Annotated in this window: 48 protein-coding genes; 23 read left to right on the top strand and 25 right to left on the bottom strand. The window is 54.9% G+C overall.

The genetic code is table 11. The features are described 5' to 3' along the window. Nucleotides 1-80 precede the first annotated feature (80 nt). From aceE to lpdA, 3 genes are all read left to right on the top strand, one after another. A complete protein-coding gene (gene aceE / locus LBW88_RS09845; protein ID WP_224932509.1) occupies nucleotides 81-2,747 on the top strand; it encodes a pyruvate dehydrogenase (acetyl-transferring), homodimeric type in 2,667 nt (888 codons plus the stop codon). Nucleotides 2,748-2,761: 14 nt separating this feature from the next. Next, nucleotides 2,762-4,654, top strand: a complete 1,893-nt coding sequence (aceF, locus tag LBW88_RS09840) for a pyruvate dehydrogenase complex dihydrolipoyllysine-residue acetyltransferase (protein WP_224932510.1) — start codon at nucleotides 2,762-2,764, stop codon at nucleotides 4,652-4,654. A gap of 174 nt (nucleotides 4,655-4,828) precedes the next feature. Further along, the gene (gene lpdA / locus LBW88_RS09835) at nucleotides 4,829-6,253 is read left to right on the top strand and encodes a dihydrolipoyl dehydrogenase (RefSeq protein WP_038650261.1); all 1,425 of its coding nucleotides are present in this window, start codon (nucleotides 4,829-4,831) and stop codon (nucleotides 6,251-6,253) included. A 145-nt stretch (nucleotides 6,254-6,398) separates the two neighbouring features. Here the strand turns inward: lpdA and LBW88_RS26600 are convergent, their stop codons facing one another. Beyond that, on the bottom strand, nucleotides 6,399-6,545 hold the full coding sequence (locus LBW88_RS26600; RefSeq protein ID WP_155288016.1) for a Hok/Gef family protein: 147 nt from the start codon (nucleotides 6,543-6,545) through the stop codon (nucleotides 6,399-6,401). 280 nt (nucleotides 6,546-6,825) lie between these two features. Further along, entirely contained in the window at nucleotides 6,826-7,725 is a 900-nt protein-coding gene (locus LBW88_RS09825; RefSeq protein ID WP_224932511.1) for a LysR family transcriptional regulator, read from the bottom strand. 98 nt (nucleotides 7,726-7,823) lie between these two features. Between LBW88_RS09825 and LBW88_RS09820 the strand changes: the two genes are divergently transcribed. The 3 genes from LBW88_RS09820 (at nucleotide 7,824) to yacL (ending at nucleotide 12,192) form a co-directional block, all read left to right on the top strand. Then, on the top strand, nucleotides 7,824-8,819 hold the full coding sequence (locus LBW88_RS09820; protein WP_224932512.1) for an aldo/keto reductase: 996 nt from the start codon (nucleotides 7,824-7,826) through the stop codon (nucleotides 8,817-8,819). Nucleotides 8,820-9,056: 237 nt separating this feature from the next. Beyond that, complete coding sequence (gene acnB, locus LBW88_RS09815) at nucleotides 9,057-11,654, top strand: bifunctional aconitate hydratase 2/2-methylisocitrate dehydratase (protein ID WP_224932513.1); 2,598 nt, start codon at nucleotides 9,057-9,059, stop codon at nucleotides 11,652-11,654. Nucleotides 11,655-11,829: 175 nt separating this feature from the next. Further along, nucleotides 11,830-12,192, top strand: a complete 363-nt coding sequence (yacL, locus tag LBW88_RS09810; RefSeq protein ID WP_224932514.1) for a protein YacL — start codon at nucleotides 11,830-11,832, stop codon at nucleotides 12,190-12,192. A gap of 97 nt (nucleotides 12,193-12,289) precedes the next feature. On the opposite strand, the gene LBW88_RS09805 is transcribed toward yacL, so the two are convergent. The 6 genes from LBW88_RS09805 to LBW88_RS09780 form a co-directional block, all read right to left on the bottom strand. Next, on the bottom strand, nucleotides 12,290-13,333 hold the full coding sequence (locus tag LBW88_RS09805; protein ID WP_224932515.1) for a cyclase family protein: 1,044 nt from the start codon (nucleotides 13,331-13,333) through the stop codon (nucleotides 12,290-12,292). After that, nucleotides 13,330-14,667 carry an MFS transporter gene (locus LBW88_RS09800; RefSeq protein WP_224932516.1) on the bottom strand — a complete coding sequence of 446 codons (1,338 nt, stop codon included), beginning with the start codon at nucleotides 14,665-14,667 and terminating at the stop codon, nucleotides 13,330-13,332. Before LBW88_RS09800 ends, LBW88_RS09805 begins: the two co-directional genes overlap by 4 nt. A 69-nt stretch (nucleotides 14,668-14,736) precedes the next feature. After that, the gene (locus LBW88_RS09795) at nucleotides 14,737-16,056 is read right to left on the bottom strand and encodes an MFS transporter (protein WP_224932517.1); all 1,320 of its coding nucleotides are present in this window, start codon (nucleotides 16,054-16,056) and stop codon (nucleotides 14,737-14,739) included. 157 nt (nucleotides 16,057-16,213) lie between these two features. Continuing rightward, nucleotides 16,214-17,167, bottom strand: coding sequence for a phosphoglycerate dehydrogenase (locus LBW88_RS09790; RefSeq protein WP_224932518.1), 954 nt, complete (start codon nucleotides 17,165-17,167; stop codon nucleotides 16,214-16,216). 54 nt (nucleotides 17,168-17,221) lie between these two features. After that, entirely contained in the window at nucleotides 17,222-18,106 is an 885-nt protein-coding gene (locus LBW88_RS09785; RefSeq protein ID WP_224932519.1) for a dihydrodipicolinate synthase family protein, read from the bottom strand. A gap of 17 nt (nucleotides 18,107-18,123) precedes the next feature. Next, the gene (locus LBW88_RS09780; protein WP_038649013.1) at nucleotides 18,124-19,272 is read right to left on the bottom strand and encodes an iron-containing alcohol dehydrogenase; all 1,149 of its coding nucleotides are present in this window, start codon (nucleotides 19,270-19,272) and stop codon (nucleotides 18,124-18,126) included. A 189-nt stretch (nucleotides 19,273-19,461) separates the two neighbouring features. Between LBW88_RS09780 and dtnK the strand changes: the two genes are divergently transcribed. The 3 genes from dtnK to LBW88_RS09765 are packed head-to-tail and all read left to right on the top strand — an operon-like array spanning nucleotide 19,462 to nucleotide 22,474. Further along, nucleotides 19,462-20,733, top strand: a complete 1,272-nt coding sequence (gene dtnK / locus LBW88_RS09775; protein WP_224932520.1) for a D-threonate kinase — start codon at nucleotides 19,462-19,464, stop codon at nucleotides 20,731-20,733. Then, nucleotides 20,726-21,706: a D-threonate 4-phosphate dehydrogenase gene (locus tag LBW88_RS09770; protein WP_224932521.1), complete on the top strand. Its 981-nt coding sequence runs from the start codon at nucleotides 20,726-20,728 to the stop codon at nucleotides 21,704-21,706. The genes dtnK and LBW88_RS09770 overlap by 8 nt, the downstream gene beginning before the upstream one ends. 6 nt (nucleotides 21,707-21,712) lie before the next feature. Then, nucleotides 21,713-22,474, top strand: a complete 762-nt coding sequence (locus tag LBW88_RS09765) for a DeoR/GlpR family DNA-binding transcription regulator (protein ID WP_200574425.1) — start codon at nucleotides 21,713-21,715, stop codon at nucleotides 22,472-22,474. A 38-nt stretch (nucleotides 22,475-22,512) separates the two neighbouring features. On the opposite strand, the gene speD is transcribed toward LBW88_RS09765, so the two are convergent. The 3 genes from speD to LBW88_RS09750 all read right to left on the bottom strand — a co-directional run bounded on the left by speD (nucleotide 22,513) and on the right by LBW88_RS09750 (nucleotide 24,645). After that, nucleotides 22,513-23,322: an adenosylmethionine decarboxylase gene (gene speD, locus LBW88_RS09760; RefSeq protein WP_224932522.1), complete on the bottom strand. Its 810-nt coding sequence runs from the start codon at nucleotides 23,320-23,322 to the stop codon at nucleotides 22,513-22,515. A gap of 5 nt (nucleotides 23,323-23,327) precedes the next feature. Then, on the bottom strand, nucleotides 23,328-24,191 hold the full coding sequence (gene speE / locus LBW88_RS09755; RefSeq protein ID WP_224932523.1) for a polyamine aminopropyltransferase: 864 nt from the start codon (nucleotides 24,189-24,191) through the stop codon (nucleotides 23,328-23,330). Between the two features lie 106 nt (nucleotides 24,192-24,297). After that, a complete protein-coding gene (locus tag LBW88_RS09750; RefSeq protein WP_007888732.1) occupies nucleotides 24,298-24,645 on the bottom strand; it encodes a YacC family pilotin-like protein in 348 nt (115 codons plus the stop codon). A gap of 177 nt (nucleotides 24,646-24,822) precedes the next feature. Here LBW88_RS09750 and cueO point away from each other — a divergent pair, with 177 nt between their 5' ends. Then, nucleotides 24,823-26,445 carry a multicopper oxidase CueO gene (cueO, locus tag LBW88_RS09745; RefSeq protein ID WP_224932524.1) on the top strand — a complete coding sequence of 541 codons (1,623 nt, stop codon included), beginning with the start codon at nucleotides 24,823-24,825 and terminating at the stop codon, nucleotides 26,443-26,445. A 167-nt stretch (nucleotides 26,446-26,612) separates the two neighbouring features. Here cueO and LBW88_RS09740 read toward each other — a convergent pair whose 3' ends face one another. Next, nucleotides 26,613-27,905 carry a cystathionine gamma-synthase family protein gene (locus LBW88_RS09740; protein WP_224932525.1) on the bottom strand — a complete coding sequence of 431 codons (1,293 nt, stop codon included), beginning with the start codon at nucleotides 27,903-27,905 and terminating at the stop codon, nucleotides 26,613-26,615. 166 nt (nucleotides 27,906-28,071) lie between these two features. On the opposite strand from LBW88_RS09740, the gene hpt reads away from it, so the two are divergent. The 4 genes from hpt to LBW88_RS09720 all read left to right on the top strand — a co-directional run bounded on the left by hpt (nucleotide 28,072) and on the right by LBW88_RS09720 (nucleotide 31,947). Beyond that, the gene (gene hpt / locus LBW88_RS09735) at nucleotides 28,072-28,608 is read left to right on the top strand and encodes a hypoxanthine phosphoribosyltransferase (RefSeq protein WP_039331277.1); all 537 of its coding nucleotides are present in this window, start codon (nucleotides 28,072-28,074) and stop codon (nucleotides 28,606-28,608) included. 245 nt (nucleotides 28,609-28,853) lie between these two features. Then, nucleotides 28,854-29,777, top strand: coding sequence for an ABC transporter ATP-binding protein (locus LBW88_RS09730; RefSeq protein ID WP_100704625.1), 924 nt, complete (start codon nucleotides 28,854-28,856; stop codon nucleotides 29,775-29,777). Continuing rightward, nucleotides 29,774-30,544: an ABC transporter permease gene (locus tag LBW88_RS09725; protein WP_224932526.1), complete on the top strand. Its 771-nt coding sequence runs from the start codon at nucleotides 29,774-29,776 to the stop codon at nucleotides 30,542-30,544. The genes LBW88_RS09730 and LBW88_RS09725 overlap by 4 nt, the downstream gene beginning before the upstream one ends. A 389-nt stretch (nucleotides 30,545-30,933) precedes the next feature. Next, on the top strand, nucleotides 30,934-31,947 hold the full coding sequence (locus LBW88_RS09720; protein WP_224932527.1) for an acyltransferase family protein: 1,014 nt from the start codon (nucleotides 30,934-30,936) through the stop codon (nucleotides 31,945-31,947). A 38-nt stretch (nucleotides 31,948-31,985) separates the two neighbouring features. Here the strand turns inward: LBW88_RS09720 and panD are convergent, their stop codons facing one another. The 9 genes from panD to thpR form a co-directional block, all read right to left on the bottom strand. Continuing rightward, nucleotides 31,986-32,366 (bottom strand): aspartate 1-decarboxylase, encoded by a 381-nt coding sequence (gene panD, locus LBW88_RS09715; protein ID WP_224932528.1) that lies wholly within the window; start codon nucleotides 32,364-32,366, stop codon nucleotides 31,986-31,988. Nucleotides 32,367-32,406: 40 nt separating this feature from the next. Continuing rightward, the gene (gene panC / locus LBW88_RS09710) at nucleotides 32,407-33,261 is read right to left on the bottom strand and encodes a pantoate--beta-alanine ligase (protein WP_224932529.1); all 855 of its coding nucleotides are present in this window, start codon (nucleotides 33,259-33,261) and stop codon (nucleotides 32,407-32,409) included. A gap of 15 nt (nucleotides 33,262-33,276) precedes the next feature. Beyond that, nucleotides 33,277-34,071 (bottom strand): 3-methyl-2-oxobutanoate hydroxymethyltransferase, encoded by a 795-nt coding sequence (panB, locus tag LBW88_RS09705; RefSeq protein WP_224932530.1) that lies wholly within the window; start codon nucleotides 34,069-34,071, stop codon nucleotides 33,277-33,279. Between the two features lie 82 nt (nucleotides 34,072-34,153). Then, nucleotides 34,154-34,639 carry a 2-amino-4-hydroxy-6-hydroxymethyldihydropteridine diphosphokinase gene (folK, locus tag LBW88_RS09700; RefSeq protein WP_224932531.1) on the bottom strand — a complete coding sequence of 162 codons (486 nt, stop codon included), beginning with the start codon at nucleotides 34,637-34,639 and terminating at the stop codon, nucleotides 34,154-34,156. Continuing rightward, the gene (gene pcnB / locus LBW88_RS09695) at nucleotides 34,636-36,051 is read right to left on the bottom strand and encodes a polynucleotide adenylyltransferase PcnB (protein WP_224932560.1); all 1,416 of its coding nucleotides are present in this window, start codon (nucleotides 36,049-36,051) and stop codon (nucleotides 34,636-34,638) included. Before pcnB ends, folK begins: the two co-directional genes overlap by 4 nt. 37 nt (nucleotides 36,052-36,088) lie before the next feature. Further along, nucleotides 36,089-37,024 carry a tRNA glutamyl-Q(34) synthetase GluQRS gene (gluQRS, locus tag LBW88_RS09690; RefSeq protein ID WP_224932532.1) on the bottom strand — a complete coding sequence of 312 codons (936 nt, stop codon included), beginning with the start codon at nucleotides 37,022-37,024 and terminating at the stop codon, nucleotides 36,089-36,091. Nucleotides 37,025-37,094: 70 nt separating this feature from the next. Continuing rightward, entirely contained in the window at nucleotides 37,095-37,550 is a 456-nt protein-coding gene (gene dksA / locus LBW88_RS09685; protein ID WP_034829547.1) for an RNA polymerase-binding protein DksA, read from the bottom strand. Nucleotides 37,551-37,808: 258 nt separating this feature from the next. Continuing rightward, a complete protein-coding gene (sfsA, locus tag LBW88_RS09680; RefSeq protein ID WP_224932533.1) occupies nucleotides 37,809-38,525 on the bottom strand; it encodes a DNA/RNA nuclease SfsA in 717 nt (238 codons plus the stop codon). Continuing rightward, complete coding sequence (thpR, locus tag LBW88_RS09675) at nucleotides 38,526-39,065, bottom strand: RNA 2',3'-cyclic phosphodiesterase (RefSeq protein ID WP_224932561.1); 540 nt, start codon at nucleotides 39,063-39,065, stop codon at nucleotides 38,526-38,528. 25 nt (nucleotides 39,066-39,090) lie between these two features. Between thpR and hrpB the strand changes: the two genes are divergently transcribed. The 6 genes from hrpB (at nucleotide 39,091) to fhuB (ending at nucleotide 50,383) form a co-directional block, all read left to right on the top strand. Next, nucleotides 39,091-41,562, top strand: coding sequence for an ATP-dependent helicase HrpB (gene hrpB / locus LBW88_RS09670; protein WP_224932534.1), 2,472 nt, complete (start codon nucleotides 39,091-39,093; stop codon nucleotides 41,560-41,562). Between the two features lie 98 nt (nucleotides 41,563-41,660). Next, nucleotides 41,661-44,207 (top strand): bifunctional glycosyl transferase/transpeptidase, encoded by a 2,547-nt coding sequence (gene mrcB, locus LBW88_RS09665; RefSeq protein ID WP_224932535.1) that lies wholly within the window; start codon nucleotides 41,661-41,663, stop codon nucleotides 44,205-44,207. Nucleotides 44,208-44,419: 212 nt separating this feature from the next. Next, nucleotides 44,420-46,630, top strand: coding sequence for a ferrichrome porin FhuA (gene fhuA, locus LBW88_RS09660; RefSeq protein ID WP_224932536.1), 2,211 nt, complete (start codon nucleotides 44,420-44,422; stop codon nucleotides 46,628-46,630). 94 nt (nucleotides 46,631-46,724) lie between these two features. After that, complete coding sequence (gene fhuC / locus LBW88_RS09655; protein ID WP_224932537.1) at nucleotides 46,725-47,519, top strand: Fe3+-hydroxamate ABC transporter ATP-binding protein FhuC; 795 nt, start codon at nucleotides 46,725-46,727, stop codon at nucleotides 47,517-47,519. A gap of 9 nt (nucleotides 47,520-47,528) precedes the next feature. Further along, the gene (gene fhuD / locus LBW88_RS09650) at nucleotides 47,529-48,407 is read left to right on the top strand and encodes a Fe(3+)-hydroxamate ABC transporter substrate-binding protein FhuD (protein ID WP_224932538.1); all 879 of its coding nucleotides are present in this window, start codon (nucleotides 47,529-47,531) and stop codon (nucleotides 48,405-48,407) included. After that, nucleotides 48,407-50,383, top strand: a complete 1,977-nt coding sequence (gene fhuB, locus LBW88_RS09645) for a Fe(3+)-hydroxamate ABC transporter permease FhuB (RefSeq protein WP_224932539.1) — start codon at nucleotides 48,407-48,409, stop codon at nucleotides 50,381-50,383. Before fhuD ends, fhuB begins: the two co-directional genes overlap by 1 nt. A gap of 192 nt (nucleotides 50,384-50,575) precedes the next feature. Here the strand turns inward: fhuB and hemL are convergent, their stop codons facing one another. Continuing rightward, the gene (gene hemL, locus LBW88_RS09640; RefSeq protein WP_224932540.1) at nucleotides 50,576-51,856 is read right to left on the bottom strand and encodes a glutamate-1-semialdehyde 2,1-aminomutase; all 1,281 of its coding nucleotides are present in this window, start codon (nucleotides 51,854-51,856) and stop codon (nucleotides 50,576-50,578) included. A 222-nt stretch (nucleotides 51,857-52,078) separates the two neighbouring features. Here hemL and erpA point away from each other — a divergent pair, with 222 nt between their 5' ends. After that, a complete protein-coding gene (gene erpA, locus LBW88_RS09635; RefSeq protein WP_034829523.1) occupies nucleotides 52,079-52,426 on the top strand; it encodes an iron-sulfur cluster insertion protein ErpA in 348 nt (115 codons plus the stop codon). 33 nt (nucleotides 52,427-52,459) lie between these two features. On the opposite strand, the gene LBW88_RS09630 is transcribed toward erpA, so the two are convergent. From LBW88_RS09630 to mtnN, 3 genes are all read right to left on the bottom strand, one after another. Further along, nucleotides 52,460-52,711, bottom strand: a complete 252-nt coding sequence (locus tag LBW88_RS09630; RefSeq protein ID WP_224932541.1) for a hypothetical protein — start codon at nucleotides 52,709-52,711, stop codon at nucleotides 52,460-52,462. A 113-nt stretch (nucleotides 52,712-52,824) separates the two neighbouring features. After that, the gene (btuF, locus tag LBW88_RS09625; protein ID WP_224932542.1) at nucleotides 52,825-53,628 is read right to left on the bottom strand and encodes a vitamin B12 ABC transporter substrate-binding protein BtuF; all 804 of its coding nucleotides are present in this window, start codon (nucleotides 53,626-53,628) and stop codon (nucleotides 52,825-52,827) included. Continuing rightward, the gene (mtnN, locus tag LBW88_RS09620) at nucleotides 53,621-54,319 is read right to left on the bottom strand and encodes a 5'-methylthioadenosine/S-adenosylhomocysteine nucleosidase (RefSeq protein ID WP_224932543.1); all 699 of its coding nucleotides are present in this window, start codon (nucleotides 54,317-54,319) and stop codon (nucleotides 53,621-53,623) included. The genes btuF and mtnN overlap by 8 nt, the downstream gene beginning before the upstream one ends. 98 nt (nucleotides 54,320-54,417) lie before the next feature. Between mtnN and dgt the strand changes: the two genes are divergently transcribed. Together dgt and degP are read left to right on the top strand one after the other, a co-directional pair. Beyond that, nucleotides 54,418-55,911 carry a dGTPase gene (dgt, locus tag LBW88_RS09615; RefSeq protein WP_224932544.1) on the top strand — a complete coding sequence of 498 codons (1,494 nt, stop codon included), beginning with the start codon at nucleotides 54,418-54,420 and terminating at the stop codon, nucleotides 55,909-55,911. A 136-nt stretch (nucleotides 55,912-56,047) separates the two neighbouring features. After that, nucleotides 56,048-57,493, top strand: coding sequence for a serine endoprotease DegP (degP, locus tag LBW88_RS09610; RefSeq protein WP_224932545.1), 1,446 nt, complete (start codon nucleotides 56,048-56,050; stop codon nucleotides 57,491-57,493). Nucleotides 57,494-57,671 lie beyond the last annotated feature (178 nt).

Below are 57,671 nucleotides of genomic sequence, written 5' to 3'. Positions count from 1 at the left end.
TGCTGTGAACAAGAAACAAAGCACAAGAAGACAGGCTCCTGATAATTCAACGTATTAGACACAGATAAGGAACACACCCCATGTCAGAACGTTTACAGAATGACGTGGATCCGATCGAAACTCGTGACTGGCTACAGGCGATCGAATCGGTCATCCGTGAAGAAGGTGTTGAGCGCGCGCAGTATCTGCTTGATCAGGTATTGAACGCAGCACGCAAAGGTGGCGTGAAAGTGGCAGGCGGTGCGTCGGCTATCAGTAACTACATCAACTCTATTGCTGTTGAAGATGAACCGGACTATCCGGGCAACACCTCTCTTGAACGTCGTATCCGTTCCGCAATTCGCTGGAACGCCATCATGTCGGTGCTGCGTGCATCGAAGAAAGATCTGGAGTTGGGTGGTCACCTCTCATCCTTCCAGTCTTCTGCCACCATTTATGAAGTGTGCTTTAACCACTTCTTCCGTGCGCGCAGTGATAAAGACGGCGGCGATCTGGTTTACTTCCAGGGTCATATTTCTCCGGGCATCTACTCACGTGCTTTCCTGGAAGGCCGTCTGACCGAAGAGCAGATGAATAACTTCCGTCAGGAAGTGCACGGTAAAGGTCTGTCTTCTTACCCGCACCCGAAACTGATGCCTGACTTCTGGCAGTTCCCGACCGTGTCTATGGGTCTGGGTCCATTGAATGCGATCTATCAGGCGAAGTTCCTGAAATATCTGGATCACCGTGGTCTGAAAGACACCAAAAACCAGACTGTTTACGCCTTCCTTGGCGATGGCGAGATGGATGAGCCGGAATCTAAAGGTGCGATCACCATCGCCACCCGTGAGAAACTGGACAACCTGGTGTTCATCATTAACTGTAACCTGCAGCGCCTCGATGGCCCGGTTACTGGTAACGGCAAAATCATCAACGAGCTGGAAGGCATCTTTGCCGGTGCTGGCTGGAACGTGATCAAAGTGATCTGGGGCGCGCGTTGGGATGAACTGCTGAAGCAGGACACCAGCGGCAAACTGATCCAGCTGATGAACGAAACCGTTGATGGCGACTACCAGACCTTCAAATCCCGTGATGGTGCCTACGTGCGTGAGCACTTCTTCGGTAAATACCCGGAGACCGCTGCACTGGTGAAAGACTGGTCAGACGAAGAGATCTTCGCGCTGAACCGTGGCGGCCACGATCCGAAGAAAATCTACGCAGCACTGAAAAAAGCGCAGGACACCAAAGGTCAGCCGACCCTGATCCTCGCACATACCATCAAAGGTTATGGTATGGGTGACACGGCGGAAGGTAAAAACATCGCGCACCAGGTGAAGAAGATGAACATGGATGGCGTTCGCTACATCCGTGACCGCTTCAACGTGCCGGTGGCTGACGATCAGATCGAAAACCTGCCGTACGTGACCTTCGATAAAGGTTCTGACGAGTACAACTATCTGCACGGTCAGCGTGAGAAGCTGGGTGGCTACCTGCCAACCCGTCAGGCAGAGTTCAGCGAGAAGCTGGAAATGCCAACGCTGGAAGAGTTCAAACCGTTGCTGGAAGAGCAGAACAAAGAGATCTCGACCACTATCGCGTTTGTGCGTGCACTGAACGTGATGCTGAAGAACAAGTCGATCAAAGATCGTCTGGTGCCAATCCTTGCGGATGAAGCGCGTACCTTCGGTATGGAAGGCCTGTTCCGTCAGATTGGTATTTACAGCCCGAACGGTCAGCAGTACACCCCGCAGGACCGTGAGCAGGTTGCTTACTATAAAGAAGACGAGAAAGGCCAGATTCTGCAGGAAGGGATCAACGAGCTGGGCGCAGGTTCATCCTGGCTGGCGGCGGCGACCTCTTACAGCACCAACAACCTGCCGATGATTCCGTTCTACATCTATTACTCGATGTTCGGTTTCCAGCGTATCGGCGATCTGATGTGGCTGGCAGGCGACCAACAGGCGCGCGGCTTCCTGGTCGGTGGTACTTCGGGTCGTACGACGCTAAACGGCGAAGGCTTGCAGCATGAAGATGGTCACAGCCACATTCAGTCACTGACGATTCCTAACTGTATCTCTTACGATCCTTCATACGCATATGAAGTAGCGGTGATCATGCAGGATGGCCTGGTGCGTATGTACGGCGAAGCGCAAGAGAACATCTACTACTACATCACCACGCTGAACGAAAACTACCATATGCCAGCAATGCCAGAAGGCGTTGAAGAGGGTATCCGTAAAGGTATCTATAAGCTGGAAACGGTAGAAGGTAGCAAAGGCAAAGTGCAGCTGCTGGGTTCAGGCTCTATCCTGCGTCACGTTCGTGAAGCGTCGGAAATCCTGGCAAAAGACTACGGTATCGGCTCAGACGTTTACAGCGTCACCTCGTTCACTGAACTGGCGCGTGATGGCCAGGATTGTGAGCGCTGGAACATGCTGCATCCGACTGAAACGCCACGCGTGCCATACATCGCTCAGGTGATGAATGAAGCGCCAGCTGTTGCCTCAACTGACTACATGAAGCTGTTCGCAGAACAGGTTCGTAGCTACGTCCCTTCAAGCGATTATCGCGTGCTGGGTACCGATGGCTTCGGTCGTTCAGACAGCCGTGAAAACCTGCGTCACCACTTCGAAGTGGATGCATCGTATGTTGTGGTTGCTGCGCTGGGTGAGCTGGCTAAACGCGGCGAAATCGATAAGAAAGTGGTGGCAGACGCGATCACCAAATTCAGCATCGATGCCGATAAAGTTAACCCGCGTCTGGCTTAAGAGGTAAGAGAGTAATGGCTATCGAAATTAACGTACCGGATATCGGGTCAGACGAAGTTGAAGTCACCGAAATTCTGGTGAAGGTGGGCGACAAGGTCGAAGCTGAACAGTCGTTGATCACCGTAGAAGGCGATAAAGCCTCTATGGAAGTGCCTTCGCCTCAGGCTGGCGTGGTGAAAGAGATTAAAATCTCTACCGGTGACAAAGTGAACACCGGCTCACTGATGATGATCTTTGAAGCTGAGGGCGCAGCAGCAGCTGCCCCGGCGGCAGAAGAGAAGAAAGCAGAAGCCGCGCCTGCGGCAGCTGCTGCTTCAGTGAGCAAAGAAGTCAACGTGCCGGACATCGGTGGTGATGAAGTTGAAGTCACCGAGATTCTGGTGAAAGTCGGCGACAAAGTTGAAGCGGAACAATCTCTGCTCACCGTTGAAGGCGACAAGGCTTCAATGGAAGTGCCAGCACCGTTCGCGGGCGTGGTGAAAGAGATCAAAATCGCTACCGGCGATAAAGTGAATACCGGCTCGCTGATCATGATCTTCGAAGCAGAGGGTGCAGCACCTGCTGCTGCCCCAGCGGCGAAACAAGAAGCGGCTCCGGCGGCTGCACCGGCTGCGGCCGGTGGTGCGAAAGACGTTAACGTGCCTGACATCGGCGGCGATGAAGTTGAAGTCACGGAAGTACTGGTCAAAGTGGGTGACAAAGTCACTGCTGAGCAGTCACTGATCGTGGTCGAAGGCGACAAAGCGTCAATGGAAGTGCCAGCGCCATTCGCGGGTACCGTGAAAGAGCTGAAAGTGTCTACCGGCGATAAAGTGAATACCGGTTCACTGATCATGGTGTTCGAAGTAGAAGGCGCTGCGCCTGCTGCTGCGGCACCTGCGGCGAAACAGGAAGCGGCTCCGGCTCCGGCGGCAGCGAAACCTGCCGCTACAGCGCCAGCAGCAAAAGCTGACGCGAAAGGCGAGTTTGCCGAGAACGATGCTTACGTCCACGCTACCCCGGTGATTCGTCGCCTGGCGCGCGAGTTCGGTGTGAATCTGGCGAAAGTCAAAGGCACCGGCCGTAAAGGTCGCATCCTGAAAGAAGACGTACAGTCTTACGTGAAAGATGCGGTTAAGCGTGCGGAAACCGCACCGGCTGCAGCGGCAAGTGGCGGAAGCCTGCCTGGCCTGCTGCCTTGGCCGAAAGTGGACTTCAGCAAGTTCGGTGAAGTGGAAGAAGTGGAACTGGGTCGTATCCAGAAGATCTCGGGTGCGAACCTGAGCCGTAACTGGGTGGTTATCCCGCACGTTACGCACTTCGATAAAACCGATATCACCGATCTGGAAGCGTTCCGCAAGCAGCAGAACGCCGAAGCGGAAAAACGTAAGCTGGATGTGAAGTTCACCCCTGTGGTGTTCATCATGAAAGCCGTTGCCGCTGCGATGGAGCAGATGCCGCGTTTCAACAGTTCACTGTCTGAAGATGCACAGAAACTGACGCTGAAGAAATACATCAACATCGGTGTGGCGGTTGATACGCCAAACGGTCTGGTGGTTCCGGTGTTCAAAGATGTGAACAAGAAAGGCATCACTGAACTGTCGCGTGAGCTGATGGCGATTTCTAAGAAAGCGCGTGATGGCAAGCTGACGGCTAGCGATATGCAGGGCGGTTGCTTCACCATCTCCAGCCTTGGCGGCCTGGGCACCACGCACTTTGCGCCAATTGTTAATGCGCCAGAAGTCGCTATCCTCGGTGTCTCCAAGTCTGCGATGGAGCCAGTGTGGAATGGTAAAGAGTTTGAGCCGCGTCTGATGATGCCAATCTCACTCTCCTTCGACCACCGCGTGATCGACGGTGCTGATGGTGCGCGCTTTATCACCATCATCAACAACACACTGTCCGACATTCGCCGTCTGGTGATGTGAAGTTAACCAAGGCCGGCAAATGCCGGCCTTGTTGTAAGCATTCAATGTTGCCGCGGTTGGCAGTTTATTAACAATTCTGTAAACTCTTGCGGTGAAATGTCCCGGTGGATAAAGGGCATGCGGAGCCTGGGACGGGCTCGCTTTTGACCGCCGGCAATCTAATAAGAGGTCATGATGAGTACAGAGATTAAAACTCAAGTCGTGGTACTTGGGGCAGGTCCTGCAGGTTACTCTGCAGCCTTCCGTTGCGCTGATTTAGGTCTGGAAACCGTAATCGTTGAGCGTTACAGCACCCTCGGTGGTGTTTGTCTGAACGTAGGCTGTATCCCGTCAAAAGCGCTGCTTCATGTTGCGAAAGTGATCGAAGAAGCGAAAGCACTGGAAGAGCACGGTATCGTGTTTGGCCAGCCGCAAACTGACATCAACAAGATTCGTACCTGGAAAGAAAAGGTCATCACTCAACTGACTGGCGGTCTGGCCGGTATGGCTAAAGGCCGTAAAGTGAAAGTGGTTACCGGTCTGGGTAAATTTACCGGCGCTAACACCCTGGTGGTGGAAGGTGAGGGTGGCGCAACCACCATCAACTTCGATAACGCGATCATCGCTGCGGGCTCACGCCCAATCGAACTGCCATTCATCCCACACAACGATCCACGCGTGTGGGATTCAACCGATGCGCTGGAACTGAAAGAAGTACCGAAGCGTCTGCTGGTAATGGGCGGCGGCATCATCGGTCTGGAAATGGCCACCGTGTATAACGCGCTGGGTTCAGAGATCGACGTGGTTGAGATGTTCGACCAGGTTATCCCTGCTGCCGATAAAGACGTGGTGAAAGTCTTCACCAAACGTATCAGCAAAAAATTCAACCTGATGCTGGAAACCAAAGTGACCGCTGTTGAAGCGAAAGACGATGGTATCTACGTATCAATGGAAGGTAAAAAAGCTCCGGCTGAAGCGCAGCGTTATGACGCAGTGCTGGTGGCGATTGGCCGTGTGCCAAACGGTAAAGGCCTGGATGCTGGTAAAGCGGGCGTGGAAGTGGACGATCGTGGTTTCATCCGCGTCGACAAACAGCTGCGTACCAACGTGCCACACATCTTTGCTATCGGCGACATCGTCGGCCAGCCAATGCTGGCGCACAAAGGTGTGCACGAAGGCCACGTCGCGGCAGAAGTGATTTCTGGTCTGAAACACTACTTCGACCCGAAAGTGATTCCTTCTATTGCCTATACCGAGCCAGAAGTTGCCTGGGTGGGCCTGACCGAGAAAGAAGCCAAAGAGAAAGGCATCAGCTACGAAGTCTCCACCTTCCCGTGGGCTGCTTCTGGCCGTGCTATCGCTTCTGACTGCGCAGACGGAATGACCAAACTGATCTTCGACAAAGAGACTCACCGTGTGATCGGTGGTGCGATTGTCGGCACCAACGGCGGCGAGCTGTTGGGTGAAATCGGTCTGGCGATCGAGATGGGCTGTGATGCAGAAGACATCGCACTGACCATTCACGCGCACCCAACGTTGCATGAGTCTGTTGGCCTGGCGGCTGAAGTGTTCGAAGGTAGCATCACTGACCTGCCAAACCCGAAAGCGAAAAAGAAATAATCTTTCGTGCTAAATAAAGAAACGGCTCCTTGATGGAGCCGTTTTTTATTACGGGTTCTATTTAATTGAAACGATAAATAAGGCGCTGGAGCTAACGCATAAGCTTTGCGGGAAATAGCAGGGGCGACCCCCTGCTATTGAAGTGTTACTGCCTGACTTCGTAAGCCATTACCGCAGATAATTCAGCAGCGAATATCTTAAACCGTAATTCACAGAGTGTATTGCGATTCACCAGGCACAATACTAATAGCATGAGCCCGCCGATAATCAGCTTGCTGAATGATAACTTCATAATCACTTACTCCTTGCATTAGCACGAGCAAGCAACTACCCTAACATTGCTTAGGTGTTTCGGGTAGTTGCCTGCTCGTGCGGTTGATGAAAATTGACCGCATGAGTTTCTCCTTCCACAACCCACCTCAATTGAAAATGCTTGAGGCAGATTGCCTCAAGCGCCCGCAGGCAGTCTACGCGATTTGTTTCTTATTTCACGTCTAATCTGTCTTTAATTTTAATTAAATCTTACGGTTTTATTGTTAGGCTTTAATTAAAGGTGTTAAGTGTTCAGGTAATTATTTATTGATATCTTTAATCCAATTAATAAAATGCCTCAACGGTGCGGATAGATATTTCCTGCTCGGGTAATAGAGCCAGAATCCTTCCTCAACCTGGGTATACTCAGCAAGTATTTCAACTAATTCTCCAGTCGCTAATGCATTGCTGACTGCATCCTGATGCAAAAAGGCGATCCCTAAACCGGCGCGAGCTGCTTGCAGAATGCGCTCGTTATTGTCCAGCACCAGCGAGCCTTTTACCGCCACTTCCTGTTTGCGCCCATCCTGCCAAAATTCCCAACGATAGCGACGTCCGCTCGGAAAGCGTCTTTCAATGCAGGGAAACTGCAATAGCTCCGCCGGTAACAGCGGAACGCCGTGCTGAGCAAGGAAATCCGGACTGGCCACCGCCAGTGCACGCATCGGCCGACCAAAAGGCACCGCGATCATATCCTGCGCCAGTACATCGCCATAGCGTACGCCCGCATCAAAGCCGCTTTCTACGATATCCACCAGCGCGTCATTGCTGTCGATCTCCAGCGTAATCTCCGGGTAGCGTTGTACAAACGGCAGTATCAGGGACTGAAAAAACAGCGCCTCCGCTGAACGCGGCATGCTAATGCGCAACACGCCACGGGGATCGCTGCGCCAGTCGTTCAGTTCATCCACCGCCTGCGATAGGTCAGCCAGCGCAGGCTGGATTCGCTGCAAAAAACGCTCACCGGCTTCGGTCAGCGCCACTTTTCGCGTGGTGCGATGCAGCAGCCGTACGCCTAAGCGCTCTTCAAAGTTGCGCATGGCGTGGCTCAGGCTCGAGGGCGTGACATTACGCTCCTCAGCGGCTTTGCGAAAACTCAGATGCTGCGCGATAGCGGCAAACATCTCCAGTTCTTGCATTGATGCACGGTAATTATTCATTGCTGAATTCCATTCATTAAATCAACGAAAATAGCGCAATTGTTGCTGCGATTGCTGAGGTTTATAACATTAACACCGTAAGCGAAGAGGATAAATCAATGCAACAACGTCAACTGGGCAGTCAGGGATTACAGGTTTCAGCACTAGGATTAGGCTGCATGGGCATGAGCTTTGCCTATGGTCAAAATGATGAGAAGCAGGCGTTGAACACGCTGGCACGTGCGTTTGAACTTGGCGTCAATTTCCTCGATACCGCTGAAGTGTATGGCCCTTTCACCAATGAAACGCTGCTGGCGAAAGCGATTAAAGGCCGTAGCGATATCCAAGTGGCGACCAAGTTTGGTTTCCGCATCACCGATCATGGGGAGGGCTGGGAGCGCATTACCGGTGCCAATAGCGAACCGGCGCATATCCGCCGCGCCGTGGAAGGTTCACTCCAGCGCCTGGGTGTGGAAGCCATAGAATTGCTTTATCAGCATCGTCTCGATCCAGCCGTGCCGATTGAGGATGTGGTGGGCGTGATGGCGGATCTGGTGCGTGAAGGCAAAGTGAAGTATCTCGGCTTATCCGAAGTCTCATCGGCCACCTTACGCCGTGCGCAGGCAGTACATCCGATTTCGGCCCTGCAGAGCGAATACTCACTGTGGACGCGCGATCCGGAGCAAGAGCTTCTCGCCACCTGCCGTGAGCTAAATATCGGATTTGTCCCTTACAGTCCGTTAGGCCGAGGCTTCCTCACCGGTAAATTCCCGGCGGCGGCCACGCTGGCGGAAGATGATTTTCGTCGCTACCTGCCGCGTTTCCAGCAGGATGCACAGGCGCATAACCAAAAGTTAGTGAATCAGCTATCAGAGATGGCTGCAGGTTATGATGCGACGGCGGCACAGTTGGCGCTGGCGTGGGTGCTGGCTAAAGGTGAGGATATCGTGCCAATCCCTGGTGCCAGCAAAATCGCCAATCTGGAACAAAACTGTGCTGCGGCCGCGCTTACTCTTCATTCTGCGGATATGACGGCACTGGACACGCTGTTCAATCCACAAAATGTTCAGGGTGAGCGCTATAACGAAAGTGAATTCACCCTGGTCGATCGCTAATTTTTAGCCCTTCAATCACAAAAAAACAGGCTCAGGTGGCCTGCTTTTTTGTGTGACCTCGCTCAAAATCCAGATAAATCTGCTAAATAACGCGCGGATGTTGCTTTTTTGTAAACAGATTAACAATCAGCCGAAATGCTGCTATGCTGGCCGACGCGGAACCGGGCACCTCACCCTACTGTTTGACAGCTCAAGGGGTGTACCGGAAAGCTATACAATGAGAGCGAGGAGAACGTCGTGCTAGAAGAATACCGTAAGCACGTTGCCGAGCGTGCTGCCCAGGGAATCGTACCTAAGCCGTTAGATGCTTCCCAAATGGCCGCGCTGGTTGAACTGCTGAAAAACCCGCCAGCGGGTGAAGAAGAATTCCTGACCGATCTATTGGTCAACCGTGTACCCCCAGGTGTTGATGAAGCAGCTTATGTAAAAGCTGGTTTCCTGGCAGCTGTCACTAAGGGCGAAGCCCTCTCTCCTCTGGTTACTCGCGAAAAGGCAGTTCAACTGCTGGGCACCATGCAGGGTGGCTACAACATCCATGCCCTGATCGAAGCGCTAGATGATGAAGCACTGGCTCCGATTGCCGCTGAAGCCCTGTCCCACACGCTGCTGATGTTCGATAACTTCTACGATGTCGAAGAGAAAGCGAAAGCGGGTAACTCCCACGCGAAGAAAATTATCCAGTCCTGGGCCGATGCTGAATGGTTCCTGAAGCGTCCTAAGCTGGCAGAAAAAATCACCACCACCGTGTTCAAAGTGACCGGCGAAACCAACACCGATGACCTCTCTCCGGCACCGGATGCATGGTCTCGCCCGGATATTCCACTGCACGCGCTGGCAATGCTGAAAAACGCCCGTGAAGGTATCGAACCCGACGATGCTGGTAACATTGGGCCGATCAAACAGATCGAAGAATTGCAGAAAAAAGGCTTCCCGCTGACCTACGTGGGTGACGTCGTCGGTACCGGTTCTTCCCGTAAATCTGCCACCAACTCGGTGCTGTGGTTCATGGGCGATGACATTCCGTACGTGCCGAACAAAAAAGGCGGCGGCCTGTGCCTCGGCGGTAAAATCGCACCAATCTTCTTCAACACCATGGAAGATGCTGGCGCGTTGCCAATCGAAGTTGACGTTGATCGCCTGGAAATGGGCGATGTCATTGACGTTTACCCGTATAAAGGTGAAGTGCGCAATCACGAAACTGACGAGCTGCTGGCAACCTTCGAACTGAAAACCGAAGTGCTGCTGGATGAAGTGCGTGCCGGTGGTCGTATCCCACTGATCATTGGCCGTGGCCTGACCACCAAAGCGCGTGAAGCGCTGGGTCTGCCGCACAGCGATGTGTTCGTGCAAGCGAAAGATGTGGCGGCAAGCACCCGTGGTTATTCACTGGCGCAGAAAATGGTCGGTCGTGCTTGTGGCGTAGAGGGCGTTCGTCCTGGCGCTTACTGCGAACCAAAAATGACTTCTGTGGGTTCTCAGGACACCACCGGTCCAATGACCCGTGATGAACTGAAAGATCTGGCGTGCCTCGGTTTCTCTGCTGACCTGGTCATGCAGTCATTCTGCCACACCGCAGCCTATCCGAAGCCGGTTGACGTGACCACCCACCACACGCTGCCTGACTTCATCATGAACCGTGGCGGCGTATCACTGCGTCCGGGCGATGGCGTTATCCACAGCTGGCTGAACCGTATGCTGCTGCCCGATACCGTGGGCACCGGCGGTGATTCACACACCCGTTTCCCCATTGGTATCTCGTTCCCTGCGGGTTCTGGTCTGGTGGCGTTTGCTGCTGCAACTGGCGTGATGCCACTGGATATGCCTGAGTCGGTACTGGTGCGTTTCAAAGGCGAAATGCAGCCGGGTATCACCCTGCGCGATCTGGTTCATGCCATTCCACTGTACGCCATCAAAGCTGGCCTGCTGACCGTTGAGAAGAAGGGTAAGAAAAACATCTTCTCTGGTCGCGTGCTGGAAATCGAAGGTCTGCCGAAACTGAAAGTTGAGCAGGCATTTGAGCTGACGGATGCCTCTGCGGAGCGTTCTGCAGCTGGCTGTACCATCAAGCTGGATCAAGAGCCGATCATTGAGTATCTGAACTCAAACATCGTGCTGCTAAAGTGGATGATCTCGGAAGGTTACGGCGATCGTCGTACCCTGGAGCGCCGCGTAGAAGGTATGCAGAAATGGCTGGCGGATCCGCAGTTGCTGGAAGGCGATGCGGATGCAGAATATGCGGCGGTGATCGATATCGATCTGGCCGATATCAAAGAGCCAATTCTGTGTGCACCAAACGATCCGGACGATGCGCGCTGGTTGTCTGATGTGCAGGGCGAGAAGATTGATGAAGTGTTCATCGGCTCTTGCATGACCAACATCGGTCACTTCCGTGCAGCGGGTAAACTGCTGGACGCGCACAAAGGTCAATTGCCAACGCGTCTGTGGGTGGCTCCGCCAACCAAGATGGATGCCGCACAGTTGACCGAAGAGGGCTACTACAGCGTCTTTGGTAAGAGTGGTGCGCGTATCGAAATCCCAGGCTGCTCACTCTGCATGGGTAACCAGGCGCGTGTGAAAGACGGTGCGACAGTGGTTTCCACTTCAACCCGTAACTTCCCGAACCGTCTGGGTACTGGCGCGAACGTGTTCCTGGCTTCGGCTGAATTGGCTGCGGTAGCCTCCCTACTGGGTAAACTACCAACGCCAGATGAGTATCAGCAGTTTATGGTTCAGGTTGATAAGACCGCGGCAGATACTTATCGCTATCTCAACTTTGACCAGCTGGGTCAGTACACTGAGAAAGCTGACGGCGTAATCTTCCAGACCGCTGTTTAATCGGCGCGAAGGATGAAGAGGGGACGATGCGAATCGTCCCCTTTTTTTATGCACTTTTTTCCTCAGGCATGACCTGGCATAATGCGAGCGCGATCCCACTTTATTCAGCGCGCTACGCACAAAATGCACCTAACCGGTGCTGCTCGTCGCGCCATTAGCTACACGAGGCAAACCCATGGAGTATGAATTTTTGCGTGATTTGACCGGGCAGGTCAAAGTGCGTATGTCGATGGACCACGAAGCAGTGGGACACTGGTTCAATGAAGAAGTCAGAGATAATCTGGGTCTGCTGGATGAAGTGGAAGCGGCGGCGCGGGAAGTCAAAGGCACTATTAATCAGTGGCAGCGCATCGGGCATGAATACACGATTTGGTTAGATGAAGAAGAGGTCATGATCCGAGCCAACCAGCTGGCGCTGGAAGACGATGGTATGGAAGAGGGCATGACGTATTACGATGAAGAGAGCCTGTCATTTTGCGGTGTGGAAGATTTCCTCGCGGTGATTGCGGCGTATCGTCAGTTTCTGGCAGGAAAATAACCGAAACAATTTCGCACGGGCCGTAGCGGCGCAATGTATTGCGCTCCCCACGGCCACAGTGCTTCCTCAGTTACCGCCGCTACCGTTTATACCGGCATCAAACGGTGGCAATCGGTGTCGCCGGTGAACCCACCGCGCCCGGCAGCCGCAGCGGTGGGGCGGTGAGCAGAAACGCATGGCGCTGATGCTGCGCCAGCCAATCCGCCAGCGGGCTGAGCAACATCAGCTCGCCGAGATACACCCCCAGCCGGAACAGGCAGAGATCGTGCAGCGGATGCGACGGATAAAAATCATCGTTCATTGGGCGTGCCGGTAAAATCTCTACCGCTGGATTATCGGCAATCAGCGCCACCACGCCGCTCTCGACGATCCAGTTACGCAGTTGCTCATCACTGCCATCCAATCCGGCAAAGTGGCTGTTCAAAAACGTCATATCCGGCTCGCCCTGCATCGCCAGAATCGCTTCATCCATGCCGGTGCGGAAACACACCATATCGCCCTGGCGCACCTCGATGTCATCCGCCTGTAAGATCTGGTGCAAATGCTGATAACCAAAGGCAAACCGCTCAGTGCCGAAGTGACGCTTGATATCAATCATCACCGCGCGGCCCTGCATGCCATGCTGCGCCACATTTTCGATACCGAGTTTCTTCGCGCCCAAATGGCTGCCGTGATCGCAGCCACAGCCGCCGCGATAATCGGTTTCACCAACGATATCCACATTGGCCTTGTAGCCGTTGTAAAACACCATCTCCGGTTCGCCGTTGCCGTTGACATCAAACCACTGGCCCATGTGCGCCAGGCTGTCCCACTGCGTCGAGTATTGCAACGCCAGCGTCACGGTATCATCGCAGATCACATCGGTGAGTTGCGGGTTATCACGCGATAACGGATAGGTCATATTGGCATGCTCGCCGCGTCGTGTGGCATTGAGCTGCGGGGGTGGGCGACGCGGATTCATCGCCGTGCCGCCGGGTAAATCAAGCGGTAAACTCAGGCAAAACGTTTGCCCGATTTTCACTTCCGCCACGCCTTCCAATACTTTCTGCGCGGTGAGTAAGTTGAGTCTACCGAGCTGATCGTCGGGACCGAAATCCCCCCAGGTGGCGTGCGCCGGGCGGTGCTTCCAGCGAGTATTCATACTTCTCTCCTCACGTTGCTATCCAGTGCCAAAGCCGATTCTGTGCCCATGGGCTGCACACGCGGCAGCCAGAATCCGTAGATCAAGGCGCCCACCACACCGATCACTCCGGCGATCTCCAGTGGGATCACAAAGGAGTGGGTGTACTGCATGATCACCCCGATCAGAATAGGCGAGATGATGCCTGCCAGATTGGCCGCCATGTTTTGAATACCGCCGATGGTGGCGACATTCGCGCGATTGGGTGCCACATCTGACGGCAGGGCCCACAGCGCGGCAGACGCAAAGGTGGCGGCGAAGTTGGCAAAGCAGAGTGCCGCCAGCGCCAGGCCAACAGTGGGGGAAAACGCTGCCAAACCGATGGTGGCGCTACCCAGCATGCCGCCCACCAACGGAATCTTGCGCGCCACGCTGAGCGAGTAGCCACGACGCACCAGCGAATCGGACAGCAACCCGCCACACCAGCCACCCACTATCGCCGCCAGTCCTGGCAGCATGCCGAGCAGGCCGAATTTCATCAGTGACAAGTGGAAGGTCTCTACCAGATAGGTTGGGAACCAGGTAAAGAAGAAGTATGAGACGAAGTTGATACAGAAGAAGCCTGCCATCATCGCCTGCACGGTGCGTTGGCCAAGCAACTGGCGCACGCTCATTGGCTCGCCAGTTTGCGGATCCTGGTTGGCCTCAATGAATTCCACTTCCTCACGCGTCACGGTTTTGTGTTCGCGCGGATCGCGATACCACAAATACCACGCCAGCGCCCAGACCACCGCGACCACACCCGAGAGCACAAAGGTCATACGCCAGCCAACCAGCGCGATCAGGAAGGAGATAATTGGGATCGCCAACGTGCCACCGATCTTACTGCCGTTGTTGAAGGTGGCGGCGGCGAAGCTGCGTTCCTGACGCGGGAACCAGCGCGTCACCGTTGACGAACTGGCGGGATAGCTGGGCGCTTCTACCGCTCCGAGCACAAAGCGGAAGCCCACCAGCGCCGCAATCGAGCTGGCCAGCCCACAGGCGGCGGTGGCTAAACCCCAGCCAAGGCTGCTGATGGCAAAGGTAATACGCGGGCCGAGCCTGTCCACCAACCAGCCGCCGGGCAGCTGGAACAGCACATAGCTCCAGAAAAACGCTGAGAGTAGCAAGCCGCTATCAGTGGGCGAGAAATTTAGCTCCTGACTCATAAACGGCATGGCGACGCTCATGGCGGCGCGGTCAATATAGTTGATGGCGATGCCGACCGACAGCACCGTGAGAATGACGAAACGAAATTTCCCTTTCGCTTTACTTGCCTGTAATGCAGCAGGTGATCCATTGGAATTCAGCGACATGTCGCCTCCAATTGTTTTTTTATTTTGTAGGGGAAACGCCGCATCAGGACGATGCGGCGAGTTTGGCACTTACGCGCCGCTTACTACGGAGTGTGGATGATGCACCTGTTCCTCATCCACGATAGGTTCGACTTTGCCCATCAGGAACAGGTAGTTAAGAATACCGATAACCACTAACACAGCAGAGAACACCAGCGCCCAGGTAAAGTGCCCGGTGGCGCCGACGATGGCGCCGGTAATGATTGGACCCACGGCACCGCCCATGTTGGAGACGGTGTTTTGCAGGCCTGCGACAATCGACACGCTGTTCTGCGGTGCCACATCACCCGGCAGTGCCCAGACCTGAGAGGCGGCAACGGTAGTACCGGATTTGGCGATGCACAGCAGCAGCACGGTCATAAATACCGAGTCAGTGAACGGCGCGAACCCGATACACAGCGCCATTACCAGGCCAATAGTCAGGAACAGTTTGCGCGTGGCGGTCAGCGACAGCACTTTTTTGTGCACCATGCGATCCGATGCCCAACCGGCCAGTACTTCAATCACCATGCCGCAAATCAGCGGCAGTGCAGCCACCATCCCCATCTTGAGGAAATCCATGCCTTTATCTTTCACCAGGTAAGTCGGCAACCAGGTGATAAAGAAGTATGAGGTGTAGTTGATGGTGAAGAAGCCAATACACATCGCCCAGATATTGCGGTAGCGCAGCAGCTTGTACCACTTCATCGGACGTACACTTTTGTCGCCGTGTTTCTGCGCCTGGCCATCACGGATAAAGCGCACTTCATCCTGACTGATCGCTTTGTGATCTTCCGGGTTTTCCGCATAGATAAAGTACCAGGCAATCACCCAGAACACACCGAGTGATCCAATCACCAGGAAGGTGATGCGCCAGTCGAACATGGCGATCATAAACACGATCAGCGGCATGGCCACGGCACCACCAAACTTCGAGGCGCTGTCGAACAGGCCTGAAACCGTGGCACGTTCGCGGTCCGGGAACCAGCGCGCGGTGATACCGGCATTGCTGGGATAGGCAGCGGCTTCACCGACGCCGAGTGCTAAACGCAGCGCCAGCAGTGATTTAAAGCCGGTCGCCAGGCCCATCGCCATGGTGGCAATCGACCACCAGGCTACTGCAATACCGAGACCTTTTTTCTGACCGAAGCGATCGGCGAACCAGCCTGCCGGGATTTGCAGCAGCGCGTATGACCAGAAGAACGCCGCCATGATAAAGCCCATCATCTCTGGATTGATGTCGAGCTCTTTAATCAAATGCGGGGCAGCCGCAGAGAGTACTGTTCGGTCAATATAGTTAATGGCGATTGCCAGCCACATCAGGCCTGCAATCCACCAGCGAACGCGGGTAGAGCGAGAGGTGTTGTTCATAATATTTTTTCACCTTCCCGGTGTCCTTCGCGCAGTAAAAAGCCTTCAATCCAATCATTCATCCCGCTCGTTTACTGGGGATGAATGACGTGGTCGCCGGATTACCGCGCCAATGACTGGGGATTAAAATTTGGATTAAGTAGGGTGTTGAGAAAAATTAATCCAGCCCGTTCATAACATTTGTCGGGCGCTCGCCCTGTTTGATGCACTGCACAATCTGCGCCACGCAGCGTTCACCAATGGCGCTGATGGCGCCGTCGGTGTAACCCGCGATATGCGAAGTCGGGATGAAGTTGCTGAGGGTGAACAGCGGATGCTCCGCCAGTGGTTCCTGCTCGAAGACATCGGCAGCCGCGCCAGCGATGACGTTATCCAGCAGCGCCTGATACAGATCCTGCTCGTTGACGATGCCACCGCGTGAGGCGTTGATCAGGAATGCACTCTTTTTCATACGCTTGATACGCGCAGCATCAAAAAGATTCTGGGTTTTATCAGTGAGCGGCTTGTGCAACGTGATGAAATCGCTGCTTTCGGTCAGATGATCGAGGCTGACGAATTCGATGCCATGCTCGGCGGCAAATTTTTCATCTGGATAAAAATCGAAAGCAATCACGCGCATGTTGAAGCCTTTGGCACGCAGCGCTACCTGTTTGCCGATATTCCCAAGGCCGATAATCCCCAGCGTTTTGCCATACACATCAGTGGCAAAGATGCGCGGCCAGTTGCCGGCGCGGGTTTCAATCGCAGCCTGTGTAATCTGGCGTGCGCTATTGAGGATCAGGGCAAAGGCGAAGTCGGCCACGGCATGTTTGTTGGCATCCGGCACATTGGTGACGTAAATGCCGCGTGCGCGGGTGGCATCCAGATTGATGTTGTCGACGCCCACGCCATGCTTACACACGATTTTCAGCTGAGGTGCTTTTGCCAGCAGTTCTTCGTTCACGTCGGTAAAAGCAACGATCATCGCCACGGTATCGGCCAGATGCGGCTCCAGCGCACTCAGTGGCGCATCGGCGGGCAGCGTGATCAGCTCAAAACCCTGTTGTTGCAGCGCATCAATGGGCGCAGCGTCATATTTTGCGAAAGAGGGTGAAGTACAGATAACTTTCATGGCTTTTCCCAATCCTGGTGTTGGAACGGGCAGCAATCGCTGCCCAATCGGTATTTACTGCAAATACTGATTCACGATCTGGCGGATCTTCTGCTCTTCTTCGACAGAGAAGCTCACCGCATAGCGGCTGTTACCTACATCAGAACCCAGCAGTGACACGGCTTTCTTCACGGTGGCTGGTGGGAAACCGACGCTGTAAAGATCGGTACGCAGGCCGGTGATGTTCTCCTGCGCCTGGCGTGAACCTTCAATATCGCCCGCGTGGAAACGTGCCCAGATGGCGTTGATCTCTTTAGGGGCTACGTTGGCGAGACCCGAAATACAGGCGGTGCAGCCTTCAACAAAGCCGCGATGGATCAGCGAGTCTGGGCCGGTCAGCACGTTGAAGTTCTCCATGCCTTCAGCGGCCTTGAGGAAACCGCTCAGGCTTTCATAACTGCCCGCGCTGTCTTTAATACCAATGATATTCGGGTGCGAGGCCAGCGCACGCACGGTTTCCGGCTGCAAGGTGTTACCGGTGCGCGCAGGGATGTTGTACAGATACAGCGGTACTTCGATCGCATCTGCCACGGCGCGATAGTGGGCAATCAGCTCTTCCTGCTTGAGCGGCACGAAATACGGGGTGATCACCGACACCGCATCCACGCCCAGTTTGGCGACTTGCTTGCCGAGACGAATGGTTTCACGGGTAGAAATCTCACCGATGTGGGCCACAACCGGCGCGCTGCCGTTCACTTCATCGACACAGGTTTCGGTGACGGCTAATTTCTCCTGCTCGTTGAGCACAAAGAACTCACCGTTGGTGCCGCCGCAGAAAATACCGTTACCGGCGCTGAGTTGACGTTGCACCTGCAGGCGCTGTGCCGCGGGATTAAACGCACCTTCGCTATCAAAGGTGGTGACGATGGCGGTTAATACGCCCTGAATTTTCTTGCTCATGATTCCCTCATTAATCCTTAGTGATTCAAAGCCGGAAACAGCGTCAGGTATACGTTTCGTACGTCATCGGCGCTCACTTTCATCGGTACATTTTTCATCAGTCGCTGCACGTCGAGCGCGGCTTCAACCAGATACGGCAGATGATCCGGGCCGATGCCCAGTTCTTCCAGGCTGGCAGGCAGTTTGAGACGTTTTACCAGTGCGGCGAAGTACTCCACCAGCGCGTGCGATTTCGCTTCTTCATCCAGCGAAGCATCGGCGTCCGGCAGCAGATCGTAGGCCTGCGCGAATTTGCTTACGGCGGCGGGGCGCACAAAGCGCATGCAGGGTGCCAGCAGAATGGCGTTCGCCACGCCGTGCGGCAGATGATATTTGCCGCCCAGCGGATAAGACATCGCATGCACCAGATGGGTACCGGCGTGGGCAATCGATGCGCCGCCGTAATAAGAGGCCCACAGCATATTCAGGCGCGCTTCCAGATTGCCCGGTTCGGCGATGGTGGTCTCCAGGCTGGCAAACAGCTTTTTCATGCCGATCAGCGCATAGTTGTCGCTCACCGGATTGGACACGGTGGCGGTAAAGCACTCGATCAGATGACACAGTGCATCGATGCCGGTGGAAGAGGCGATATGCGGTGGCATGCTGGTGGTCAGCTCTGGCACCAGTGCGACATAATCAGGCAGCATCACCGGGGTAATGATGCCGACTTTGGTCTCTTTCTCTGGGATCGCCAGGATCGCGTTTGGCGTGGCTTCTGAGCCGGTGCCGGCAGTGGTCGGGATCAACAGTGACGTGGTGCGGGTCAGTGGTTTCTCACCGGCCAGCAGGGCATCCAGTGTCGGCGCGCCGTCAACGCACAGAATCGACAGCAGTTTGGCGACATCCAACACGCTGCCACCGCCGACGCCAATCACCAGATCGATGTCGGTTGACGGTAAAGCAGCAACAATGGCGGCGACATCGTGCTGGCTCGGCTCCGGCGGCACGCTGTTCACAATGCTCAAACTGCTGATCTGCTGCTTCAGCTGCGCGATCAGCGACTGAACCGCTGGAATGCCTTCGATATTCTTGTCGGTGACCAGAAGCGCTTTTTCTTTACCCTGCAGTAAATAGCTGAGGTCATTTAGCGCCTGGAAGCCACTGATCACGGTGCTGTTGATATTCATTTCATACCCTTATCGCGGTTTTTTCGTACTAAATGATTAACTTTGCTCATTCAGTGCGGGTTCTGTCACTACAGTGCCTAAATTTATAGGACAAATTGATTTCAAATAATTTGATCTTGCTCACATATAATCAATCATGATTGAATATAATCAATCTCAACGCGGCGAGCTGCCGGTAGAGGAAAGAGAATGACTTCACAGCCATGGAAAACACCCGTCTTAGTGATCGCGGATGATTTTACCGGTGCCAACGACGCCGGTAGCGGACTGGCGCGAGCAGGCGCAAAGGTGCATGTGCTGTTTGATAGCAGTACAGCCCACGATGCCAGCAGCGCCGATGTGCTGGTGATCAGCACCGACAGCCGTGCAGTCAGCGCAGCAGAAGCAGCGCATCGTACAACGCTAGCATTACAGCAGCATCAGGCGATTGCCCAGGATGGCTGGCTGTTTAAAAAGATTGATTCCACGCTGCGCGGCAATCCCGGTGCAGAGATAGAAGCCGCGTTACACGCCAGCGGAAAATCATTAGCACTGGTGGTGCCCGCCGTGCCGAAACTCGGCCGCATCACGCGTAAGGGTGAAGTCTGGATCAACCAGCAGCGTCTGACGGATACCGAATTTGCCAGTGACCCGAAAACCCCGGTGACCAGCAGCCATGTGTTAACCCGTCTGCACATGCAAAGCGATCTGACAGGTGAAACCCTTGATTTGGCGACGGTGCGCAGTGGCAAGCTGGCACAGGTGCTCGCCAGTAAGCAGGGCTTAGTGGTGCTGGATGCCGAGCAGGATGCTGACATTGCGCTGATCGTGGCGGCGGCGGCGAGTTTACCCGCACGACCACTACTCGCGGGCGCTTCCGGATTAGGTGATGCCCTGGGCGAATATCTGGCGTCGCGTCCTGCCAGGCCGGTGCTGGCGGTGGTGGGTTCAATGAGCGCCATCGCGCAGCAGCAGATCGCTCGCCTCGCGACCCAGCGCGACATTCGCATTATCGATATAGATATCTGTCAGCTGTTTGCTCAGCCCGCATGGCCGCAGGCCGCTGAGTGGCAGCAGGCGATGCAACAGGCGTTACGCGACGGCGCGCACTGCGTGGTGCGCACCACGCAGCATGCAGAACAACGCCATGAGATCGAACAGCTGTGTCAGCAACATCAGGTGTCACGTCAGGAACTGGGAGAACGCATCTGCCTCTTCCTCGCTCAATTGACCCACAGTGTTTGCCGTCATGTCTTGCCTGCCGGCTTGTATCTTTCGGGCGGCGACGTGGCGATGGCTGTCGCACAGGCGCTCGGCGCCAAAGGTTTCCAGATTCAGGGCCTGGTGGCGGGCTGTGTGCCGCACGGGGTTCTGCTAAATAGCGAATTACACCTGCCGGTGATGACCAAAGCGGGTGGCTTTGGAGACGAAAACACCCTGGTAGAAGCCATCCGTTTCATTGAGGAGAAGTCGAGTGAATAAAATTATTGCGGTGACCATGGGCGATCCTGCAGGCATCAGCCCGGAGATCATCATCAAAGCGCTAGCGGAAGGCGACCTGGCGGGTATCCCGGCGGTAGTGATCGGCTGTGCCAGCACGCTGCGTCGGGTGATGGGGCTGAACATTACGCCGCAGGCTGAATTACGCGTACTGGACAACGTCAAAGACGCGCATTTTGCACCGGGCATCATCAATGTGATCGATGAGCCGCTGGCGAATCCTGAAGCCTTAAAACCGGGCGTAGTGCAGAAAGAAGCGGGCGATTTGGCCTGGCGCTGTGTGAAGCGCGCCACCGAACTGGCACTGGCCGGTGAAGTGCATGCGATTGCGACAGCTCCACTCAATAAAGAAGCGCTGCACTCGGCAGGACATATTTATCCTGGGCATACCGAACTGCTGGCGCAGCTGACTAACACCAAAAACTACGCCATGGTGCTGTACACCGATCACCTGAAGGTGATCCATGTGACGACGCATATTGCGCTGCGTAAGTTCCTCGACACGCTCAATGGCGATCGCATCCAGACGGTGATCGGCATGGCGGATACCTTCCTGCGCCGGGTTGGTTTTGATCATCCGCGCATTGCCGTTGCAGGGGTGAACCCGCACGCGGGCGAAAATGGCCTGTTTGGTGACGAAGAGATCACCACCGTGGCACCGGCGATCAAAGTGATGAAAGAGAAGGGCATTGATGTTTATGGCCCTTGCCCGCCGGATACCGTGTTCCTGCAGTGCCAGCAAGGCCAGTACGATATGGTGGTGGCGATGTACCATGATCAGGGACACATCCCACTGAAATTGTTAGGCTTTTATGATGGCGTGAATATCACCGCTGGCCTGCCGTTTATCCGCACTTCTGCGGACCACGGTACGGCGTTTGATATCGCCTGGACAGGTAAAGCGAACTCTGCGAGCATGGCGATCTCCATTAAACTCGCGATGCAGCTAGCATAGGGAAATATGAAGGGACAAAGCCGTCTCGACCAGATTATGGACTATTTGAAAAGTCATAATCTGGTCACTGTAGAACAGCTGGTGAGTGCGATCTCGGCTTCACCGGCGACGATCCGCCGCGATCTGATCAAGCTCGACAAGGAAGGCGTCATTAGCCGCAGCCATGGCGGGGTGACGCTCAATCGCTTTATTCCTGCTCAGCCGACCACGCTGGAAAAGATGCAGCGTAATCTGGCCGAGAAGCAGGCCATCGCGCAGTTTGCCGCCAGTTATGTGCAGTCAGGCGACTCAGTGGTGCTGGATGCCGGCACCACCATGCTGGAACTGGCACGACAGCTAACGCATTTGAAGCTGCGGGTGATCACTGCCGATCTGCACATCGCGCTGTTCCTGTCTGAATTCAAGCAGATTGAAACCACCATTATTGGTGGCCGCATTGATGACTCCAGCCAGTCCTGCATTGGTGAACATGGTCGTCGATTGTTGCGGAGCATCAATCCCGATATCGCGTTTGTCAGCTGTAACTCATGGAGTATCGAGCGCGGGATTACCACGCCGACGGAAGATAAAGCTGGATTGAAGATGGATCTGCTGGCGAATGCACGTCGCCGCATCCTGCTGGCTGACAGCAGTAAATACGGTTCCTGGTCGCTGTATTGTGCCGCGCCGATTGATAGTTTGACCGATGTAGTGACGGATGCGCGTCTGGATGAGGTGGTGTGCCGCGAGTTACGCGAGCGTGGCATTGGGCTGGAGTTAACGGCTTGATGTAAGAAGGTCGCCAGCAATGGCGACCCTACAACCCACTACAACTGCTTCAATCCCGTCGCCGGAATGTTGCGGCCGTAATAGATCTCGCGCATCTCCTTCCACAGCAGGTTAGTAATACGCTTGTGCTCCTGCGGACTCAGATCTTCTGGCTTGGTATTGAACAGGTAATACTTCAGGTCAAACTCCTTCAGCATCATCTTGGTGTGAAAGATATTTTCCTGATAAACGTTCACATCGACCATGTCGTACATCGCCTTCATATCCTCGGACATAAAGTTCTGCACCGAATTGATTTCGTGATCGATAAAGTGCTTCACGCCGTTCACGTCACGGGTAAAACCACGCACGCGATAATCAAGGGTGACGATGTCCGACTCTAACTGGTGGATCAGGTAGTTAAGTGCTTTCAGCGGTGAAATGACGCCACAGGTTGAGACTTCAATATCGGCACGGAAGGTACACAATCCGCCTTCAGGATGACTTTCCGGGTAGGTATGCACGCAGATATGGCTCTTATCCAGATGCGCCACCACGGAGTTGGGCAACGGACCTGGGTGCTCAGATTTGTCGATGTCCTGCGGGTTGATCGGTTCTTCGCTGACCAGAATAGTGACGCTGGCACCTTGCGGTTCATAATCCTGGCGCGCGATGTTCAGCACGTTGGCACCAATGATCGAACAGGTCTCGGTCAGGATTTCAGTAAGGCGATTGGCGTTGTATTGCTCATCAATATAGGCGATATAGCCATCACGTTCGGCTTCGCTGTTGGCGTAGCAAATATCGTAAATACAAAAACTCAGGCTTTTGGTGAGATTATTGAAGCCATGTAGTTTCAGCTTTTGCAATTTCGTCACTCCTCACACGATAAAGCATTCAGCAGATATTGCGGCAAGGCAAAGCTACCGACATGTATCGCAGGATTGTAATAGCGGCAGCGCAGGCCCGCGTCTTCAAAACGCGACTCCAGGGTCGATGTATCCCACTGACGCAATGACTCATTATCACTCGCCCAGGCAAACGTCATAATGCCGCCGTAATAGGTGGGGATCGCCGCCTGATAAAAGCTGACGTCGGAGAAGTAATGACCGAGTTTGCGATGGCTGTTGATCGCTTCTTCCTGCTGCAGGAAGCAGACGCCATTCTGTGCCACGAAGATTCCGCCCGGATTAAGCGCATTTTTGCAGCCTGCGTAAAACTCGGAGGTAAACAGACTTTCGCCGGGACCGATGGGATCGGTGCAATCGGAAATAATGACGTCGAACTTCTCTTGCGTCTGAGTGACGAAATTGACGCCATCATCAATCACCAGGTTCAGCCGGGGATCGTCATAGGCACCGGCGCTGTGATTGGGCAGATACTCTTTGCAGAAACTCACCACGCCAGCATCGATCTCGACCATGGTGATCTGTTCAATCGTTTGATGGCGTGAGACTTCGCGCAACATCGCGCCGTCGCCGCCGCCGATGATCAGCACGCGTTTCGCCTTGCCGTGCGCCAGAAGCGGCACGTGGGTCATCATTTCGTGGTAGATGAACTCATCGCGCTCGGTGGTTTGCACTACACCGTCCAGCGCCATGACACGACCAAAAGCAGCATTCTCAAAGATCACCAGATCCTGATGCGCCGTTTTGTCGCGATAAAGCAGTTTATCTACCGTGAAATACTGTCCAAATCCGGCATGAAGCGTCTCATACCACATTTCATCCTGGGCCATGATGGGGCTCTCCTCGAATGTCATCGCCATGAAAAGGGAAAAAAGGATAGCGAATTATGACCGTGGTTGCACGGTCAAACCTTCAGCAGAAGAGCGGTGTGGCGGGCTATTTAACGTAAGCGAGCAGACTTAATGAGTCACGCGCCAGCGACTTACACTTCTTGTCGTTGGTAATGGCGATACCGCTCAAATCTTTGTAGCTCTCTTCGCCGAGCGACTTCATGTTGTAGTTGCTGTAATTACTCAGATCCCAGCGGTTCTGCTGGGCAAAAAACACCAGTGCTTTGCGAATCTGCGCATCGGGCAGATCCTGATAGCCACAATCGTTCTTCAGATAGACAAACACAGCCGTGAGGTCAGCCAAATCTTCCGCTTCGGATTCACTCAGGGCAAAACTGGTGGAGGAGAAGCCAAGGAGTCCCGCCAGCAGCAGGATCTTGATGCTTTTCGTCATAATCATTCTCAACAAGGGGCAATGAATTGACGTTAGCACAGTTATTGCAGGGATTCCGCTAAATTTGCCCAAACGGGCGATTCCCGCGCTTTTTATCAGTGCATTCTGTTTCAGGGCTTGACCCTCCTGCAGGGTAAAGGTTTACGCTGTGCCCATATTCACGACAAGGATAAGCATATGCAACGTCGTCATTTTCTAAAATTGACTGCCGCACTCAGCGCGGCAGGCGCTCTGCCACTGTGGAGCCGTTCGCTTATGGCGGCTACGCGTCCGCTATTACCGATTCCCTCTATTTTGCAGCCCGATGCACGCGGACAATACACGCTCACCGCGATGAGTGGCACCAGCCAATGGAACGGAAAATCCGTCCCGACATGGGGCTATAACGGCAGCCTGCTCGGCCCGGCGCTGCGCCTGCCGCGCGAGAAAGCGGTCACAGTGAATATCCATAATCGGCTGGCGGAAGCGACGACATTGCACTGGCATGGGCTGGAAATCCCCGGCGATGTCGATGGCGGGCCGCAGGCGATGATTGCACCTGGTGGCTCACGTCAGGTGACCTTTACGCCCGATCAACCGGCTGCCACCTGCTGGTTCCATCCACATCTGCACGGGAAAACCGGCTATCAGGTGGCGCAGGGGCTGGCGGGATTAGTACTGCTGGAGGACGAAGATTCCGGCAAATTGCGTCTGCCGATGCAGTGGGGCGAAGATGATGTGCCGCTGATTTTCCAGGATAAACAGCTGACCAAAGACGGTTCCAAAATCGATTATCAACTCGACATTATGCGCGCGGCGGTGGGCTGGTTTGGTGACATGATGTTAACCAACGGCGTGCAGTATCCACAACAGGCGGTGCCGCGCGGCTGGCTGCGCCTGCGTCTGCTTAACGGCTGTAATGCCCGTTCGCTGGATATCGCCACCAGCGATAAGCGACCAATGTACGTGATTGCCAGTGATGGCGGTTTACTGGCAGAACCGGTGAAAGTGGAGAGCCTGCCGCTGCTGCCGGGCGAGCGTTTCGAAGTGATGATTGACACCTCAGACGGCAAAACCTTCGACATGGTGACGCTGCCTGTAACGCAGATGGGCATGACGCTGGCACCCTTTGATCAGCCGCTGCCGCTGGTGCAAATTCTGCCGCTGCGCGTGATGGCGAGCGGTTCCATGCCGGATAAGCTGGTGGAGCTGCCGCCGCTGCCGTCAGTGGAAGGCGTGCAAAGCCGCTGGCTGCAGCTGATGATGGATCCGCAGTTGGATCAACAAGGCATGCAGGCGCTGATGGATCGCTACGGTCATAAAGCCATGGCCGGAATGAAAATGGATCACGGCAGCATGGATACGAAAGGCGGGGCCATGCAGATGGACCATGGCAACATGGACATGAGCGGCGGCGCCATGAAGATGGACCATGGCAGTATGCCGATGGATCACGCAAAAACGGCGGCTTATGATTTCCACAACGGCAATAAAATCAACGGTCAGGCGTTTAATATGACCAAGCCGATGTTTAACGCCGAACTCGGTAAAGTGGAAAAATGGACCATTTCCGGTGAAGGCGATGCCATGCTGCATCCGTTCCACATCCATGGCACCCAGTTCCGCATTCTGTCAGAAAACGGCAAGCCGCCAGCGCCTCATCGTGCAGGCTGGAAAGACATGGTCAGCGTGAACGGCTGGCGCAGTGAAGTGCTGGTGCGCTTTAACTACGTTGCCAATGCCGATAACGCCTACATGGCGCATTGCCATCTGCTGGAGCATGAAGATACCGGCATGATGCTGGGCTTTACGGTCAGTTAATCGCTCTCTTTTACCTGATGGCGACTCCGCTCGGTCGCCATTAATGGCGACCCTACAGGCGCTGAGGGTGTAGGGTGCCGCATGAAGGTACAACTGGGCACAGGGTTAACAGATCAAACCGATCCCATAGGTAACACTTTTGTAGTCAGTCGATTCGGCGGCACTCTCTACGTTGACAGCGCCGCTTCCAGTGCCAGCCGGATATCCTCAATCAAATCATCAGCATGCTCAATACCAATCGATAAACGTACCGTGGCATCGGTAATGCCGATACGCTGGCGTACCTCCTGCGGCACGCCGGAATGGGTGGTGCTGCCTGGATGGCTGGCGAGTGATTCGGTGCCGCCGAGACTCACGGCGAGCTTGAATAGCCCCAGGGCATTGAGAAAACGAAATGCGGCCGGTTGGCCGCCTTTGATATCGAACGAGAAGGTGGACCCTGCGCCGCTGCATTGCCGTTGATAGGTTTCTCCCGCCGAGCTGTTGGCATCGAGATAGGGCAGCCAGTGCAGTTTTTCCACCTGCGGGCTATCGCGCAAAAACGCGGCGACTTTTTCCGCATTGCTGGCGGCTTTCTCCATTCTCAATGACAACGTTTCCAGCGAGCGGCCAATCATCCAGCTGGAGTGCGGATCAAGCTGAGTACCGATGGCACTGCGCAGCGAACGCACCTTGCTCACCAGCGCTTTACTGCCCAGCACGGCACCCGCAATCAGATCCGAATGGCCGCCGACATATTTGGTGAGCGAGTAAAGCGACAAGTCCGCACCGTGCTGCAAAGGGCGTTGAAACAGCGGGCCGAGTAGCGTGTTGTCGCAGGCGAGAATCGGACGCGAACCTTGCTGCTGCGTGATCACGTCCGCCACCTGCTTCATCAACTGAATATCCACCAGGCTGTTGGTTGGATTGGCTGGCGTCTCAATCAGAATCAGCGCCACACGACCTCGCTGCCACGCCAGTTTAGCCGCTTCATACACCTTGTCTTCATCGGTGCCATCGCTAAAGCCCACGGCTTTAATCTCTAAATCGTGCAGCGTTTTGCTCAACAGCGTCTCAGTGCCGCCATACAGCGGCTGCGAGTGCAGAATCACCTCTCCGGGGCGTGCAAACGCCAGCAGAGTGGTGGCAATTGCCGACATGCCAGATGAGAACAGCGCGGCGCTTTCCGCCTGTTCATAGATGGCCAGCCGATCTTCAACAATCTCGCTATTAGGATGGTTAAAGCGTGAATAGACCAGCCCGCCGCTTTTCCCCTCTGGCGGCTGTTTACGCCCGGCGACGAAATCAAAGAAATCTTGTCCCTCTTCGGCACTGTTAAACACAAAGGTCGAGGTGAGAAACACCGGCGGTTTGACCGCGCCTTCTGACAGCCGCGGATCGTAACCGTAGTTAAGCATTTGCGTTTCCGGATGCAGATCGTGTGTGCCTATCTGTGTTTTTTTACTGGATGAAGCGGTCATAGGATCTCCAGAGGTCACCGGTAAGAGGGGGGAACGATTCCTGTAGTTAAGGACAGCGCAATAAATTTTGCCACGGTATCGTTTGCGTTCTGTGCGCCGCGTTAGAGGTTGGTTCGACTATGATAGACTTCGTGGCTTTCTGAAAAACCTTAACCAGGCGAATGCAATGAAACACACCGTCGACGTGATGATCTCTGAGCAGGAGATCGCAACCCGTATTGCCGAACTGGGCAAGCAGATTAGCGAACACTACCGTAGCAGCGGCAGCGAAATGGTGTTGGTAGGTCTGCTGCGCGGCTCCTTTATGTTTATGGCCGATCTCTGCCGCGCCATCGACGTGCCGCATGAAGTCGACTTTATGACGGCCTCCAGCTACGGCAGCGGCATGTCATCGACCCGCGACGTGAAAATCCTCAAAGATCTCGACGAAGATATTCGCGGTAAAGATGTGCTGATCGTGGAAGACATCATCGACTCCGGTAACACCCTAAGCAAAGTGCGTGAAATCCTGCGCCTGCGTGAGCCAAAATCACTGGCGATCTGCACTCTGTTGGATAAACCAGAGCGCCGCGAAGTGGAGGTCACCGTGGAGTATGTCGGCTTTACCATCCCTGATGAATTCGTGGTGGGCTTTGGTATCGATTACGCGCAACGCTATCGTCATCTGCCGTATATCGGCAAAGTTATCCCGACCGGTGAATAACCGCACAATCTTCCAAGGCTAATCCCTTCAGCCTGCGATAAGATGCGCAGCCCGCGAGTCAATGACTTACGGGCTGCGCTCGCGTTCCCCTGCCGCATGCAGAGTGGTAAAGTGTCGCGGGTTATCGCTCAGCGCTTCATCTTTGATTTTTCACTCGTTATCTCTGAATAACCCCGCATGCTCGGCGTGAGCGCACTATCATTTCATAGGGCTTTGATGTCACTACAACAGGGTATGGATTCGCAATGACTTATGCACTGGAAATTTCCGGGCTCACCAAAACCTATCCCGGCGGCGTTCAGGCGCTGAAGAAGCTTGACCTCAACGTAGAGGCTGGCGATTTTTACGCGCTGCTCGGGCCAAATGGCGCGGGCAAATCCACCACTATCGGCATTATCAGTTCGCTGGTGAATAAATCCGGCGGCAGTGTGCGCGTGTTCGGCTATGACCTGTCAAAGGATGTGGTCAATGCGAAACGCCAGCTTGGGTTGGTGCCGCAGGAATTCAACTTTAACCCGTTTGAAACCGTGATGCAGATTGTGGTCAATCAGGCCGGTTACTACGGTGTGGAGCGGGCTGAAGCCAACAAGCGCGCCGAGAAGTACCTCAACCAGCTCGATCTGTGGGGTAAACGCAACGAGCGTGCCCGCATGCTCTCAGGCGGCATGAAACGCCGTTTGATGATTGCCCGCGCGCTGATGCACGAGCCGAAACTACTGATTCTGGATGAACCCACCGCCGGCGTGGATATCGAACTGCGTCGCTCAATGTGGACCTTCCTGAAAGATCTCAACATCAAAGGCACCACCATTATTCTCACCACCCATTATCTGGAAGAAGCTGAAATGCTGTGCCGCAATATCGGCATTATCCAGAGCGGTGAGCTGGTGGAAAACACCTCGATGAAAGGCCTGCTGTCGAAGCTGCAATCGGAAACCTTCATCCTCGATTTGGCGCCGCGCAGCCCGCTGCCGCAGCTGGAAGGTTTCCAGTATCGTCTGGTGGATACTTCAACGCTGGAAGTGGAAGTGATGCGCGAGCAGGGCCTGAACAGTGTATTTAGCCAGTTAAGTTCGCAGGGTGTGCAGGTGCTGAGTATGCGTAACAAAGCGAACCGCCTTGAAGAGCTGTTCGTCAGCCTGACCCAGGGTAAAGGAGTGAAAGCATGACACATTTATACTGGGTAGCGCTCAAGAGTATCTGGGCCAAGGAGATCAACCGTTTCGCTCGCATCTGGATTCAGACGCTGGTGCCACCGGTGATCACCATGACGCTCTATTTCATTATCTTCGGCAACCTGATTGGTTCACGCATCGGCGATATGCACGGCTTTAGCTACATGCAGTTCATCGTGCCTGGATTGATCATGATGGCGGTGATCACCAACGCCTACGCCAACGTGGCATCATCATTCTTCAGCGCTAAATTCCAGCGCAACATCGAAGAGTTGCTGGTGGCACCCGTACCGACGCACATCATCATTGCCGGTTATGTCGGCGGTGGCGTGGCGCGCGGTGTATGTGTCGGCATTCTGGTGACCGCGATTTCGCTGTTCTTCGTGCCGTTCCACGTGCACTCCTGGTCAATGGTGGCCCTGACGCTGCTGCTAACGGCGATTCTTTTCTCGCTGGCGGGGCTGCTGAATGCGGTATTCGCACGTACCTTTGATGACATCAGCTTGATTCCGACCTTCGTGCTGACGCCATTAACTTATCTGGGCGGCGTGTTTTACTCACTGACGCTGTTGCCGCCGTTCTGGCAGGCGGTGTCAAAGCTGAACCCGGTGGTGTATATGATCAGCGGCTTCCGCTACGGTTTTCTTGGCATCAGTGATGTGCCGCTGGCACTGACCTTGTCAGTGTTGATTGGCTTTATCGTGGTGTTTTACGTGCTGGTCTATGCGCTGATTCAGCGCGGTCGCGGATTACGTACCTGATAGACTTTTTAACAATGCAGCTTCGGCTGCATTGTTATTTCTGCCTCTTTATCTCCTCTCTTTTGTAAGATAATTCCCCGAGCTATTAAGACCAATTAAATATCAAAAATGAAACAGTCAGTAACTGTCAGTCATGAGTTATTCCATTTTGCGATAATTTGAAATTATTCTGATAATCGGCGCTTATCGATGCCGTAAGTTATTGATTTATATTCTGCTAAGAATTTGTAAGTTTTTGTCCAGTTTTTTGAACTTGTTATTAAGTGTCAGTCATTGGAATATTCATTCGCTAATAGATCACGTCTTTATCATAAAGCGAGTTCAACTTCCTTCGCGACGCCATGCGCGTGGCGGATCGGACACTTATATTTTTAAACAGGGCAATTAACATGAATCGTTTAACGTGGGTGGATAATCTGCGAGGTATTGGTGTACTTGTCGTTATTCTGCTGCACTGCGTTATTGCGGTGAATGGTAACGTCGGACACTTCGCTCCGCTGGTGTTAACGCTGGATCCGTTGTTGATACCGGTCTTTCTTGGTCTGGTGTTCTTTGTTTCGGGATTGTTTGTTGATGCCGGATTACGCAAAGGACTGGGTCCGTTTATTCATAATAAAATTCAGACCATCTTATATCCCTTTGCCGTCTGGGTGTTGGTGTACGGTGGATTGAAAATATTATTCAGCTCGATGGCAAATAATCCGCAATCGCCATTGCATGTTATTGCCATGCATCTGAGTGGCGGCGGCGATATAACCTGGTTTTTGCATTCATTGTTCTTCTTCTTCCTGGCTATCATTTTTGTTCGTCAATTACCGTTTTGGCTGGTGATTCCAGGGTGTTTATTACTCAGTTATTTCCTGCCCGAGCTGAGCGCCGATGGCATGTTTGCCAGCTTCGATAATGCGCATATCAATAAATCGATTAATCTGTTTATTTTCTTCTACGTCGGCGATCAGTTAGCGCGCAGGCAATATGATATTCCCAAGCTGGCAGAGAATTCGCTATTGGTGCTGCTCTCACTGGCAAGTGTCATTCTTTTCCTGTGCCTGAATCTGCTGACTGCACATCCGCCGTCACATGTGCTGCTGGCCGCGCTGGCGCTGTTGTCTATCCCGCTGTTTGTCTGGATATCACTGAAGGTGAACTCACGACTGGTGCACTACGTTGGGGTGAATTCCATCGTCTTCTACCTGTCGCATTATCTGGTGATTCAATTCTTCAGCAAGATTGTGAAGCTGCAGACGCCTTCGCCATGGATACATGATCTGTTGTTTGTGCTGGCTTTCGCTGCGGCAATGATCCTGCCGTGGACGCTGTGCTTGTTACGCCAGCGTGGCTGGTTCAATTTCCTGTTTACCCTGAAGACGCAGCCGCGTGTGAAGGTGGCAAAACCGGTGTAAGAGAAGGGCGGAACCTCTGAGCAGAGGTTCCGTTTTGATCAGGCAACCTGAACCGGCAGCGCCTTAGCGATGCGTTTCATCTCGTTGTCACCTTCGAAATAGGCGACTTTCGGCTGCCAGCTGCGTGCCACTGCATCTTCCACCTGCACGTATGAGCAGATAATCATGATGTCACCTTCACAGGCACAACGGGCGGCGGCACCGTTGACGGAGATGATCTTCGAGCCACGCTCAGCGGCAATCGCGTAGGTAGAGAAACGCTGACCATTGGTGACGTTGTAGATGTCGATGGCTTCGTATTGCAGAATGCCGGATGCATCAAGAAAATCCTGATCGATGGCGCAGGAACCTTCGTAGTGCAGATCTGCCTGAGTGACTTTCACGCGGTGCAGTTTGCCCTGAAGTACGGTACGAATCATAACGGGATAACCTTATTAAGCTGCGATTAAACGACGGAGGTTACTCCGTCAGATCCACTTGCTGATTATCGATCAGGCGCGCATTGCCCAACCAGGCGGCCATCAGAATCACGGCGCGCTGGCTATCTACCGTCAGCGGCTGCAGATTGTCGGCATCGCAAATGGCCAGGCCATCAGGGCGGAAGCCTTTCTCACGCAATGCGGCCTCGGCCGTTTCGATAATCTCTTCGACATGGCGTTCGCCGTTGTTCAGACGCTCGGCCATGCTGTTCATCACCTGGCTCAGACCCGCAGCGATCGCGCGCTCTTCGCTGGTGAGATAACCGTTACGTGAACTCAACGCCAAACCATCTTTCGCGCGTACGGTTGGTACGCCGACAATCTCGATATCGAAGCCCATATCAGCCACCATCTTGCGGATAATGGCTAACTGCTGGAAATCCTTCTCGCCAAAGCAGGCAATATCGGGCTGCACCAGATTGAACAGTTTGCTCACGATAGTGGAAACGCCACGGAAGTGACCAGGACGGCTGGCACCTTCCAGCAGGGACGATAACCCCGGGACTTCAACGAAGGTTTGGCTATCCAGGCCTTTGGGATAAACATCCGCCGGCGCAGGGGCAAATACCACATCGACGCTATGACGATTGAGTTTCTCGCAATCGTCCTGCAAGGTGCGAGGATAGCGCGCGAGGTCATCGGCGCGTTCAAACTGCATCGGGTTGACGAAAATCGAGGCCACCACAATATCGGCCCGCTCGCGCGCTTCTTCCACCAATGTCAGGTGGCCGTCATGCAGGTTGCCCATGGTCGGCACCAGCGCGATACGTTTGCCTTCCTGCCGCCAGCGATGAATTTCCCGGCGCAACATCGGCAGCGATTCAATAATCAGCACTGCAACTCTCCTGATTTACTGGAAACTGTGTTCGGCGGCAGGATAAATGCCCGCCTCAACGTCGGCAATATACTGGCGAATTGCCGCGCGAATGTCGCCGGTTTCCGCGAGGAAATTTTTGGCAAATTTGGGAATATGACCGCCGGTAATGCCAAAGGCATCGTGCATCACCAGAATCTGTCCGTCGGTGACGTTACCGGCACCAATGCCGATCACCGGAATGTGCAATGCTTTGGTGATGCGCTCTGCCAGCGCCACCGGCACGCACTCCAGCACCATCAGTTGCGCCCCGGCGGCTTCCAGCGCCAGCGCATCGGCTAACAGGCGCTCTGCACCCGCTTCATCGCGGCCCTGAACCTTGTAGCCACCCAAGATGTTCACTGACTGCGGCGTCAGGCCAAGATGACCACAGACCGGCACGGCGCGCTCGGTGAGCATACGCACGGTGTCTGCCAGCCATTCACCGCCTTCCAGCTTCACCATGTTGGCACCGGCGCGCATCAGTTGAGCGGCGTTATCGAAGGTTTGCTGCGGCGTGGCGTAACTCATAAACGGCAGGTCGGCCATCACCAGCGCATTCGGCGCGCCACGGCGCACGGCAGCGGTGTGATAAGCGATATCCGCCACGGTGACAGGTAATGTGGATTCATGGCCTTGCACGGTCATGCCAAGGGAGTCGCCAATCAGCATCACCTGAATGCCTTCATCAGCAAACAGGCGGGCAAAGCTAAAGTCGTAGGCCGTCAGGGTGGCAAATTTGCGGCCACTGGCTTTGAGCTGGCGTAGATGGGTGATGGTTGTCGGTTTCATCGTACACTCCAGAGTTTTCTGATGCGCGCAGTGTACTGGATTGATTGAAAAGGCGATACGACCGTAGTGCGATTATTGCCGCCTACTCAGACCACAAGCGGATGGTGCTGCGATCGAGCGTGGCGAGGATGCCAGTTAAAGGCTGGCCATTCGGCAGACGCAGGCCGGGCGCGATCTCTAACAGCGGCACCAGCATAAACGCGCGGTTGTGCATATCGTAGTGCGGTACGGTGAGACGTGGGGTGTGGATCGTCTGCTGACCAAACAGCATGATGTCGATATCAAGGGTGCGCGGTCCCCAGCGCTCGGCTTTGCGCACACGGCCATGCTCCAACTCGATACGTTGCGTATGATCGAGCAGGGCTTCCGCTTCCAGCGTGGTATCCAGCGCGACTACCGCGTTCAGGTAATCAGGCTGGTCTGCCGGGCCATAGGGTGGCGTGCGATAAAGCGAAGAGGTGGCGACGCGCGAGGTGCGCGGTATCGCATCAATCGCGGCCAGCGCTGCATCAACCTGATGCAGCGGATCGGCCAGATTACTGCCTAGTGCGAGGTAAACGCGAATCATGATGCGCTGTTGGTATCGCGGCGCGGGCCGGTTGGACGGCGGCGCGGACGACGCGGTTTACGGCGCGGTACCACCGGATCGTCGCCCAGCGTGTTCATCATGGTTTTCTGCTCAACCGGAGCCGCAGCCTGGAACTCGCCCCACCAATGGGTCAGGCTTTGCAGTTCGCGGTTGTTTTCCACATCGGCACGCAGCGCCAGCAGATCATAAGCGGCACGGAATTTAGGATGCTCCATCAGCTTCCATGCGCGTTTGCCATGACGACGTGACATGCGCAACTGTAGCTGCCAGATATCGCGAATCAGAGTGGTGATACGCTTAGGAATCGCCAGCGCGCGGCAGGCTTCATCCAGCGTTTCGTTCATCGACAGCGCAAAGGCATCGTAATAGGTCAGTCCGCTTTCCTGCGCGATGCGTTGGGCCGATTCCAGCTGCGGATACCAGAACATCGCGGCAAACAGAAAGGCCGGATTGACGCGCATATCGTTCAGAATGCGGTTGTCGGTGTTCTTCAGCACCTGTGCCAGCATTTTCTCCATCAGGCTGTCGCTCTCGGCAGTAAAGCCACGCGTCAGGGTAGGGAACAACGGCTGGAACAGATGATACTCGCGCATCATCTGATAGGTACGGAATCCGTAACCGGCTTGCAGTAGCTTAAGGGATTCTTCAAACAGACGCGCAGGCGGAATATCATTTAGCAGCGTAGCCAGGCGCGGAATCGGCTCGGCAGTTTCCGCGGCAATGCGCATCTCCAGCTTGGCAGCAAAACGCACCACGCGCAGCATACGCACCGGATCTTCGCGGTAACGGGTTTCCGGATCGCCAATCAGACGGATGACGCCGTCTTCCAAATCCTGCAAACCGCCGACGTAGTCACGCACCGAGAAATCCGCCACGCTGTAATACAGGCTGTTGATGGTGAGATCGCGGCGCTGGGCATCATCTTCGATGTTGCCAAAAATGTTATCACGCAGCAGCATGCCGTTCTGACCGCGCTGTGAACTGTTGCGATCGTCTTCAGCCTCTTCCTGGTGGTGACCACGGAAAGTGGCGACTTCGATCACTTCCGGACCGAACATCACATGCGCCAGACGGAAACGACGACCCACGAGGCGGCAGTTGCGGAACAACTTGCGCATCTGCTCAGGCGTGGCGTTGGTGGTGATATCAAAGTCTTTTGGCTTCTTACCCAGCAGCAAATCGCGTACGCCGCCGCCTACCAGGTAAGCTTCGAATCCGGCTTTATTCAGGCGATACAGCACTTTAAGGGCGTTTTCGCTGATATCTTTGCGTGAGATGTTATGGCTTTCACGGGGAATGACGGTCATCAGACTTTCAGTTTCCACCTCTTCAGGCGCCTCCTCGTCACGCTTGAGGACTCTCCGGCAAAAATTAGCGACTCGGGTAAAAATGGGACACCTCGACAGTGATAAAAAGGGTGTTAATAAATCAGCGGCTAATCATAGCCTGTTGCGAACCATTTAGGAATGGCGATGTCGCCTCATCCGTTATTCGCGCGTTCTGTTGTGGTATCAGTTGGATACTCCACTGGGCCACTGCTTTCTCCAGCAGTTGCTCCGTTGTGGCATCTTGCCAACCTTCCCAAACCGGTTGCCCCAGCAAACGTAACGCGTGCACTAACGATGGGCGTACATCTCCCGCGGGTAAAGCGGGCGCATGATTCTGTTTTGATAGCTTATTGCCATCATCATTTATTGCCAGCGGCAGATGCAGATAAGCCGGCACTGGCCACTCGAACTGGTGGTAGAGCGCAATTTGACGCACCGTGGGCGCGATCAAGTCTGCCCCACGTACGATTTCCGTCACACCCTGAAAATGGTCATCCACCACCACCGCCAGGTTATAAGCAAACAAACCATCCCGACGATGGATAATAAAATCTTCTTCCGCCAGCGATCGCTCGGCGGCTAAGTGGCCGCGCAGGTCATCGTCAAAGCCATAAACCGGCGTATGCTGACGCAGGCGCAGCGCGGCGTTCTCTGCGGGGAGATGTAATTCCCGACAGTGACCGTCGTAGAACCCCCCGAGCTGCTGAATACGGCTGCGCGTGCAGGTGCAAAAGTAGCTTTGACGATGCTGTTGCAGCCAGCTCAGCGCTTCCCGGTAAGCCTCATGACGCTGCGATTGCCATAACACGTCACCATCCCATTGCAGGCCATAATGCTCCAGCTGCTTTAAGATGCGTGTGGCCGCGCCAGGGACTTCTCGTGGCGGATCGATATCTTCAATACGCACCAGCCAGCGGCCCTGTTGCGCACGTGCGCTCAGGTAGCTGCCTAAAGCGGCAATCAGTGAACCAAAATGCAGGTCACCAGAAGGAGAGGGAGCGAAACGCCCGACGCAGGGAGAAGTTGAAGAGTTCATTTTGAGGTGCACCGCACGTCGGGAAAACAGTGGTTTTCCCGGCAGTGCGGTGACAGTCTGCTCACGGCCATTAGCCTGCCATCTGCTTCTCGCGGATTTCAGCCAGCGTTTTGCAGTCGATGCAGAGGTCGGCAGTCGGACGCGCTTCAAGGCGGCGAATACCAATTTCTACACCACAGGAATCACAGTAGCCGAAATCGTCGTCATCCACTTTCTTCAGCGTCTTCTCGATCTTCTTGATCAATTTACGCTCACGATCGCGGTTACGTAATTCCAGGCTGAACTCTTCTTCCTGCGCGGCACGGTCTACCGGATCCGGGAAGTTAGCAGCTTCGTCCTGCATATGCGACACAGTGCGGTCTACTTCATCCCGAAGTTGGTTGCGCCAGGCTTCCAGAATCTTGCGGAAATGGCTCAGTTGGGCGTCGTTCATATACTCTTCGCCCGGTTTCACCTGATACGGCTCCACACCAGCGATGGCGAGGATACTCAGGGACGATGTTTTACGGTTTTGCCCTTCTTGCATGTTGTTTCTCCTGGATAACACGCCCTTCCCGTCATACTTCAGGTTGCATGTGCATTGGCTAAAATGACCACCGACTGCCAGCAACGCGAATTATTAAGGGGTATATCGATTCCCATCAGGGAAAAAACAGGCCGCTATAAATAGCAGAAGCAGTCAAGGTTGGCAATTATTCATATTCGCACCTTGACAAGCCTGTGAGGAACAGCGTATTTAGCGCACCGCCCAGAACATTCCTATCACAGCAAATTGCTATAAATATTACAACTCTGCGTTAATCGTCAATGCGACCGGCTGAGTGAGTAACATTTGAGCAGGTGATATCTGAGCCTGATATGCCAACACCTCCACTCCACAGCGTTGAGCCTGTCCCAGTAGTTCTGCGTAGTGTGCGTCGATATGGCGCGCCGGGGAGACGTCCTCAATCCCCGTGTGCAGAACGGCGAACAACAAAACAGCTCGATGACCCTCTGCCGCGATAGCACTGAGTTCGCGCAGATGCTTCTGTCCTCGAGCCGTCACCGCATCCGGAAAAAAGCCTTTACCCTGCTGTAAAAGGGTGACGGACTTGACTTCAATATAGCAGTTTGATCTGCCCTCCGCTTGCAGCAGGAAGTCAATTCGGCTTTTTTCCGTGCCGTATTTTACTTCGGGTTGGCAGTGAGTGTAAGCGGACAATTCTGGAATGGCGTCAAGGGTTAAGGCTTCGCGCACCAGTTGATTGGCTCTAAGCGTATTCACGCAGATCCAATGGCCTTGTTGGGTCTCGGTCAATTCCCAGCTGTGCGGATACTTGCGCGTGTTGCTGTCTGAAGTGGAGTACCACACAGTATCGCCTGGCGTGGCGCAGCCGGTCATCGCGCCGGTATTGGCGCAGTGAATCGTCAGCGTCTCGCCTTCCGGTGTCACCACATCGGCAAGAAAGCGCTTATAGCGAACGATAAGACGAGCGGGTTTCAGCGGAGGATCGAACAGCATTTAGGCTCCTGAAGTGGGTAACAGTGGCCAGTGGGCCAGTCGACGATAGCGGGTACGGCCCTGGGAAAAGGTCGATGAAAACAGCGCGAAGTGACTGACCTCATGACGCCAATGAAATCCTCGTGCTGGCAGCGCGACTTTTTGCGTAGCGTGGCGCAGCAAAGTGATATGCGGATGAAAAGGCTGGGCACTCTGCGCACAACCATGGCGTGCTGCCTGGGCACGCAGCAAACTCGCTAACTGCAGCAAACCGCGTGGCGCACGCTGGCAGCCAAGCCACACTACGCCGGGACGCGGCCAGTGTCCGGCGTCATCGAGGTCGAGGGCAAAGCCTGGTTGGGTGATGCGCGAGGCGAGCTGCTGCAGCTTTTGCGAGGTCTCATTGCTGACTTCGCCAAGAAACGCCAACGTCAGATGCAGGTTGGCGGCTTCCACGGGTTTTCCATCATCCTCACTGAAATGATCTGCACGCCACTGTACCAGCTGTTGCTGGAGCGGAGCGGGCAGTTCGAGGGCAAAAAACAGACGTTGCGTGGTCATGATGGCGGTGCCGTTGAGTGCTACAATGCGCGCCATATTAGCACAGGCGGAGTGGGAGTTGAGTGTGAGCGAATTACCGGTGAGCGAAGTGCTGCCTGCATTGCTGGATGCCCTGGCACAGTCGCCGCAGGTATTGCTGGCGGCGCCGACCGGCGCGGGTAAATCCACCTGGCTGCCGTTGCAATTGCTGCAAAAAGCCCGGCTATCGGGCCGCATCATTATGCTAGAGCCACGTCGGCTGGCGGCGCGTAATGTCGCGCAACGTCTGGCGGAGCTGCTGGGGGAACAGCCTGGTGCCACCGTGGGTTATCGCATGCGTGGTGAAAACTGCTGTGGTCCAGATACCAAACTGGAAGTGGTGACGGAAGGTATTTTGACGCGCATGTTGCAGCGCGATCCGATGCTTGAAGGCGTGTCGCTGGTGATCCTCGATGAATTTCATGAGCGCAGCCTGCAGGCCGATTTGGCGCTGGCGCTGCTGCTGGATGTGCAGCAAGGCCTGCGCGAAGATCTGAAAATTCTGCTGATGTCCGCCACGCTGGATAACGAGCGGCTGCGTCAGTTGCTGCCGGATGCGCCTTTTATCGTCTCTGAAGGACGTAGTTTTCCTGTGACGCGCCGTTATGCTTCGCTCAATCCGCAGCAGCGTTTTGACGAAGCGGTGGCACGCGAAGTGGCGCAGTTGCTGCGCGAGGAAACGGGTTCGCTGCTGCTGTTCCTGCCGGGCGTCGCGGAGATTGAACGCGTGAAGCGCGAGCTGGAATCCCGCGTTGGTGATGATGTTGATCTCTCTCCTTTATATGGTGCGCTGTCTCTGGATGTACAGCGTCGCGCAATTCTGCCTGCGCCCGCCGGTCGTCGCAAAGTGGTGCTGGCGACCAACATCGCCGAAACCAGCCTGACCATTGAAGGCATCCGTCTGGTGGTGGATAGCGCGCTGGAACGTTCAGCACAGTTTGATGTGCGCAGCGGCGTAACACGGCTGCAAACCCAGCGTATCAGCCAGGCGTCGATGACCCAGCGTGCGGGGCGTGCCGGGCGTCTTGAACCCGGTATCTGTTTGCATCTGCTGCCGCAGGAACAAGCGATGCGCGCGGCGGCACAGAGTGAGCCGGAAATCCTCAACAGCGATATCTCTTCACTGCAAATCGATTTATTGCAGTGGGGTTGCCAGGATGCATCACAGCTTAGCTGGCTGGATGCGCCACCCGCGCGCAGCTTACGCGCGGCAAATGATCTGCTGACTCGCTTGGGGGCGATGGAGGGCGATAAGCTGAATGCGCGTGGGCGTAAGATGGCGGCGCTGGGGAGCGATCCTCGCCTCACCGCTATCTTGTGCGCGGCACAGGACAAGGATGCGATCGCCAGTGCCGCCTTGCTGGTGGCGATTCTGGAAGATCCCCCGCGCAACGGCAGCGCAGATTTGCGTGATGCACTCAACCGGCCTCAACCTCACTGGCAGCGCCGCGCCCGTCAGTGGCAGCAGAGACTCAATGCCAGCGGCGGCACGGTCAATCCCGATCTGTTCCCCGCTTTACTGGCAGCGGGGTTTGCCGATCGGCTGGCACAGCGACGCGGCGAGAGTGCCCGCTATCAACTGGCCAATGGTATTGGCGCCATGCTGGATGAGCAGGATGGCTTGAGCCGTTATGAATGGCTGATTGCGCCGACCTTATTGCAAGGTGCCAGCGCGGCCGAAGCGCGCATGCTCTTAGCGTTGCCGGTGGAAATCGGTGAGTTACGCCAGCAATGCCCTGAGCTGGTGACGCAGCGCATTGATGTGGAATGGGATGAAGAGAAGGGCACATTGCGCGCCTGGAAGCGTGAGCTTGTGGGTGCGCTGGTCCTAAAAGCACAGCCGCAGGCGCGCCCGGACGCGGATATTTTACACCCGGCGATGCTGCGCTGGATCCGTGAGAAAGGGCTTTCCGTGCTCGGCTGGACACAGGAAGCGGAACAGCTGCGTTTGCGTTTGCATTGTGCCGCTGAGTGGCTGCCGGAAGAAGCGTGGCCGCCGTTGGACGATGAGAGCCTGCTCGACTCGCTGGAGCGCTGGCTGTTACCCGAGATGGGCTCCGTACGCGATCTCAGGAGCCTGCAGGCCGTCAATCTTGTCAGCGCATTATTACATTTGCTGACATGGTCACAACGTCAGCGGCTGGATACTGTGCTGCCAACTCATTACACTGTGCCGACCGGAAGTCGCCTGCCGATTCGCTACGCGGTGGATAAGCCCCCTGCGCTGGCAGTGCGCATTCAGGAGATGTTTGGTGAAGCGCAAAATCCTGCGGTGGCCGAAGGCCGTATTCCGCTGGTATTGGAGTTGCTGTCACCGGCGCAGCGTCCGTTACAGATCACCCGTGATCTCGCGGCGTTCTGGCGCGGAGCCTATCCTGAAGTGCAGAAAGAGATGAAAGGGCGCTATCCCAAACATCCCTGGCCCGACGATCCGGCAAACGCCTTACCGACAAGGCGCACCAAGAAATTTTCATCGTGACACTCTGTGGATCGAATTCAGAGGGTTCTGCCATGCGCAGCACGAGAAAGCAGTTAGAGTAACGGCCGCAGCCGTAGCTATGCCTGGAGAATAAAAGCATGTCTGGGAACGATCGCGAACCTATTGGGCGCAAAGGAAAAGCGCCAAAGCCGCCGCGTAGCACTGCACGACGGGGTCGCCGCAGGGAGCTTGATGATGATATCGATCAGGACGATTTTGACGAAGATGATGAGGAGAGCACACCGGTGCCACCAAAAGGTAAAGGGAAAGGAAAACGTCCGCCACGCGGCAAACGTCGCTGGTTAGGCTGGTTGATTAAGCTCTTCCTGGTCTTTGTGGTAGTGATGGTGGCATGGGGTATCTATCTCGATTCAGAGATCCGCAGCCGCATCGACGGTAAAGTGTGGCAGCTGCCTGCTGCCGTTTACGGCCGCATGGTGAGCCTTGAGCCGGGAATGTCGTACGACAAAAAAGAGATGATTGCGCTGCTGGAAGGCACGCAGTATCGCGAAGTGTCGCGCATTACCCGTCCTGGTGAGTTCAGTGTTAAAGGCAACACTATCGATCTGCTGCGTCGTCCGTTTGATTTCCCGGACAGCAAAGAAGGGCAGATCAACGCGCGTCTGACGTTCAGCAACAACGAACTGAGCGAGATTAAAAACCTCGATACCGGGCGTGATTTTGGCTTCTTCCGCCTCGATCCGCGCTTGATCACCATGCTGCAATCGCCGAACGGTGAGCAGCGTCTGTTCGTGCCGCGCGCGGGTTTCCCGGATCTGCTGGTCAGTACGCTGATCGCCACCGAAGACCGCCACTTCTACGAGCATGATGGCATCAGCCCGTACTCGATTGGTCGTGCGTTCCTCGCCAACATCACCGCCGGTAAAGCGGTGCAGGGTGGCAGTACCTTGACGCAGCAGCTGGTGAAGAACCTGTTCCTGACCAACGAGCGTTCACTGTGGCGTAAAGCGCGTGAAGCTTACATGGCAGTGATCATGGATGCGCGTTACAGCAAAGATCGCATCCTTGAGCTCTACCTGAACGAGGTGTACCTCGGCCAGGCAGGCAACGATCAGATCCGCGGCTTCCCACTGGCGAGTCTGTACTACTTTGGTCGTCCGGTGGATGAGCTGAGTCTCGATCAGCAGGCGATGCTGGTCGGTATGGTGAAAGGCGCGTCGCTGTATAACCCATGGCGTAACCCGAAACTGGCGCTGGAACGTCGTAACCTGGTGCTGCGTTTACTGCAGCAGCAAAACGTCATCGACCAGGAGCTGTATGACATGCTCTCGGCGCGTCCGTTGGGTGTGCAGCCGAAAGGGGGCGTGATCACGCCGCAGCCTGCCTTTATGCAGATGGTGCGTAACGAACTGCAGGCCAAACTGGGCGACAAGATTAAAGATCTGTCTGGCGTGAAGATCTTCACTACGCTCGATCCTATCTCCCAGGATGCGGCGGAAAAAGCGGTTGAAGATGGTATCCCGGCGCTGAAAAAACAGCGTGGCTTGAAGGATCTGGAAACCGCAATGGTGGTGGTGGATCGCTTCAGTGGTGAAGTGCGTGCCATGGTAGGCGGTGCCGATCCGCAGTTCGCGGGCTATAACCGTGCGCTGCAGGCGCGTCGTTCCATTGGCTCACTGGCTAAACCGGCGACCTATCTCACCGCATTGAGCCAACCGAATACCTATCGTCTGAACACCTGGCTGGCGGATGAACCGATTGCGCTGAAACAGCCAAACGGATCGGTCTGGAAACCGATGAACGACGACAAGCGTTTCAGCGGCAAAGTGATGCTGGTGGATGCCTTAACCAACTCCATGAACGTGCCTACCGTAAACCTGGGGATGACATTGGGTCTGCCTTCGGTGGTCGATACCTGGACGAAGCTGGGCGTGCCGAAAGATCAGCTGAACCCGGTGCCAGCGATGTTACTGGGTGCGCTTAACCTGACGCCGATCGAAGCAGCACAGGCGTTCCAGTCGATTGCCAGCGGCGGTAACCGCGCCGATCTCTCAGCGGTACGCTCGGTGATTGCCGAAGATGGCACGGTGTTGTATCAGAGCTTCCCGCAGGCGCAGCGCGTTGAGCCGGCGCAGGCGGCTTATATGACCTTGTACACCATGCAGCAGGTCGCTGACCATGGCACCGCCCGTGCGTTGGGCGCGCGCTATCCGAATGCCCATCTGGCGGGTAAAACCGGTACCACCAATGACCTGATCGATAGCTGGTTTGCGGGTATTGATGGCAAGGAAGTGGCGATCACCTGGGTTGGCCGTGACAACAACCAGACGTCGAAGCTGTATGGGGCGAGCGGTGCGATGCAGATTTATCGTCGTTATCTCGACAATCAGGCGCCAATGCCGCTGGTGCTGACTCCGCCAGAAGATATCACGCAGATGAACGTCGACTCTGCGGGTAACTTCGTGTGTGGTTCTGGTAGCAGCACCTGGCGTTCGCTGCCGGTGTGGACGTTGGATCCTAACGCGTTGTGCCAACAACAGCAGCAACAGATCCAGCAACAGCAGCAGATCCAACAGCAGCAAGAGTCGCAACCGCAGCAGCAATCACCTCAGCAGCAACAGGGTGAGCAAAAAGATGCTGACGGCGTGGCGGGCTGGATTAAGGATATGTTTGGCAGCAAATAGTTAGCTGCAGAAAACAGAGGGCGCTACGGCGCCCTTTTTCATGCCTGTGATTTGTTAATCGCGATCATGGACATGCACGATCTGGTCGCAAACGCACCGCCATCAGGCATTACATCTTGCGGATCTCGCCAAACTTCGCCTAAAATCCGTGCGTCTAATAATCATTCTCGTTTGTATTCACCTGCATTGTTTTCTTTCCGAGAGATCCTTTTATGAATACGCGAATTTCAAATCCTTGTTCTGCCCGTGCTGCGACTTCCCGTCGTCCACTCGCTTTATTGATTTCTTTAACACTGGGTACGCTGAGCGCACAGGCGCTGGCGGAAGATACCGTGGTGGTTACCGCCAATGGCGGCAACACCGTCGCGCAGGAAAGCGCATGGGGTCCGGCTCCCACCATTGCCGCGAAACACAGTGCTACCGGCACCAAAACCGATACGCCGATTGAGAAAAACCCGCAGTCGGTGTCCGTTGTGACGCAAGAAGAAATGGCGATGCGCGCAGTGACCAGCGTCAAAGGTGCATTCAATTACACGGCTGGCGTGCTGACGGGTAACCGCGGCAGTTCAAGCGTGATCGATGCGCTGTCAATTCGCGGCTTCAGCGAAACCAACACCAACCAATATCTTGATGGCCTGAAGCTGCAGGGTGATAACTACTCTGAATTCGCCATCGATCCGTATTTCCTTGAGCGTGCGGAACTGCTGCGTGGTCCGGTTTCCGTGCTGTACGGCAAGAGCAACCCAGGTGGTGTCGTATCACTGGTCAGCAAGCGTCCTACTCAGGAAACCCTGCGTGAAGTGCAGTTCCAGATGGGTACCGATAACCTGTACTCAACCGGCTTCGATTTTGGCGGTTCGCTGGACGATGATGGCGTGTACAGCTACCGCCTGACCGGTCAGGCTCGCAGCGCCGACGCGCAGCAGGAAATGAACAAAGAGAAGCGCTACACCATCGCACCTTCGTTCAGCTGGCGTCCTGATGCCAATACCCGCTTTGACCTGCTGACCTACTTCCAGAATGAACCGGAAACCGGTTATTACGGTTGGTTGCCGCGTCAGGGCACCGTGGTGGGGATTACCCGCCCGGATGGCAGCAGTTATAAGTTGCCAACCAACTTTGATGAAGGCGAAGACAGCAATAAGATCTCGCGCAACACTAAGATGGTGGGCTACAACTTCGAACATAGCTTTAACGATACCTGGACGGTGCGCCAGAATCTGCGTTATGCGGATATGCGTACCGGATATCGCAGTATTTACGGCAATGGCTTCAACGCTGCTACTAATGAGATCACCCGTGGCTCAGCGGTTTCGGATGAGAAGCTGAATGAATTCTCTGTTGATACGCAAGCACAGGCGAAATTCGCGACGGGTGCTTTAGATCATACCTTGCTGATGGGTGTGGATTATCAGCAGATGCGCAATGATGTTGATGCGCAGTTTGGCTCAGCCAGCAATTTGAGTGCGACCAATCCGCAATACGGCAACGATTTGGTGACGCCGTTTGCCTCTCCTTATCAGCATCTGAATAAACAGCGTCAGACTGGCCTATACGCGCAGGACCAAATGGAGTGGAATCGCTGGGTGCTGACCTTAGGTGGTCGCTACGACTACGCGATGACCTCGGTGTATGACCGTGTAGCCAGTTCACTGGATCGTCAAAACGATCAAGCCTTTACCTGGCGTGGTGGTCTTAACTATGTGTTCGATAACGGCATTGCACCTTATTTCAGTTACAGCGAAGCCTTTATTCCTAACTCAGGTTCAACGTTTGAAGGACAGGCTTTCGATCCTTCACGTGCCAAGCAATATGAAGCTGGCGTGAAATACGTGCCAAAAGATCGTCCAATTGTGGTGACGGCGGCGGTTTATCAATTGACCAAAACCAAAAACCTGACTGCGGATCCAGATACCGTAAACCACCCATTTGCCAGCATTCAGAGCGGTGAAATTCGTTCACGCGGTGTTGAGTTGGAAGCCAAAGCGGCGCTTAACGCCAACATCAACATGACGGCGTCTTACACCTATACCGATGCGGAATATACCGAAGACACCACGCTGAAAGGCAGAACACCGGTGCAGGTGCCGAAGCATATGGCATCGCTGTGGGGAGATTACACCTTCCACGAGACTGCGTTGTCAGGCGTGACGCTGGGAGCGGGTGTGCGTTATGTTGGCGAGAGCAAAGGTCTCTATTCAACAGGTGACAACATTAATCAGAACTTCGACGTAGCGGGTTACACCACCGTCGATGCAGCCCTGAAATATGACCTCGGTCGTTTCGGTCTGCCCGGCTCTACGGTTGGCGTGAACATCAACAACCTGTTCGATCGTGAATACGTTGCCAGCTGCTACCGTGATTACGCCTGTTACTGGGGCGCAGAACGTCAAATCGTTGGCACCGCCACCTTCCGCTTCTGATTCGTCAGAGCGTACCATGTTGTGATCAGGGGCGGCCTCAGGGCCGCCCCCTTCAGAATCAGATCGGCTTTGTGATGATTAACCAGGGATAACCATGCAGCATCCGCACCACGAAGAAACCACCTTCACGCTGGACAATGTCAGTTTTCGTGTGCCTGGGCGCACGTTGCTGCATCCGCTCTCACTCACCTTCGCGCCAGGCAAAGTTACGGCGCTGATCGGTCATAATGGCTCCGGCAAATCCACCTTGCTGAAAATGCTCGGTCGCCATCATGCGGCAAGTGAAGGCCGGGTGCTGTTGAATAGCGATGCGGTTGAGAACTGGGGCAGCAAAGATTTTGCGCGCCAGGTGGCATATTTGCCACAGCAGTTACCGGCAGCAGAAGGGATGACGGTGCGTGAGCTGGTGGCGATTGGTCGTTATCCCTGGCACGGAGCGCTCGGGCGCTATGGCCAGGAAGATCGCGACCGCGTAGAGGAAGCGATTACGCTGGTGGGCCTGAAACCTTTCGCCGGGCGTCTGGTGGATAGCCTGTCAGGCGGGGAGCGCCAGCGCGCGTGGTTGGCGATGCTGGTGGCGCAGAACAGCCGCTGCCTGCTGCTGGATGAACCCACTTCGGCATTGGATATCGCCCATCAGGTTGATGTGCTGGCACTGATTCAGCGTCTCAGCCGTGAGCGTGGCTTGACGGTGATTGCGGTACTGCACGACATCAATATGGCGGCGCGCTATTGCGATCGCCTGGTGGCGCTGCGCGGTGGAGAAATGATCGCGGAAGGTGGACCTGAGGTGATCATGCAAGCCGATGTGCTGGGCAATATCTACGGTATTCCGATGGGCATCTTGCCTCATCCCCAGGGCGGTGCGCCCGTCAGTTTTGTTTACTGAGGCCTCGCCATGTTCAACATTTCCCGCCGTCGCTTATTGACGGCGCTGGCACTGACGCCACTGATGAACGTTGCGCCATTGCGTGCGGCAACGCCCGATCTGCAGCGCATCCTGGCGCTGGAGTGGCTGCCCGTTGAGCTACTGATGGCGTTGGGTGTTTTACCGCTCGGCGTGGCCGATCTGCGTAACTACAACATCTGGGTGGGCGAGCCGTTGTTGCCTGCCAGCACCATTGATCTCGGCTTACGCACCGAACCCAATCTGGAGTTGATGACGCAACTCGAACCTTCCCTGATTCTACACTCTAACGGCTACGGTCCGGGGTTGGATAAGCTCGCACGTATCGCGCCCACCATGGGCTTTGATCTGAATAGCGGCGACGGCAAGCCGCTCAGCACGGCGCGCAAATCGCTGCAAGCGCTCGGGGCTCGGCTGGGGCGTGAAGCGCAAGCGATACAGCATCTGCAATTCCTCGATCAGCAGTTAGCGGCAGCGCGTGAGCGCCTCAAACCCTGGGCCGATCGTCCGGTGTTACTGATGTCATTGATGGACAGCCGTCACGCGATCACCTTTGGCACCAACAGTCTGTTCCTGGAAGTGATGGAGATTCTGGGTCTCACCAACGCCTGGCACGGTGAAACCAACTTCTGGGGCAGTGCGGTGGTGGGGCTTGAGCGGTTAGCCGATGTTGGCGATGTGCAGGTGATTTGCTTCGATCACGACAACGACCGTGATATGCAGCAGGTGATGAACACCTCGCTGTGGCAGGCTTTGCCCTTCATCCGCGCAGGTCGCTTTAAGCGTGTGCCTGCCGTCTGGTATTACGGCGCGACCTACTCAGCGCTGAAATTTGTTCGCGTGCTGGAACACGCGCTGGAGTCGCACTGATGCGCCATCGTCTCTTTCCTGTGGTGCTGCTGAGCAGCATGTTCTTGCTGGCGCTGGCGCTGACCTTTATCAATCTGCGTGACGCGCTGCCAACGGCGCAGTGGTCGCAGGCGATCTTCGCGCCGGATATCAACAGTATTCAGCAAGTGGTGTTCCATCACAGCCTGTTATCGCGTCTGGCACTGGCACTGCTGGTGGGTGCGGGCCTCGGTTTGGCCGGTTTGCTGTTTCAGCAGGTGCTGCGCAATCCGCTGGCGGAACCGACCACGCTGGGCGTGTCATCGGGCGCTCAGCTCGGTATCACGGTCGCCACACTCTGGCATCTGCCAGGCGGCGAACTGACACAACAGTTTGCCGCGATGGGTGGCGCGGTGCTGGTTGGCCTTCTCGTTTTTGGCGTGGCCTGGGGCAAACGCCTGTCGCCGGTGACACTGATTCTTGCCGGGCTGGTCTTGAGCCTCTACGCCGGTTCAGTGAATCAAATCTTTGCCATCTTCAATCACGATCAGTTGCTGAACATGTTCCTGTGGAGCACGGGCGCACTGAATCAGATGGATGGACACAACGTTGCAATACTGTGGCCGCGTCTGCTGCTGGCCTTTGTGGTGGCGCTGGCATTGCTGCGTCCCTTAACGCTGATGGGGCTCGATGACGGTGTAGCAAAAAATCTCGGTCTGGCATTGTCTGCTGCACGTATCGGCGCGTTAGCCCTGGCGATTCTGCTCAGTGCGCAGTTGGTTAACGTCGCCGGGATTATTGGTTTTATCGGGCTGTTTGCGCCGCTGCTGGCAAAAATGCTCGGTGGCCGTCGCTTGCTCAGTCGTATGCTGCTGGCTCCACTGATCGGTGCGTTGCTGCTGTGGCTGGCCGATCAGTGCGTATTGTGGCTGACCAGCCACTGGCGCGAAGTTTCTACCGGTACTGCGACCGCGCTCATCGGCGTGCCGATTCTGCTGTGGCTGTTGCCGCGTCTGCGTACCGGCTCAGTACCACCGGCGATGAACATGGGTGACAAGGTCCCGGCAGAGCGCCAGAAGGTGGTGCTGTGGTGTGTAATCGGCCTGGTAATTCTGATGTTGCTAAGCATGGTCGGCATCACTTTTGGCCGTGATGCGCACAGCTGGACGTGGGTCAGCGGCGAGATGCTGCATCAACTGCTGCCGTGGCGTGCACCGCGTGTGCTGGCGGCATTAGTGGTCGGTATGATGCTCGGTGTCGCCGGTGCGCTGATTCAGCGGCTTACTGGCAACCCGATGGCGAGCCCGGAAGTATTGGGCATCAGTTCTGGTGCGGCATGCGGTGTCGTGGTGATGATGTTCTTTGTGCCGGGCGATGCGGTGGCGTGGCTGCTGCCAGCCGGTGCGCTCGGTGCAGCGCTGACGCTGCTGGTGATTATGCTGGTGGCCAGTCGCGGTGGCTTCTCACCAGAGCGCATGCTGCTGGCCGGGATGGCGCTTAACAGTGCCTTTGTCACCTTACTGATGGTGTTAATGGCGAGTGGCGATCCGCGTATGGGCGGCCTGCTGAGCTGGATCTCGGGTTCGACGTACAACATCAACATGCATCAGGCAGTACAAAGCGCGGTGGTTGGTATCATCCTGATTGCGCTAGCGCCCCTGGCCAGCCGCTGGCTTACGCTGCTGCCATTGGGCAGCGCCACGGCACGCTCAGCAGGTATGGCGCTGACCGGATCGCGTTTGGCTTTACTGTTGTTGGCGGCAGCGTTAACCGCCACGGCCACTTTAACCATTGGGCCATTGAGTTTTATTGGTCTGATGGCGCCACACATTGTGCGCATGCTGGGGTTCCGGCGTGCATTACCGCAGGTGTTGATGGCGGGATTATTAGGCGGTGGCTTGATGGTGTTTGCTGACTGGTGCGGCAGGATGCTGGCATTCCCGGATCAGATCCCGGCAGGGCTGATGGCGACCTTCTTTGGCGCACCGTACTTTATCTGGCTGTTGCGTCGCGCATAAATGCGCAACCTACAGCAATGGGTGTCTGTAAGGCGGCTGCGGATAAATGCGCAACCTATAGCAATGGGTATCTGTAAGGCGGCTGCGGATAAATGCGCAAATTACGACAATAGGTGTCTGCGGGGCAGCAGCGCCGAAGGGACAGACGGGCACATCAGTGTAGGGGCGCCATTCATGGCGCCCGCTAGTGGCTTACAGCTTCGCGAAACTGCGGCGTGCCGCATCAATGGTGCGCTGAATATCTTCCTGGCTGTGCGCCAATGACATAAAGCCCGCTTCAAAAGCAGAAGGTGCGAGGTAGATACCTTCTTCCAGCATCAGGTGGAAGAAGCGCTTGAAGCGCTCAACGTCGCATTTCGTCACATCGGCATAGCAAGTCACGGTTTCGGCATCGGTAAAGAAGATACCGAACATGCCGCCAACGTGGTTGATCACCAGCGGAATGTTTTCTGCTTTTGCCGCTGCCAGCAATCCTTCAGACAGTTGCGTGGTGAGGTCGGTCAGCGTGCTGTGCGTACCCGGCTGAGCAATCTGCGTCAGACAGGCAAAACCGGCCGCCATGGCAATCGGGTTACCAGAAAGCGTTCCCGCCTGATACACCGGACCCGTCGGGGCCAGCGCAGCCATCACATCACGACGACCACCAAATGCGCCCACCGGCATACCGCCACCGATGATTTTACCCAGACAAGTCAGGTCTGGGGTGACATCGTAATAGGCTTGAGCACCACCCAGCGCCACGCGGAAGCCGGTCATCACTTCATCAATGATCAGCAGCGCGCCAAATTCATCACACAGTGCACGCAAGCCCGGCAGGAAGTCTGGCTGCGGAGGGATGCAGTTCATGTTGCCCGCAACCGGCTCAACGATGATACAGGCGACATCTTCTGGATACTGTTCGAAGGCTTCGCGCACTGACGCCAGATCGTTATAGGTACAGGTCAGGGTATGTTTAGCAAAATCTGCGGGAACACCCGGCGAGTTCGGCTGACCCAGGGTCAACGCGCCGGAACCGGCTTTCACCAGCAGGCAATCGGCGTGACCGTGATAGCAGCCTTCGAATTTGATGATTTTATCGCGATGGGTGAAGCCACGCGCCAGACGAATGGCGCTCATGGTGGCTTCGGTGCCGGAGTTAACCATGCGTACCATGTCCATGCTTGGCACCAGCTCACACACCAGCTCGGCCATTTTCACTTCCATTTCGGTTGGCGCACCGAAACTCAAACCGCGTGATGCCGCTTCAATCACCGCGTTGCGGATGGTGGCATTATTATGACCCAGCACCATCGGGCCCCATGAACCGACATAGTCGACATAGGCTTTGCCATCGGCGTCATACAGATAGGCACCGTCGGCGCGCTCGATGAACAGCGGTACACCGCCTACACCGGTAAAGGCACGTACCGGGGAGTTCACACCGCCAGGGATAAGGCGTTGCGCTTCGGCATACAGGTTTTCTGACTTACTCATTGATCGGCTCCTGCTGTTCTGGAAAAAAATTCTGGCGCCATTCTAAGGGAAGAGTCGCCCGATTAGAAAGGCAAGCGGGTGCGAAAGCCTTTTAAAGCTATACTTTAGCGCAGCGCAGGCGGCACACAGTGTCAAGCGCAGTACTTGATTGCACTGGGCGGCTGGCAGATAATAGCGGAATTAAGGTCGTTTTCTGACCTGGACGTTTACCCGGAGTAAAACATGAGTGACGACGTAGCAGCGCTGCCTTTGCAATTCACTGAAGCAGCAGCGAAAAAAGTAAAAAACCTGATCGCGGATGAAGAAAATCCAGAGCTGAAACTGCGCGTGTATATCACCGGTGGCGGTTGCAGTGGTTTCCAGTACGGTTTTACTTTTGATGATCAAATGAATGACGGCGACATGACCATCGAGAAACAAGGTGTGGCGCTGGTGGTGGATCCAATGAGCCTGCAGTATCTGGTCGGTGGCTCGGTCGACTACACCGAAGGACTGGAAGGTTCACGCTTTATCGTGACCAATCCCAATGCAAAAACCACCTGTGGTTGCGGCTCTTCCTTCAGCATCTAATCCCTTTCTGACCGCCGCTCTGGCGGTCAGACTTTACCACTCGACAGTCACTAACCGTGACGTTTCCCGACGCTTCGCATCGCGTTTTAATACGCTTTCAGTCACGCGCGGCTGTGCGCTGAAGTGACGTCCACAATCAATCGATGGCAGTGTTTGTTCGCTTTGGCGTGAAATATCGCAGCGGGAAAATATTGTCAGCGTGACGGCAATAGAGCCGGTGGAGGTCGCCGCGCCAATTGGCGCAGCCATCGCGAGCCCTATGGCCAGGAGCAGTGCTCTGGTCATGAATAATTCCTGGTGAAGTCAAAAGTTGCGCGTTGCGCAAAAAGGGCACTGAGCATACGTGGCCGCAGTGCCTTGTATTTTGATTTTCGACAATTTTCGCCGAATCTTTAATCTTATTTGGTGCTATTTTTCGCCGGATGTAAATCTGCACACAGCTGTTTGGCTGCCAGCAGGATGCGTGGCCCCGGTCGACTGAGCCAGTCATCGTTAATGGCAATCACCGGCACCGCCAGCTGTGGCTGCCAGAATTTCACGATATTCGCGGCTTGCGCAGGGTCACCGCCGATCACAATCGCCTGAGGATGACGTGCTAATACTTGCTCACGACTCACCTGCGGCCAGCTGACACCGCTGTCGGCAAAGATGTTTTTGCCACCGCACAGCGTGATCACCTCGTTTTGCAGCGTATTGCGTGAGGCTGTAAACAGCGGCTGCTGGCCGAACTGCAGAAACAGTGGAATCGGCGTGCGCTGTTGATACTTTTTACGCAGATCATCCTCTTGCTGACGTAATGCCTTTGCGGCAGCTTCTGCCTGCTGAGGTTGCGGACTCCACTGTTTGAGGTCAGCTAACGCATCGATCATTTGATCAATGGTTTGTGGATCGATCCACTCAACCTTAACGCCTAAACGTTGCAGTTGGTCGATCTGCCGTTGGGGATTACCGCCGCGCCAGGCCAGCACCACATCCGGTTTCAGTTGCAGGATGCGCTCGACTTTGATGCCCTGCCAGTTTGCCACCTGCTCAAGCTGGTTGGCCTGCGCCGGGAAATCCGAATAAGCACTGACCGCAACCGGCGTAATACCTGCTGCAAAAGCCAGTTCGGTGAGATGTGGCGATAGGGTGATAACGCGCGGTACCGCAGCAATCAGGCTATTGCTGAGCAGCAATAGCCCTAACAACCAATACTTAGCCACGCGCCAGCTGTGCCAGCAGGTTTTCAACCATCAGTGACGATTGTTTAGCGGCAACGACGAGGAACTCATCAAAGCTCAGGTGGGATTCTTTATCTGCGACATCAGAAATCGCGCGCACCACCACGAACGGCACCTTGAACTGATGGCAAACATGACCGATGGCGGTAGCTTCCATCTCCACGGCGATCGCCTGTGGGAAGGTGGTGCGAATACGTGCCAGTGGTTCAGCACCGTTGATGAAAGCATCCCCGCTGACCACTAAACCGCGCACTGCGTTGAGATCCAGCTGCTTAATCACGTGCTCCGCAGCGGCGATCAGTTTTTCATCCGCCACAAAGGCTGCCGGGCAGCCGGCCATCTGGCCAGGTTCATAACCAAATGCGGTGACGTCGGCGTCGTGATAACGCACTTCATCGGAGACCACAATATCGCCCACTTTCAGTGAAGCGGCCAGGCCACCCGCTGAACCGGTGTTGATCACTACATCGGGTTTGCACAGCTCCAGTAACAGGGTCGTGCCGAGCGCCGCCGCGGTTTTACCGATGCCTGATTTCAGCAGAGCAACCTCAACACCGTTCAGCGTGCCGGTATAAATTTCACAACCAGCCAGCGTCAGCGTCTGACGGTTTTCAATTTTGTCACGCAGCAGAGTGACTTCCTGCTCCATCGCGCCAATAATGCCTGCTTTCATAAAGAATCTCGCTGTAGTTATGGATGTAAAGCTTAAAAGTGAGGCATAGTCTACCATGGCTGGCAGAGGATGAATTCACCAAAAAATAAGGGGTAATGATGGCGCCGATCAATTTCAAAAATAAGATCAGTTTCACCCGACCTTATACCAGCCGCAAAGATCCCGAGGGTGAATACTATATTACGCGGCACTTTGAGAGTGACCGTGGCCGTATCATCAATTCTGCCGCGATCCGCCGTCTGCAACAAAAGACGCAGGTATTTCCACTGGAGCGTAATGCTGCGGTGCGTTCACGTCTGACCCACTCGCTGGAAGTGCAGCAAACCGGGCGCTACATCACCAAAGAGATCCTGCAAAACCTGAAAACGCAGGGCGGCGGGCTGGCGAATTATGGACTGGATGAATTTGAAGGCGCGTTTGAGAGCCTGATTGAAATGGCCTGCCTGCTGCATGATGTGGGCAATCCGCCGTTTGGTCACTTTGGTGAAGCCGCCATCAATGACTGGTTTGACGATAATCTGCCTCTTGAGCTGGTGGACCCGCTGGTGGCGGGCGTGGCGGATGAACATCAGCGCGCGGATTTTGGCCAGCTAAATGCAATGATTCGTCAGGATTTGTGCCACTTCGAAGGCAACGCGCAGGCAATTCGTCTGGTGCATACGCTGCTGCAACTCAATCTTAGCTACGCGCAGGTCGCCTGTATTTTAAAATACACCGCACCGGCATGGTGGCAGGGCGATAAGCCGGAAGAATTTAGCGTGCTGATGAAGAAGCCGGGCTTTTATTTGTCCGAGCGTGAGTATGTTGCTGACTTACGCGCAGCTACCGATATTAAAGAGCACCATCGCTATCCACTCACCTGGATTATGGAAGCTGCTGACGATATCTCATACTGTATTGCCGATTTAGATGATGCGGTCGAAAAAGATATTTTTGATGTTGAAACCTTATATAACTCTCTGCTCAAAGCCTGGGGTACGGTAAATAGTGGCGATGCGTTCAGTCGCACAGTGAGCGAGGCATGGAAAGAAGCGAATCAGAAAAAACGCCGTAGCCTTAGCGATCAATTTTTTATGTCGTTACGGGTTAACGTACAAAATGTGTTGGTCAGCCATGCCGTGCGCCGTTTTGTCGATAATCTTCCGGCTATTTTTGAAGGTAACTTTAATCATGCACTGCTGGAAGATGACGGTGATGAAGGCCGTTTGTTGAAATTATTTAAAACCGTGGCGCGTCAGCAGGTATTTAATCACCCGGAAGTTGAGCAGCTCGAATTACAAGGCTATCGGGTCATTAAAGGGCTGCTGGAAATCTATCAGTCATTGATGTTGCTGAATTATGAACAATTTACTACGCTGATGAACGACGATTTTTTGCCAAAATATCCGATTGAAACACGACTGTTTCATAAGCTTTCAGGAAAACATCGAAAAGCTTATCAGCAGCAGATGCGATCACTGATTGTCGAGCATAAATATCAACGCTTGTTATGGGAGCGTTATTACCGTTCACGGTTGATTCAGGACTATATCAGCGGGATGACAGACAATTATGCATGGGATGAGTATCGTCGTTTGATGGCCGTGGAATAAACTGAGTTTTGTAAAGATGAAGAATAATTTTTTACCTTTGCCCAAAACTTCATTAGGAACTTCGCGCTAAAAACTTAATCTCACCATCACGACCACAGCAATGGTCTGGCCGTAAATCTTAGAGAGACACAGACAAATGAAAAAAAGCACATTAATGTTAAGTGCGCTGGCGCTTAGTCTGGGCATGGCATTAAGCCCTGTTAGTTTCGCGGCGGAAACCGCTTCCTCCTCGAACCAGCAGCTGCCTAGCCTGGCACCCATGCTGGAAAAAGTGATGCCTTCCGTGGTGAGTATTAGTGTTGAAGGCAGCACCACGGTGAAAACCCCGCGCATGCCGCAGCAATTCCAGCAATTCTTTGGTGATAACTCGCCATTCTGCCAGGACGGATCGCCATTCCAAAGCTCGCCAATGTGCCAGAGCGGCGGTGACGGCAGCCAGGGCGGTGATAATGGCGGAGCCAACACCCAGCAGCAAAAATTCCGTGCGCTCGGTTCAGGCGTAGTGATCAATGCCGATAAAGGCTATGTCGTCACTAACAACCATGTGGTGGACAACGCCACCAAAATTCAGGTGCAGCTGAGCGATGGCCGTCGTTACGATGCCAAAGTGATTGGCAAAGATCCTCAGTCTGATATCGCCCTGATTCAACTGCAGGACGCGAAAAACCTGACGGCGATTAAGATCGCTGACTCCGATGACTTACGCGTCGGTGATTACACAGTCGCGATCGGTAACCCTTATGGACTCGGCGAAACGGTGACTTCCGGTATCGTTTCTGCACTGGGACGTAGCGGCCTCAACGTAGAGAACTACGAGAACTTTATCCAGACCGATGCCGCGATCAACCGCGGTAACTCCGGTGGTGCGCTGGTTAATCTGAACGGTGAACTGATTGGGATTAACACCGCGATTCTGGCGCCGGATGGCGGCAACATCGGTATCGGCTTTGCTATCCCAAGTGCGATGGTGAAAAACCTGACGGCGCAGATGATTGAGTACGGCCAGGTGAAACGCGGCGAGCTGGGGATAATGGGTACCGAGTTGAATTCCGAACTGGCGAAAGCGATGAAAGTCGATGCCCAGCGCGGTGCCTTTGTCAGCCAGGTTCTGCCTAACTCGGCAGCGGCCAAAGCGGGCGTGAAAGCCGGTGATGTCGTGGTATCGATGAATGGTAAAGCGCTAACCAGTTTTGCTGCGCTGCGAGCTGAAGTCGGCTCACTGCCGGTCGGCACCAAACTGCAGTTGGGTCTGTTGCGTGACGGTAAACCAGTGACTATCACAGTTGAACTGCAGCAGAGTTCGCAGGAAAAAGTGCAGTCCGCCACCATCTACACCGGTATTGAAGGGGCTGACCTGAGCAATATCGACAGCAACAGCCAGAAAGGCGTGCGCGTGGATAATGTGAAGGCAGGCAGTGCAGCGGCGCGAATTGGTCTAAAGAAAGGTGACGTGATTATGGGCGTTAACCAGCAGACGATTGCCAACCTCGGTGAACTGCGCAAAATCCTCGATACCAAACCGTCCGTGCTGGCCTTGAACGTGCAGCGTGGCGACAGCAGCCTTTATCTGCTGATGCAATAAGTCTTAGACGATTCAACGCAGGCGAGCTTCGGCTCGCCTTTTTTATTTTTATGACCCGTCCTGAATAGCATTGACACTTTTTCTCAGTTTTCTGAGGAGAATGTGATGAGTCAGTACGTTAAACGCACCCAGCGTGATTATCCTCTATCCTTTAAATTAGCGGTCGTGGAGCAGATTG

This window comes from Pantoea sp. alder81 (assembly GCF_020179835.1).
Lineage (GTDB): Bacteria > Pseudomonadota > Gammaproteobacteria > Enterobacterales > Enterobacteriaceae > Pantoea.
This window is presented reverse-complemented; position numbering and strand designations above follow the sequence as displayed.

Bases quoted from the DNA above. Each gene is read 5' to 3' on its own strand.
- aceE (WP_224932509.1), top strand. From the start codon at position 81: ATGTCAGAACGTTTACAGAATGACGTGGATCCGATCGAAACTCGTGAC.
- aceF (WP_224932510.1), top strand. From the start codon at position 2,762: ATGGCTATCGAAATTAACGTACCGGATATCGGGTCAGACGAAGTTGAA.
- lpdA (WP_038650261.1), top strand. From the start codon at position 4,829: ATGAGTACAGAGATTAAAACTCAAGTCGTGGTACTTGGGGCAGGTCCT.
- LBW88_RS26600 (WP_155288016.1), bottom strand. From the start codon at position 6,545: ATGAAGTTATCATTCAGCAAGCTGATTATCGGCGGGCTCATGCTATTA.
- LBW88_RS09825 (WP_224932511.1), bottom strand. From the start codon at position 7,725: ATGAATAATTACCGTGCATCAATGCAAGAACTGGAGATGTTTGCCGCT.
- LBW88_RS09820 (WP_224932512.1), top strand. From the start codon at position 7,824: ATGCAACAACGTCAACTGGGCAGTCAGGGATTACAGGTTTCAGCACTA.
- yacL (WP_224932514.1), top strand. From the start codon at position 11,830: ATGGAGTATGAATTTTTGCGTGATTTGACCGGGCAGGTCAAAGTGCGT.
- LBW88_RS09805 (WP_224932515.1), bottom strand. From the start codon at position 13,333: ATGAATACTCGCTGGAAGCACCGCCCGGCGCACGCCACCTGGGGGGAT.
- LBW88_RS09800 (WP_224932516.1), bottom strand. From the start codon at position 14,667: ATGTCGCTGAATTCCAATGGATCACCTGCTGCATTACAGGCAAGTAAA.
- LBW88_RS09795 (WP_224932517.1), bottom strand. From the start codon at position 16,056: ATGAACAACACCTCTCGCTCTACCCGCGTTCGCTGGTGGATTGCAGGC.
- LBW88_RS09790 (WP_224932518.1), bottom strand. From the start codon at position 17,167: ATGAAAGTTATCTGTACTTCACCCTCTTTCGCAAAATATGACGCTGCG.
- LBW88_RS09785 (WP_224932519.1), bottom strand. From the start codon at position 18,106: ATGAGCAAGAAAATTCAGGGCGTATTAACCGCCATCGTCACCACCTTT.
- LBW88_RS09780 (WP_038649013.1), bottom strand. From the start codon at position 19,272: ATGAATATCAACAGCACCGTGATCAGTGGCTTCCAGGCGCTAAATGAC.
- dtnK (WP_224932520.1), top strand. From the start codon at position 19,462: ATGACTTCACAGCCATGGAAAACACCCGTCTTAGTGATCGCGGATGAT.
- LBW88_RS09765 (WP_200574425.1), top strand. From the start codon at position 21,713: ATGAAGGGACAAAGCCGTCTCGACCAGATTATGGACTATTTGAAAAGT.
- speE (WP_224932523.1), bottom strand. From the start codon at position 24,191: ATGGCCCAGGATGAAATGTGGTATGAGACGCTTCATGCCGGATTTGGA.
- LBW88_RS09750 (WP_007888732.1), bottom strand. From the start codon at position 24,645: ATGACGAAAAGCATCAAGATCCTGCTGCTGGCGGGACTCCTTGGCTTC.
- cueO (WP_224932524.1), top strand. From the start codon at position 24,823: ATGCAACGTCGTCATTTTCTAAAATTGACTGCCGCACTCAGCGCGGCA.
- LBW88_RS09740 (WP_224932525.1), bottom strand. From the start codon at position 27,905: ATGACCGCTTCATCCAGTAAAAAAACACAGATAGGCACACACGATCTG.
- hpt (WP_039331277.1), top strand. From the start codon at position 28,072: ATGAAACACACCGTCGACGTGATGATCTCTGAGCAGGAGATCGCAACC.
- LBW88_RS09730 (WP_100704625.1), top strand. From the start codon at position 28,854: ATGACTTATGCACTGGAAATTTCCGGGCTCACCAAAACCTATCCCGGC.
- LBW88_RS09725 (WP_224932526.1), top strand. From the start codon at position 29,774: ATGACACATTTATACTGGGTAGCGCTCAAGAGTATCTGGGCCAAGGAG.
- LBW88_RS09720 (WP_224932527.1), top strand. From the start codon at position 30,934: ATGAATCGTTTAACGTGGGTGGATAATCTGCGAGGTATTGGTGTACTT.
- panD (WP_224932528.1), bottom strand. From the start codon at position 32,366: ATGATTCGTACCGTACTTCAGGGCAAACTGCACCGCGTGAAAGTCACT.
- panB (WP_224932530.1), bottom strand. From the start codon at position 34,071: ATGAAACCGACAACCATCACCCATCTACGCCAGCTCAAAGCCAGTGGC.
- folK (WP_224932531.1), bottom strand. From the start codon at position 34,639: ATGATTCGCGTTTACCTCGCACTAGGCAGTAATCTGGCCGATCCGCTG.
- gluQRS (WP_224932532.1), bottom strand. From the start codon at position 37,024: ATGAACTCTTCAACTTCTCCCTGCGTCGGGCGTTTCGCTCCCTCTCCT.
- dksA (WP_034829547.1), bottom strand. From the start codon at position 37,550: ATGCAAGAAGGGCAAAACCGTAAAACATCGTCCCTGAGTATCCTCGCC.
- sfsA (WP_224932533.1), bottom strand. From the start codon at position 38,525: ATGCTGTTCGATCCTCCGCTGAAACCCGCTCGTCTTATCGTTCGCTAT.
- thpR (WP_224932561.1), bottom strand. From the start codon at position 39,065: ATGACCACGCAACGTCTGTTTTTTGCCCTCGAACTGCCCGCTCCGCTC.
- hrpB (WP_224932534.1), top strand. From the start codon at position 39,091: ATGCGCGCCATATTAGCACAGGCGGAGTGGGAGTTGAGTGTGAGCGAA.
- mrcB (WP_224932535.1), top strand. From the start codon at position 41,661: ATGTCTGGGAACGATCGCGAACCTATTGGGCGCAAAGGAAAAGCGCCA.
- fhuA (WP_224932536.1), top strand. From the start codon at position 44,420: ATGAATACGCGAATTTCAAATCCTTGTTCTGCCCGTGCTGCGACTTCC.
- fhuC (WP_224932537.1), top strand. From the start codon at position 46,725: ATGCAGCATCCGCACCACGAAGAAACCACCTTCACGCTGGACAATGTC.
- fhuD (WP_224932538.1), top strand. From the start codon at position 47,529: ATGTTCAACATTTCCCGCCGTCGCTTATTGACGGCGCTGGCACTGACG.
- fhuB (WP_224932539.1), top strand. From the start codon at position 48,407: ATGCGCCATCGTCTCTTTCCTGTGGTGCTGCTGAGCAGCATGTTCTTG.
- hemL (WP_224932540.1), bottom strand. From the start codon at position 51,856: ATGAGTAAGTCAGAAAACCTGTATGCCGAAGCGCAACGCCTTATCCCT.
- erpA (WP_034829523.1), top strand. From the start codon at position 52,079: ATGAGTGACGACGTAGCAGCGCTGCCTTTGCAATTCACTGAAGCAGCA.
- LBW88_RS09630 (WP_224932541.1), bottom strand. From the start codon at position 52,711: ATGACCAGAGCACTGCTCCTGGCCATAGGGCTCGCGATGGCTGCGCCA.
- mtnN (WP_224932543.1), bottom strand. From the start codon at position 54,319: ATGAAAGCAGGCATTATTGGCGCGATGGAGCAGGAAGTCACTCTGCTG.
- dgt (WP_224932544.1), top strand. From the start codon at position 54,418: ATGGCGCCGATCAATTTCAAAAATAAGATCAGTTTCACCCGACCTTAT.
- degP (WP_224932545.1), top strand. From the start codon at position 56,048: ATGAAAAAAAGCACATTAATGTTAAGTGCGCTGGCGCTTAGTCTGGGC.